The sequence below is a fragment of the Roseburia yibonii genome (assembly GCF_014297335.1).
Taxonomy (GTDB): domain Bacteria; phylum Bacillota; class Clostridia; order Lachnospirales; family Lachnospiraceae; genus Roseburia_D; species Roseburia_D yibonii.
In genome coordinates, this window is sequence record NZ_JACOQH010000005.1 from 115344 (window position 1) to 173014 (window position 57671).

55 protein-coding genes (2 of these 55 cut by a window edge) are annotated in these 57671 nt (G+C 48.7%); 6 read left to right on the forward strand and 49 right to left on the reverse strand.

Going from position 1 to position 57671, the window contains the following annotated elements; genetic code table 11:
- The 15 genes from H8Z76_RS08425 to H8Z76_RS13880 all read right to left on the reverse strand — a co-directional run.
- On the reverse strand, window positions 1-285 hold the start of the coding sequence (locus H8Z76_RS08425) for an ABC transporter ATP-binding protein (RefSeq protein WP_186982237.1). Its footprint begins 399 nt before the window's first position; only the first 285 of its 684 coding nucleotides appear in the window; the start codon lies at window positions 283-285; its stop codon lies beyond the left edge, outside the window.
- On the reverse strand, window positions 282-1595 hold the full coding sequence (locus H8Z76_RS08430) for an efflux RND transporter periplasmic adaptor subunit (RefSeq protein ID WP_186982238.1): 1314 nt from the start codon (window positions 1593-1595) through the stop codon (window positions 282-284). The genes H8Z76_RS08425 and H8Z76_RS08430 overlap by 4 nt, the downstream gene beginning before the upstream one ends.
- A gap of 152 nt (window positions 1596-1747) precedes the next feature.
- A complete protein-coding gene (gene glyA / locus H8Z76_RS08435; protein WP_147618686.1) occupies window positions 1748-2989 on the reverse strand; it encodes a serine hydroxymethyltransferase in 1242 nt (413 codons plus the stop codon).
- 97 nt (window positions 2990-3086) lie between these two features.
- The gene (locus H8Z76_RS08440) at window positions 3087-5018 is read right to left on the reverse strand and encodes a DUF2142 domain-containing protein (protein WP_186982239.1); all 1932 of its coding nucleotides are present in this window, start codon (window positions 5016-5018) and stop codon (window positions 3087-3089) included.
- A gap of 14 nt (window positions 5019-5032) precedes the next feature.
- Complete coding sequence (locus H8Z76_RS08445; RefSeq protein WP_186982240.1) at window positions 5033-5965, reverse strand: NAD-dependent epimerase/dehydratase family protein; 933 nt, start codon at window positions 5963-5965, stop codon at window positions 5033-5035.
- Window positions 5966-5973: 8 nt separating this feature from the next.
- Window positions 5974-6918, reverse strand: coding sequence for a glycosyltransferase (locus H8Z76_RS08450; RefSeq protein WP_186982241.1), 945 nt, complete (start codon window positions 6916-6918; stop codon window positions 5974-5976).
- Complete coding sequence (locus tag H8Z76_RS08455) at window positions 6911-8035, reverse strand: FAD-dependent oxidoreductase (protein ID WP_022515137.1); 1125 nt, start codon at window positions 8033-8035, stop codon at window positions 6911-6913. The genes H8Z76_RS08450 and H8Z76_RS08455 overlap by 8 nt, the downstream gene beginning before the upstream one ends.
- Window positions 8036-8053: 18 nt before the next feature.
- Entirely contained in the window at window positions 8054-8851 is a 798-nt protein-coding gene (locus tag H8Z76_RS08460; RefSeq protein ID WP_022515136.1) for a glycosyltransferase family 2 protein, read from the reverse strand.
- Window positions 8848-9639 (reverse strand): sugar phosphate isomerase/epimerase family protein, encoded by a 792-nt coding sequence (locus tag H8Z76_RS08465; RefSeq protein ID WP_022515135.1) that lies wholly within the window; start codon window positions 9637-9639, stop codon window positions 8848-8850. Before H8Z76_RS08465 ends, H8Z76_RS08460 begins: the two co-directional genes overlap by 4 nt.
- 79 nt (window positions 9640-9718) lie before the next feature.
- On the reverse strand, window positions 9719-10012 hold the full coding sequence (locus H8Z76_RS08470; RefSeq protein WP_022515134.1) for a DUF1294 domain-containing protein: 294 nt from the start codon (window positions 10010-10012) through the stop codon (window positions 9719-9721).
- A 67-nt stretch (window positions 10013-10079) separates the two neighbouring features.
- Window positions 10080-12236, reverse strand: coding sequence for a protein translocase subunit SecD (secD, locus tag H8Z76_RS08475; protein ID WP_186982242.1), 2157 nt, complete (start codon window positions 12234-12236; stop codon window positions 10080-10082).
- A gap of 22 nt (window positions 12237-12258) precedes the next feature.
- On the reverse strand, window positions 12259-13617 hold the full coding sequence (gene scfB / locus H8Z76_RS08480; protein WP_147618694.1) for a thioether cross-link-forming SCIFF peptide maturase: 1359 nt from the start codon (window positions 13615-13617) through the stop codon (window positions 12259-12261).
- Between the two features lie 113 nt (window positions 13618-13730).
- Window positions 13731-13874, reverse strand: a complete 144-nt coding sequence (gene scfA, locus H8Z76_RS08485) for a six-cysteine ranthipeptide SCIFF (RefSeq protein ID WP_147618695.1) — start codon at window positions 13872-13874, stop codon at window positions 13731-13733.
- A gap of 76 nt (window positions 13875-13950) precedes the next feature.
- Window positions 13951-14313, reverse strand: a complete 363-nt coding sequence (locus H8Z76_RS08490) for a TIGR04086 family membrane protein (protein WP_022515131.1) — start codon at window positions 14311-14313, stop codon at window positions 13951-13953.
- A gap of 45 nt (window positions 14314-14358) precedes the next feature.
- Window positions 14359-15252 (reverse strand): GNAT family N-acetyltransferase, encoded by an 894-nt coding sequence (locus H8Z76_RS13880; protein WP_186982243.1) that lies wholly within the window; start codon window positions 15250-15252, stop codon window positions 14359-14361.
- A gap of 130 nt (window positions 15253-15382) precedes the next feature.
- On the opposite strand from H8Z76_RS13880, the gene H8Z76_RS08500 reads away from it, so the two are divergent.
- The gene (locus tag H8Z76_RS08500) at window positions 15383-15904 is read left to right on the forward strand and encodes a peptidylprolyl isomerase (protein ID WP_022515128.1); all 522 of its coding nucleotides are present in this window, start codon (window positions 15383-15385) and stop codon (window positions 15902-15904) included.
- Window positions 15905-15980: 76 nt separating this feature from the next.
- Here H8Z76_RS08500 and H8Z76_RS08505 read toward each other — a convergent pair whose 3' ends face one another.
- From H8Z76_RS08505 to H8Z76_RS08540, 8 genes are all read right to left on the reverse strand, one after another.
- A complete protein-coding gene (locus H8Z76_RS08505) occupies window positions 15981-16622 on the reverse strand; it encodes a GTP pyrophosphokinase (protein ID WP_022515127.1) in 642 nt (213 codons plus the stop codon).
- 65 nt (window positions 16623-16687) lie between these two features.
- On the reverse strand, window positions 16688-16954 hold the full coding sequence (locus H8Z76_RS08510) for a hypothetical protein (protein ID WP_022515126.1): 267 nt from the start codon (window positions 16952-16954) through the stop codon (window positions 16688-16690).
- Window positions 16955-16983: 29 nt separating this feature from the next.
- Complete coding sequence (locus H8Z76_RS08515; RefSeq protein ID WP_186982244.1) at window positions 16984-17766, reverse strand: TrmH family RNA methyltransferase; 783 nt, start codon at window positions 17764-17766, stop codon at window positions 16984-16986.
- An 88-nt stretch (window positions 17767-17854) separates the two neighbouring features.
- The gene (gene pfkA, locus H8Z76_RS08520) at window positions 17855-18829 is read right to left on the reverse strand and encodes a 6-phosphofructokinase (protein ID WP_186982245.1); all 975 of its coding nucleotides are present in this window, start codon (window positions 18827-18829) and stop codon (window positions 17855-17857) included.
- 54 nt (window positions 18830-18883) lie between these two features.
- A complete protein-coding gene (locus tag H8Z76_RS08525; protein WP_186982246.1) occupies window positions 18884-22357 on the reverse strand; it encodes a DNA polymerase III subunit alpha in 3474 nt (1157 codons plus the stop codon).
- Between the two features lie 54 nt (window positions 22358-22411).
- Window positions 22412-22627 carry a hypothetical protein gene (locus H8Z76_RS08530; protein ID WP_147618702.1) on the reverse strand — a complete coding sequence of 72 codons (216 nt, stop codon included), beginning with the start codon at window positions 22625-22627 and terminating at the stop codon, window positions 22412-22414.
- A gap of 103 nt (window positions 22628-22730) precedes the next feature.
- Window positions 22731-23783, reverse strand: coding sequence for a helix-turn-helix domain-containing protein (locus H8Z76_RS08535; RefSeq protein WP_022516396.1), 1053 nt, complete (start codon window positions 23781-23783; stop codon window positions 22731-22733).
- A 29-nt stretch (window positions 23784-23812) separates the two neighbouring features.
- A complete protein-coding gene (locus H8Z76_RS08540; RefSeq protein WP_022516395.1) occupies window positions 23813-24109 on the reverse strand; it encodes a type II toxin-antitoxin system RelE/ParE family toxin in 297 nt (98 codons plus the stop codon).
- A 226-nt stretch (window positions 24110-24335) separates the two neighbouring features.
- Here H8Z76_RS08540 and H8Z76_RS08545 point away from each other — a divergent pair, with 226 nt between their 5' ends.
- Genes H8Z76_RS08545 through H8Z76_RS08550 form a run of 3 tightly spaced genes read left to right on the forward strand, consistent with a single transcriptional unit; the run spans window position 24336 to window position 25586 of the window.
- Window positions 24336-24815, forward strand: a complete 480-nt coding sequence (locus H8Z76_RS08545; protein ID WP_022516394.1) for a MarR family winged helix-turn-helix transcriptional regulator — start codon at window positions 24336-24338, stop codon at window positions 24813-24815.
- Window positions 24808-24942, forward strand: coding sequence for a hypothetical protein (locus H8Z76_RS13775; protein ID WP_022516393.1), 135 nt, complete (start codon window positions 24808-24810; stop codon window positions 24940-24942). The genes H8Z76_RS08545 and H8Z76_RS13775 overlap by 8 nt, the downstream gene beginning before the upstream one ends.
- Window positions 24939-25586 (forward strand): MATE family efflux transporter, encoded by a 648-nt coding sequence (locus tag H8Z76_RS08550; protein ID WP_022516392.1) that lies wholly within the window; start codon window positions 24939-24941, stop codon window positions 25584-25586. The genes H8Z76_RS13775 and H8Z76_RS08550 overlap by 4 nt, the downstream gene beginning before the upstream one ends.
- On the opposite strand, the gene H8Z76_RS08555 is transcribed toward H8Z76_RS08550, so the two are convergent.
- The 13 genes from H8Z76_RS08555 to tig form a co-directional block, all read right to left on the reverse strand.
- Window positions 25583-26173, reverse strand: coding sequence for a hypothetical protein (locus H8Z76_RS08555; RefSeq protein ID WP_022516391.1), 591 nt, complete (start codon window positions 26171-26173; stop codon window positions 25583-25585). The genes H8Z76_RS08550 and H8Z76_RS08555 overlap by 4 nt on opposite strands.
- A gap of 297 nt (window positions 26174-26470) precedes the next feature.
- Window positions 26471-27298, reverse strand: a complete 828-nt coding sequence (locus H8Z76_RS08560) for an energy-coupling factor transporter transmembrane component T family protein (protein WP_147618706.1) — start codon at window positions 27296-27298, stop codon at window positions 26471-26473.
- Window positions 27298-28998: an ABC transporter ATP-binding protein gene (locus tag H8Z76_RS08565; protein ID WP_022516389.1), complete on the reverse strand. Its 1701-nt coding sequence runs from the start codon at window positions 28996-28998 to the stop codon at window positions 27298-27300. The genes H8Z76_RS08560 and H8Z76_RS08565 overlap by 1 nt, the downstream gene beginning before the upstream one ends.
- A gap of 29 nt (window positions 28999-29027) precedes the next feature.
- Window positions 29028-29579, reverse strand: a complete 552-nt coding sequence (locus H8Z76_RS08570) for an ECF-type riboflavin transporter substrate-binding protein (protein ID WP_022516388.1) — start codon at window positions 29577-29579, stop codon at window positions 29028-29030.
- 93 nt (window positions 29580-29672) lie between these two features.
- Window positions 29673-30416, reverse strand: a complete 744-nt coding sequence (locus H8Z76_RS08575; protein ID WP_022516387.1) for an amino acid ABC transporter ATP-binding protein — start codon at window positions 30414-30416, stop codon at window positions 29673-29675.
- Window positions 30406-31092, reverse strand: coding sequence for an amino acid ABC transporter permease (locus H8Z76_RS08580; RefSeq protein WP_022516386.1), 687 nt, complete (start codon window positions 31090-31092; stop codon window positions 30406-30408). The genes H8Z76_RS08575 and H8Z76_RS08580 overlap by 11 nt, the downstream gene beginning before the upstream one ends.
- A 20-nt stretch (window positions 31093-31112) precedes the next feature.
- Window positions 31113-31919 carry a transporter substrate-binding domain-containing protein gene (locus H8Z76_RS08585; RefSeq protein ID WP_022516385.1) on the reverse strand — a complete coding sequence of 269 codons (807 nt, stop codon included), beginning with the start codon at window positions 31917-31919 and terminating at the stop codon, window positions 31113-31115.
- Window positions 31920-32017: 98 nt separating this feature from the next.
- Window positions 32018-33400: a uracil-xanthine permease family protein gene (locus H8Z76_RS08590; RefSeq protein WP_186982247.1), complete on the reverse strand. Its 1383-nt coding sequence runs from the start codon at window positions 33398-33400 to the stop codon at window positions 32018-32020.
- 13 nt (window positions 33401-33413) lie between these two features.
- Complete coding sequence (locus H8Z76_RS08595) at window positions 33414-34268, reverse strand: Mrp/NBP35 family ATP-binding protein (protein ID WP_022516383.1); 855 nt, start codon at window positions 34266-34268, stop codon at window positions 33414-33416.
- A complete protein-coding gene (gene mtnA / locus H8Z76_RS08600) occupies window positions 34255-35361 on the reverse strand; it encodes an S-methyl-5-thioribose-1-phosphate isomerase (protein WP_186982248.1) in 1107 nt (368 codons plus the stop codon). Before mtnA ends, H8Z76_RS08595 begins: the two co-directional genes overlap by 14 nt.
- Window positions 35362-35380: 19 nt before the next feature.
- Window positions 35381-37279, reverse strand: coding sequence for an ABC-F family ATP-binding cassette domain-containing protein (locus H8Z76_RS08605; RefSeq protein ID WP_147618711.1), 1899 nt, complete (start codon window positions 37277-37279; stop codon window positions 35381-35383).
- 15 nt (window positions 37280-37294) lie between these two features.
- Window positions 37295-38686, reverse strand: a complete 1392-nt coding sequence (gene asnS, locus H8Z76_RS08610; protein WP_022516380.1) for an asparagine--tRNA ligase — start codon at window positions 38684-38686, stop codon at window positions 37295-37297.
- A 22-nt stretch (window positions 38687-38708) separates the two neighbouring features.
- Window positions 38709-39941: a trigger factor gene (gene tig / locus H8Z76_RS08615; RefSeq protein ID WP_022516379.1), complete on the reverse strand. Its 1233-nt coding sequence runs from the start codon at window positions 39939-39941 to the stop codon at window positions 38709-38711.
- A 172-nt stretch (window positions 39942-40113) separates the two neighbouring features.
- On the opposite strand from tig, the gene H8Z76_RS08620 reads away from it, so the two are divergent.
- Window positions 40114-40587 (forward strand): hypothetical protein, encoded by a 474-nt coding sequence (locus tag H8Z76_RS08620; RefSeq protein WP_022516378.1) that lies wholly within the window; start codon window positions 40114-40116, stop codon window positions 40585-40587.
- An 83-nt stretch (window positions 40588-40670) separates the two neighbouring features.
- Here H8Z76_RS08620 and H8Z76_RS13630 read toward each other — a convergent pair whose 3' ends face one another.
- From H8Z76_RS13630 to ispE, 11 genes are all read right to left on the reverse strand, one after another.
- Complete coding sequence (locus H8Z76_RS13630; RefSeq protein WP_243240491.1) at window positions 40671-40838, reverse strand: hypothetical protein; 168 nt, start codon at window positions 40836-40838, stop codon at window positions 40671-40673.
- Complete coding sequence (locus H8Z76_RS08625; protein ID WP_022516377.1) at window positions 40816-41901, reverse strand: histidine kinase N-terminal 7TM domain-containing protein; 1086 nt, start codon at window positions 41899-41901, stop codon at window positions 40816-40818. The genes H8Z76_RS13630 and H8Z76_RS08625 overlap by 23 nt, the downstream gene beginning before the upstream one ends.
- A gap of 118 nt (window positions 41902-42019) precedes the next feature.
- Window positions 42020-42472: a DUF1934 domain-containing protein gene (locus tag H8Z76_RS08630; protein ID WP_022516376.1), complete on the reverse strand. Its 453-nt coding sequence runs from the start codon at window positions 42470-42472 to the stop codon at window positions 42020-42022.
- A 16-nt stretch (window positions 42473-42488) separates the two neighbouring features.
- Entirely contained in the window at window positions 42489-44183 is a 1695-nt protein-coding gene (locus H8Z76_RS08635; protein WP_147618712.1) for a vWA domain-containing protein, read from the reverse strand.
- Window positions 44184-44185: 2 nt separating this feature from the next.
- Window positions 44186-45100, reverse strand: coding sequence for an AAA family ATPase (locus H8Z76_RS08640; RefSeq protein ID WP_186982249.1), 915 nt, complete (start codon window positions 45098-45100; stop codon window positions 44186-44188).
- A 101-nt stretch (window positions 45101-45201) separates the two neighbouring features.
- Window positions 45202-45825 (reverse strand): stage II sporulation protein R, encoded by a 624-nt coding sequence (spoIIR, locus tag H8Z76_RS08645; RefSeq protein WP_186982250.1) that lies wholly within the window; start codon window positions 45823-45825, stop codon window positions 45202-45204.
- A 104-nt stretch (window positions 45826-45929) separates the two neighbouring features.
- Window positions 45930-47015: a Ger(x)C family spore germination protein gene (locus H8Z76_RS08650; protein ID WP_186982251.1), complete on the reverse strand. Its 1086-nt coding sequence runs from the start codon at window positions 47013-47015 to the stop codon at window positions 45930-45932.
- Window positions 47012-48097: a GerAB/ArcD/ProY family transporter gene (locus H8Z76_RS08655; protein WP_186982252.1), complete on the reverse strand. Its 1086-nt coding sequence runs from the start codon at window positions 48095-48097 to the stop codon at window positions 47012-47014. The genes H8Z76_RS08650 and H8Z76_RS08655 overlap by 4 nt, the downstream gene beginning before the upstream one ends.
- A gap of 2 nt (window positions 48098-48099) precedes the next feature.
- Window positions 48100-49590, reverse strand: coding sequence for a spore germination protein (locus H8Z76_RS08660; protein WP_186982253.1), 1491 nt, complete (start codon window positions 49588-49590; stop codon window positions 48100-48102).
- A 90-nt stretch (window positions 49591-49680) separates the two neighbouring features.
- Window positions 49681-50358: a GntR family transcriptional regulator gene (locus H8Z76_RS08665; protein WP_022516370.1), complete on the reverse strand. Its 678-nt coding sequence runs from the start codon at window positions 50356-50358 to the stop codon at window positions 49681-49683.
- Window positions 50359-50387: 29 nt separating this feature from the next.
- On the reverse strand, window positions 50388-51254 hold the full coding sequence (ispE, locus tag H8Z76_RS08670; RefSeq protein ID WP_147618717.1) for a 4-(cytidine 5'-diphospho)-2-C-methyl-D-erythritol kinase: 867 nt from the start codon (window positions 51252-51254) through the stop codon (window positions 50388-50390).
- A gap of 138 nt (window positions 51255-51392) precedes the next feature.
- Between ispE and H8Z76_RS08675 the strand changes: the two genes are divergently transcribed.
- A complete protein-coding gene (locus tag H8Z76_RS08675; RefSeq protein WP_147618718.1) occupies window positions 51393-52040 on the forward strand; it encodes a hypothetical protein in 648 nt (215 codons plus the stop codon).
- 89 nt (window positions 52041-52129) lie between these two features.
- Here H8Z76_RS08675 and H8Z76_RS08680 read toward each other — a convergent pair whose 3' ends face one another.
- The gene (locus H8Z76_RS08680) at window positions 52130-54601 is read right to left on the reverse strand and encodes a glycogen/starch/alpha-glucan phosphorylase (protein ID WP_186982254.1); all 2472 of its coding nucleotides are present in this window, start codon (window positions 54599-54601) and stop codon (window positions 52130-52132) included.
- A gap of 109 nt (window positions 54602-54710) precedes the next feature.
- On the reverse strand, window positions 54711-57671 hold the 3' portion of the coding sequence (gene ileS / locus H8Z76_RS08685; RefSeq protein ID WP_186982280.1) for an isoleucine--tRNA ligase. 198 nt of this gene lie beyond the right edge of the window; only the last 2961 of its 3159 coding nucleotides appear in the window; its start codon lies off the right edge, out of view — the gene reads right to left on this strand; it ends in the stop codon at window positions 54711-54713.

Below are 57671 nucleotides of genomic sequence, written 5' to 3' on the forward strand. Positions count from 1 at the left end.
CAGATGAAAGCTCTGAAACACAAAGCCAATGCTGTTTAATCTGAGATCGGATAACGTACGGTCTTTTAACCCGAGTACATTCTGCCCGTCCAGTTCATAGCTTCCGGAAGTCGGATGATCCAGACAGCCAATGATGTTCATCAATGTGGTCTTTCCGGATCCGGATGGGCCCATGATCGCCACATATTCGCCCTTGTCCACCTGAAGAGATACATCCTTAAGCACCGGTATCACCAGCTTATCCTGCGTATAGTCCTTAAAAATATGTCTGAGGTCAAGGATCATGGCGCCACCTCCCCATATTCCGTATCATACATGCTCTCCATATCGTAACTCTCGGTTCCGTACATACTTTCCATGTCATAGCTCTCGGTTCCGTACATATCGGCATAAAGCGGCGAACTGTAATCCACCAGGGCTTCATCATCAACTGCTTCCACTCCCTCATACAGACCGGGCATCGGATACGCGATCCGGTCTGTCTCCTCAAGCCCGGAAACGATCTGGTATTCATCGAGGTTCTCATCATACTCCCCGGTTTCCACCTGACATTTTTTCAGTCTTCCATCGGCATCCGCCGCCCATACATAAGGCGTCTCTTCCTCAAACACCAGATAACTGCCATAAAGCCAGATCCCCTCTTTGACCTCCTGCTGTCCGAAATCCGGTTCTATATATACATGCTGTCCGAGCATCAGTCCGTCCGCCGAATCCAACGTCACATAAAACGGATAACTGGATGACTGCTGCATCGAATCGCTACTGCTGCTGTAAAACATCGAAGAGTCCGAATCTGTCTGTGTGCTCTCCGTATCGATCTTTACAACTATTCCCCGCCAGATCAGGCTCTCATCTACTCTGGAATGGACGATGACCGCCTGTCCTTCACTGATACCGCCGATATTCTGTTCATTGACCTTTCCTTTGATCTGAAATTCCCCGGTCGCAAGGATCGTCATGTACGCGCCGCCCGATCCCGTATCATCATTCCCGGCGGTGTTTATGTTCTTCACGACACCCGGTATCTTGCTTTTGATCACGGAATCACTGATCGAGGTATTGATCTTGTCGATCCCCGCTTTCTTACTCGCAAGCTCATACTGCGACTGACGGATCGAAGTCTGTACCGTCTGTATCTGTGTCGTGTAATCAAACCTCGCGTCATCGGTCGTCGCTTTATCCCGCTCGTTTGTAAGCGCTGTGATCTGTTCGGTGTAGGTCGTGATCTGATTGTTTATATTTTCGATCTCAAGCTCCGCCTGCTGAAGTTCCAGCTTCAGATCCGAGGTATCGTAGGAAAATAACGGTGTTCCTTCTTCCACCTCATCGCCCTCCTCCACATACACCTCAAGAAGCTTTCTGCTTGTATCCAGATTCACTTCCCAGGTATCCTGCGGTTCAACCACACCGGAATACCGGTTGTTTGCGCCGGTCGCCGTCTGCATGATCTTTGCTACCGACTCCACATATACCTTGTCCTCACTGCTCTTTGCCGCGTTTTTGTAAAACTTTCCGTAAAGGTACCAGCCGCCCGCACCGACTGCCGCGAGCACTGCCACTGTCCCAAGAATGACCCCGATCTTCTTTTTCCTCATCTCTTCTCCTTTTCTATTTCAGATAATCTTCTCTTCGCTTCTTTTTTTAATAAAAAACAGGATGATCAAAAACCTGTTTCGTTCTTAATCATCCTATCATATCCGCCGCGAAATTACATCCCGCGCACTCTTAATTTTTCTTAAATTTTCTTTTATTTAAGCGGATATTTATCCGTTAATTCCTTAACGATCGCTTTTGCCTGCTCTGCGCCGCTCTCACCGTTTTTGATCATGATCGCGATCGCTTCCGCTACCTTGTCCATATCCTCTGTGTTCAATCCTCTTGAGGTAACTGCCGGTGTTCCAAGACGGACACCACTGGTTACGAACGGAGACTGCGGATCGTTCGGGATCGTGTTCTTGTTTGCCGTGATGTTTACGGAATCTAACAGTTTTTCCACTTCTTTTCCGGTCAGTCCGAAGTTGGTAAGGTCTACTAACATCAGATGATTGTCTGTTCCACCGGAAACGATCTTGATACCGCGGTCCATCAGACCCTTGCAGAGTGCCTGCGCATTGTCCACGATGTTCTTCTGGTATACCTTAAATTCCGGCTGAAGCGCTTCTTTGAAGCAGACTGCCTTTGCCGCGATCACATGCATGAGCGGGCCACCCTGGATGCCCGGGAAGATCGCTTTGTTTAATTTATACTTATCGGCGATCTCTTTGTCCTTACATAAGATCATGCCGCCTCTCGGTCCGCGCAGGGTCTTATGTGTCGTTGTCGTAACGATGTGCGCGTACGGGATCGGGCTTGGATGAAGTCCTGCCGCCACAAGACCTGCGATATGTGCCATATCGACCATAAGAAGCGCGCCGCATGCGTCCGCGATCTCACGGAACTTCTTAAAATCAATGGTTCTCGCATAAGCGGAAGCTCCCGCGATGATCATCTTCGGCTTGCATTCCATCGCGATCTCCATCACCTTGTCATAATCAATGAATCCTTCGTCATTGACACCATACGGAACGACATGGAAATAAGTACCGGAGAAGTTGACCGGACTTCCGTGTGTCAGATGTCCGCCGTGGTCTAAGTTCATACCCATGATCGTGTCGCCCGGTTTTAACACTGCGAACTGCACTGCCATATTTGCCTGTGCGCCGGAATGCGGCTGTACATTGACGTATTCACAGCCAAACAACTCCTTTGCTCTCTCTCTTGCGAGTTCCTCTACCACGTCCACGCAGTCACAGCCGCCGTAATAACGGTGCGCCGGATAGCCTTCTGCATATTTATTCGTCAGAACGCTTCCCATCGCGGACATGACCGCATGGCTGACCCAGTTCTCCGACGCGATCAGCTCGATGTGGCTGTTCTGTCTGTCAAATTCAGCGGAAATCGCGTCTGCGATCTCAGTATCAACTGCTTTTATATCTTCTAGTGTGTACATAAAAAATCTCCTTTCGACCCAATTCCTATTATGCATAATTATATAAGAATCATTTTTTTATTTCAACCACTTTTCCAAATTCCGCCACAATTTCCTTTTATGGAAGAAATGTTATGATCAAAACCGCAAGCACGCAGATGTTTACGCCAAGCGCCAGGGTAAGCCCCAGTCTGTCATTTTCCAGAAGCTCATTTTCGTCGTTGCGTCTTCCCGCGATCGCAAGACAAAGCGGCAGTAAAAGCGGGATAAAATATCTTCCCTGCACCCCTTCCACGACCTGTGCGCGCACCGCAGTCCACTCCACATAGAGACTGGTCAGAATTAGGAGCACGGTACTTGCGAGGATCAAAACCGTCACCCACGCGAACGGGCGGTCGGTGCGCTTTTTTCTTGCAGCATCCGCTGCGATCGCCGCAACCACGACAAACGCGAACAGATACAGCAAGATCTCATCCACTTCCACATTCAGCCATCCGAGTTTTGTCCCAAGCATGGTATTAAAATAGTAAGTTGCCTTTTCCACCAGTGTGTTTATCACAACTCCCGCATAGAAAAACGGGTGCGTCAGTATTTCATGGGTCTGCTGCCCGGAATCCACGCCCGGATTGAACGGGAACAGATAGCGTGAAGAAATGCGCATCCATCCTCCGAGAAATACCGCGACTGCCGCCATCACGCCCGCCACATGGCCAAAATATCTCTTTTTGCTTCCAAACTGTTCCCGCGGGATCAAAAAATACAGCAGGCAGAACGGCAGGTATACGATCTTGTAAAGGCTGATCGCGACCGCAAGCACATACAGTGCCGCAAGCTGACCGCGCGTAAGCGGCTCTTTTCCCCGCTCCCGCAGATACAGTACAAAGGCGATCAGCAAAAAGACCAACGCCGTCACCATACCATCCGGCGCAAGCGAGATACACTCATGCAGGTTCATCGGTATGAGCGCGATCAGGATCAGATATTTCTTTCCGTATGGCATCAGATGCACCGCAAGTGCCATGACCGCACCGATCGCCGCGAAATTAAAGATCCGGCCGGCGAGAAACAGGATCCAGACTTTTCCGGTAAAAAGCCGTGCCGCCGCGATCCCGAGCGACTGCGGCAGATACGAAAGCGGTGAATAGAGCGCCGTCGCGTTAAAGCTATGTCCGGCATCATTTTCTTCCGATTCCACAAGCCCCGTCTGCTCTTTCACCTCATACTGCGTGATCAGGTGATCCTTTGTCTCCTCCCACTCCCATGGATAAGAGATCAGATACGCGGCATGTCCCTCCTCATCGGTAATATCCGAGATGAAATTACCGTCCGCGATCTCATAGGCACGGAAATAGTGGATGGATTCATCCGGCACCATGCTAAACGGGATCACGCCGAGATATACCGCTCCAAGTGCGCCATACAGCAGAAGAAATACTTTTACCATTGATACTTTTTCGCGGTTCAAAAGCAAAAACAGCAAAAGATTTCCCACCGCGCATCCAAGGATAAACAGCAGATTTACAAGAAGGACGCTCACCCTGTCGTAAATCAGCTGCAGATCAAGCGCCATGCCATCCACATCCGAAGTGCCAAGGTTCCCGTCCGGCTGCGGATACATGCGGATATTTAACCCTGCGGTGCGTGCCGTGATCCGCACGAGAAATACCTTTCCCTTCGCGTCTCTTTCCTTTTCGTCGAAAAAAAGACAGATCCTTCCTCTGTCATCTAAATCCTGCTCTGTCAGATCCTTCCATTCCCTGGTTATCCCGCCGCCCTTTTCCTCGATTTTGACATCAAAGCGGATATCCTTCTGGTTCCGTCCCACAGAAAGCCGGAATCCCTCAAGCGTACTCCTTCCGACCAGGTATTCTTCGGATACCCCCTGGTCTTTTTCCAGCGGATAATCATAGATCAGATCGTCATTTCCTTTTTTGTCCGCCTTTAACAGATAGCCGTCCTCCGCCTGTCCGTTAATCTTCGTAAGTCCGAACACCACACCGAGCACAAAAAGAAGCACATAAAAGAGCGCTCTTTTTTTGTTCTGTTTCATAACTGTTTTCTCCTTTATCTCAATTCCTCTGTCTGTTCCTTTACAAACTCCGCGAGATCCCCAAGCACCTGTTCTTTCGAAAACAGATACCCGTTCGCACCGCCGAATTCTTCTGCGTGTATCGTGTGGAAATCATAATCAAACGGTTCTTTTGCCAGTTCATTTACAAACTGCCCTCCGTTTAAGTAAGCATAGACTTCCTGCACCGATAACGGTTCCACTGCAAGGTTCAGCTTGCGGATCCCAAGCTTCATTGCCCGTTCGATGTGTGTCCAGAGATATTTTAACGCGTAAAACTGATAGACACTTCTCGAATCCGTAAAATTAAGCGCAGAGAATCCCACGCGCTTAAAATAATCCCTGAGCTTTGCCGCATCCTCTTTGTCAAGATTGCCGCACCGGTAAAATCCGTTGTCCTGCAAGGTATAATATTTTGTAAAAAACGGATCTTTTTCCTTTAACTCCTCATATTTCGCCTGATTTAACATGGCAGGGATCACATGGATATAATCATAGATAAAGTTCTTTTTCATGTGGATCCCGTAGATCGCCGGAAGACGCACGATCAGATGGTCTTTTACATTTTCTTCCACCCACTGCTCAAGATAGCGCCGGTTTTTACCGTACGCTGACAGATCCTCTGTCCGGATCACGTCTGTCTCATCCACTCCGTTCGGCTTTGGATACACCGCGACCGTGGAGATGAGCACCAGTTTTTCCGGCATGATCTTTTTGATATTTTCGATCGCGTTTTTTATGATGGCAAGATCTCCCTCCGGGTCTTTGTTTGCCAGAAACATTTCCGCCGGAACACCGGAATAGACCAAAAGCTCCGGCCTGCTGCCAAACGCTTCTTTGATATTTTTTGAATTATACTGACCGGCAAATGTGTGATGGCTACACAGATTCGAGCCGACAAAGCCGGTATAGCCTACGATTGCGTCCATAATCCCTCCTATTTTGTGATCTTTTCGATCGATGAAAACGAATACTTCTGTTTTTTAAATACCAGCTGCAGGATCAGCGACAGATACTTGATGATGATCGTCAGAATGGAGAACAGCCCGAAAAAGGATACTGCCAGAAACAGGATCGTGGTCGTCCAGCCCTGGATCGGATTTCCAAGCGCAAAGACCGCGACCGCGTAGATCGCCGCCGCCAGTGTCGCAACCATCATAACTCCGGTCATGGTGACCGCCGCCTTGTAGCCGATGTTGGTAAACAGTACCAGGGAGTCCACCGCCAGCGTCCGGCGCATTTTTGCCTGTTCATCGGAAAAGCTGCGCTCAAGTTTTTGGGACGGCGTATAGGAAATGCAGTCCGCGAGCAGTCCACAGTTCGCGTAAAGCACTTTCCGGTAGGGAATGGTCTTACTGAGCGAATGCACGCGGTTGATCGCTCTGCGGGAGAGAATCCGGAACGTCTCATTCTGTATCTTATACTGCGTCTTTGAAAAATGATTGAACACACGGTAAAAAAGATTGGAAGTCCACTTATTTTTCCGCATGGCGGAAGCGCTCACAATATCAAATCCCTCGAGCGACCGGCGGTAGACCTGCATCAGAAGCTCAGTCTTGTAGTCCATGCACACCGTATCAAATTCAAAGACAAAGTCTCCGATCGCGAGATCGACTCCCGCGTTCATTGCGACCTCAAGCCCCTGAAAATAACTCATATGAAGCAGCGACACCGCTTCCTTCGCCCTGTTCTTTCCATATGCGCGGACCGCCTCTTCACTTGCGTCCATGGAGCCGTCATCCACGCAGATGATCTCGTATTTTTCAAAGTTTAAATCCAACTGGGTATCGAGCCACTCCAAAAACGGCGTGATCTCTCTTTCATTGTTATGTATGTAAATAACTGCGGAGACAAAATTTGCCTCTTTTATTTTATTATCCATCAATCAGCACCTCATCCAAATCGTATACCGTATTTATCTTTCCGGACAGCACGCTCACAAACGTCGGTCCCTCACTGAATTTCCGGATAACGGTCGGTCTGGAATCATCCACCTCCGATGATTTTAAGATCGGCTTCATGGAAAACAGAGAGGACTGATACGCAAAATGGTACTCGTCCTTTAAATATTTTTTCGCCAGGTTTGACATATAACTCCACGCGCTCTCCGGATGGTTTTTGCATTCATTGCAGTTTCCAAGCTGCGCCGGCGAACAAAACGCTTCATTCCCCTTCTGGCACTCAAAAGCCGGCAGTGTGTCATAACTCGTCTCATGCGGCGTGAATGTCACTGACGTGAGGGAATGGAAGCCGGTCTTTCCAAACGGCATAATGGAAAAAAACGGTCCGTCCATGACGGTGATCCCAAACTTTTTGAAGACCTCATCCACTTCGCAGAGAATGATCTCGCACAGTTCATACTTGATCTGAAACGGTTCAAATCCAAGCCTTGCGAGGATCTGGTTTTCCGACGCGTAAGTCGCGTTTAACAGAAATCCCGCCTCATATGTTCCTCCGTCCGCCAGTGTCACCTCATAATGCGTCTCCCTGCGGCAGATATCCTTTATCCTTGCATGAAAATGAAGCTCCACGTTTGGATGCTTTGCGAGCTCCTCCAAAAAATATTTTTTTAAGATCATCGCGTCGTAGGTGTACTCCTCGGTCAGAAACGCACCATCGCACATCCCGCTGTTAAAATATTTCGACACCGCGACTTCCTCACACCGGATCCCCGCCGCGCGGCAGAACTTTTCAAACTGCGCCGCGTCCGTACAGGAAAATGCCGCTGATGTCGCATAGATCTGGTCAAAAGACCGGTGTACGCAAAAGCCATATTCCTCATTAAAACGTCTGAAATAACCGGCAGATTTGATCGCCGTTGAAAAAGATCTGGGATAGTGATACCCCATATGGACACGCGCCTGATTGATATAGGTTGCACGTCGAAACGGCGCGTCATCATACTCGAAGACCGCGACCTTTTCGCCCCGCCTCCCGCAAAACAGTGCGGAGTAGAGGCCGTAGAGTCCCGCTCCGAGGATTATCTTATCGTAATTCATTTCTTCCCCTGACTTTCCTTACTTTACATTGTATTTCCGAAACAGATTCGCGAACAGGATCTTTAAAAGTTCGCTGTTTCCTTTTACAAATGAGATCTTGGTCGGCACTTTCCCCTTCGCCGGATACGCCCTTGTCACCGGGATCTCACAGGTCTTTAAGCCGAGCTGGTCGGCACGCACCGACAGATACGCCAGCAGCTCATAGGTCATAAAGACATCCCGGAAGATCCCGACACGCGCGTCCTTTAAATAACGCGCCGAATAACCACGGTAGGCATTGGTCGTATCGGTGTACCAGTGTCCCGCCGTGAGTGAGATGACCGGCGCGTGCAGCAGTCTGACCGAAAGGTATCTGACCTTCGGGGTATTTACCGCTTTCCCGCCTCTGATAAAACGGGAGCCCTGGATAAAATCATAGCCCTCTTTTAATTTTTCGATAAACCGTCCGACATCCTCTATGCTGTCTTTGTTGTTTCCGTCTATCGTAACGATTCCGAGATATTCTCGCTGTTCCAGTGCAAAATGAAAGCCCATGCGCAGCTGAGCGCCCTGTTTTCCGGTGTCCCGCTTTACCAAAAGCGTATTGACGCCAAGTTTTTTTAAGGTTTCCGCATCCGTACAGCCATCGGTAGAACCGCCGTCACAGATGATGATGTCCGCGATCTGATCAATTCCTGCCTTTTTCGCCCGCGCAAGCTCCTTTGCAATGCGCTCTCCTTCGTTGATGATCGGGATCAGCACACAGTAATCCGAGTGTTTTTCCTGATACTGCGTACACTCATATTTCGGTACGCCGGATATTCCTTCCACGATCACGCGAATACCTCCTTCATATAGGAAAGTACCGCAAACACATCCTCTGTCTGCTCCGCCGTTTTCATCTCTGCCGACACATACCGGTCATAGCCGAGCGCGCCAAGCCGCTTCGCAAATTCCTCATGCAGACTGCGTCTTTGCACCGGCGCAAGGTACGGCTCACTGATATGGATGTGATTGATATAAGGAAGGTTCTCCTCCGTAAGGAAAGAAAGATCCTCCTCGTTTGCGAGGATCGTACCAAAGTCAATATTTACCGCAAATCCTTTGGAATCCACCTCTTTTACCAGTGCAAACGCCTCCGTGGTACGATTGATAAAATCCGTTCCATAGATTGCCGGATTTGCCTCCAGCGAAAGGCAGGTATGATGTTCCGCCGCATACTGCCCCAGCTCACCAAAGAACCGAACCGCCGTCTCATGACAGTCCGCCCCCTGCGTCACACGGTTTTTTGGCGATCCGAACACCAGATTCGGACAGCCTGCAGCCTCCGCGAAATCGATCGCCTGCTTTGTATAGGAAAGAAGTGTCTCACGCTCTGCCTCACTGCCAAACAGCTTCTCTGTTCTCTGATACCAGATCGACTGCATGGAGGCGACCGAAAGCCCGTACTCCTTTTTTAACTGTTCCGCAAACAGACGTGCCCCGCTTAAATGCTCATAGGGCGCATCCGGAAAGATCCTGGTCGGTGCGATCTCAATGCCCTCCATGCCGAGTTCTTTCATCTTCCCGTACATTTTTGCATCATGCTCCGCCGTCCAGGCAATATTGCATACTGATAATTTCATCCCACATTTTCCTTTCACCACGCATATTTTTGCATCAAAAATGCCGTTTATGCACACGATACCGTGATTATATCATATTTCAGGCAAATGTAAAACCCGCGCCGCCGTTGGAGAGCCAGACTGCCACCGCGATCTGCACTGCCAAAATAAGCGGCATTCCGACGACAAAATACCAGTGTCTGGTCTTGTGGCGGAACAGATACATTCCAGCCCACGCCCCTGCGCTTCCGCCAAGCAGCGCGCATAGGAAAAGCGTCCGCTCCGGGATCCGCCATTTTCTTTTTCTCGCCTTTTGTTTGTCGATCCCCATCAGGGCAATGCCAAGGAGATTCACCGCGATCAGATAACCAACAAAAAGAACTGTTTTTTGCATTTTATTCTCCCGATAAGGAAAAATGCTCCTGCGGCACCCCGCCGCAGAAGCATCCTTCTCTTTTTCTTTATTTTTTCTTTGCTTTCTTGCTGCCAAGCTTGTGGAAAGAGAACCACAGGTTCGTTGCAATACAGATGGACGAATAAGTACCACTTACGATACCTACCATGAGCGGCAGCGCGAAATCCCTGATCGATGTCACGCCGAGCAGCCACAGTAAAAATACCATGACAAAAGTGGTAAGTGAGGTATTGATACTTCGTGAAATTGTCTGGTTGATACTCTTGTCCGCGATCTCTTTTAACGTCGCCTCATCCTGCGTGCGCGCATTCTTCAATGTCTCACGGATACGGTCAAATACAACGATCGTATCATTGATCGAGTAACCGATGATCGTAAGCATGCAGGCAATGAAGGTACTTCCGACCGAGATCCGAAGCAGGGAATAACAGGTCAGTACAACCAGTACGTCATGCACTAGGGCGAGGATCGCGCTGGTCGCGAAACGGATATCATTAAAGCGGAACCAGATGTAGATCAGCATACAGATCGTCGCAATGACAACTGCCCATACTGCGTCCGAAGTCATTTCCGAACTGATCGTTGAGCTGATCGTATTGCTGGAGATCGTCTTTTCATCTACACCGAAGTTATCTGCCAGTGTCTGATTTAATGCTTCACGCTCGTCAAGATCCAGATTTCTGGTCTTAAATACGATCTGGGTACTGTTCTGGATCTTCTGCGTCTGGATCTCTCCGCTTCCGACTACTTCCTGGATCTTCGGAACGATCTCGCTGTCGATCTCACTTAAGGTATAGTTCTTGCCGAAGTCTGCGGTAGTTGAAGTACCGCCGACAAACTCAAGGCTTAAGTTGAGCGCGCCCTTTCCGTTTGCCTTGTTTACACCCATTCCGATAAATCCGGCCGCAATGATCGCCAGGGAAATGATGTAAAATACATGGCGCTTGGATACAAAACTGATCACCTTACGTTCTTTGGATTTTCCATAGAATTTCGCATCCTTGAATCCGACCGCGTAAAGCGCTCTTACCAGAAAACGGGTTACGATTAACGCAGTGAACATGGAAAGGATGATACCGATCGCCAGTGTATAGGCAAATCCCTTTACCGTACCACTTCCCTTGATCCCAAGTACCGCCGCCGCGATCAGGGTCGTGATATTTCCATCGAGGATCGCGGAAAGCGCTTTCTTAAATCCGGTCTCGATCGAGGTGCGGACCGTCTTTCCGGAAGCGATCTCCTCACGGATACGCGCGAAAATAATGACGTTCGCATCTACCGCCATACCGATGGAAAGAATGATACCCGCGATACCAGGCAAAGTAAGTGTGACATCAAATAAGTAGATGATCGCTACCACAAGTGTAGAGTAAACACCGAGCGCGATCGTTGCCGCAACACCTGCGATCCAGTAGTACGCGATCATAAATACCGCTACAAAGATAAGACCGATGGCTGCCGCCTGCAAAGCGGTCGAGATCGCTTCGCTTCCGAGCTGCGCTCCGACAACCTCTGACTGCAGTTCCTGCAGGGTGAGGGACAGAGAACCGATACGGATATTGGAAGCGAGTGTCTCTGCCTCCTCATAGCTGCTCATACCGGAGATCTGTGCGGAGCCTCCGGTGATCGCTTCGTTGACACGCGGCATACTGATGGTCTGCTCATCATATACGATCGGGCAAACCTCTCCGACATGCGCGGAAGTAAGATCCGAAAACTTCTTGGTTCCCTCTTCGTTGAACTTTAAGTCTACAACATATTCCGTAGAGCCCATCTTGTTTGTCTGGGCAACTGCCTTTGCGGTTTCCACATCATCACCGGTCAGGCACACATTTCCGTCCGGATCACGGAATTCCAGAGAACCAGGTGTTCCCAGTTCCTCAAGGATCTCGTTGGCGTCTGTTACACCCGGGATCTCAACCGTAATACGGTCATCGCCCTGTTTGTAAACCTGTGCCTCCGTACTGTAAGATTCAATACGTTTCTGAAGCTTATAAACCGTATCACTCATTTCCTCATCTGTCGGATTATCATCCATTACCTGATAGGTAATGCTGACACCGCCTGCAAGATCAAGTCCGAGTTTGATGTTATGGTTCTCTCCCTTGCCCGTAGACGACAGAATGATAGATGCACTATACGCAAGCCCTGCCAGAATGATAAGGACGGCGGCAAGGATCGCGATACCTCTGCTCTTTTTCATGGTCATTTACCTCTCTTGTGTTTTAATCTTCGTCCGCCAGTGCCGCTTTTATCATGATCGCGCACTCTACACGCTTTCTCTCAAGCTCACATCCGACGTCGTATGTATCTGTAATATTACCGTGGAAGTTGTAGGAGTTGGCCGCACATCCGCCGCTGCAGTAAAATCTCGCGAAGCATTCTTTGCATTTTTCCTTCGCATAGACATTGCAGCACTTGAATTCATCACGGATCTCCGTATTCTTGACCCCGTCATATACATTGCCCATTAAGAAATCTTCATTTCCGACAAACTGATGGCACGGATAGAGATCTCCCCACGGTGTCACCGCGAGATATTCGGTTCCGGAGCCACAGCCGGAAAGACGTTTTGCCACACATGGGCCGCCTTCCAGGTCGATCATAAAATGGAAAAAGTTAAAGTCCTTTCCCTCTTTATGACGCTTTACCATCTCTGCCGCGAGATTGTCATATTCCGCAAACAGCTGTGGCAGATCTTCCTCCCGGATCGCGTAGTCATCGGTATCCTGCGCAACAACCGGCTCAACCGAGATCTGCTTAAATCCGAGATCCGCAAGATGCAGTACATCCTGTGAGAAATCCAGATTGTTGTGTGTGAAGGTACCACGCACATAATAGTTGTTCTGGTTTCTGCTGTCCGCAAATTTCTGGAATTTCGGAACGATCAGATCGTAGCTTCCCTGTCCGCCTCGGAACGGGCGCATACGGTCGTTGACCTCTTTTCTTCCGTCGATACTTAAGACCACATTTGCCATTTCCTTATTGGCAAACTCCATGATCTCGTCATTTAAAAGGACACCGTTTGTTGTAAGGGTAAAACGGAAATTCTTGTTGTGGATCTTTTCCTGTTCCCTGCCGTATTTCACTAAATCCTTTACCACCTGGAAATTTAATGTCGGCTCTCCGCCAAAGAAATCCACCTCGAGATTTCTCCGGTTTCCGGAATTGGCGATCAGAAAATCCAATGCTGCTTTTCCTACTTCGTAGGACATGAGCGCTCTTCTTCCATGGTATTCGCCTTCTTCTGCAAAGCAGTAGCGACAGGCGAGGTTACAGTCGTGCGCGATGTGGAGACACAGCGCTTTTACGACGGTCGGACGTTTCTTGAAGTCCATGATGTAATCTTCATACTCGTCCGGTGTAAATAATTCCTGGTTTTCTTTTAACTCGCTCACTTCCTCGCAGGCTTCTTTGATCTCTTCTTCCTTATATTTATCTTTCAGGGCAGCCACGATCTCGCCTGTGGTATGTGCTTCAAACAGTGGGATGACATCATATGTCACGTCATCCACAACATGAATCGCACCGCTGTTGACGTCCAACACGATATTGTAGCCGTTATTTCTATACTGATGAACCACGATGCAGTCCTCTCTTTCTAATTCTAAAAAAATTTCTTCTTGTAAACGAACAAATGACCGCACGCCTTCGCGAACGGTCGTTTGTATCACACTATTCCATTACATTTCCGTGCTTATTTGCACTGCTCACATGTCTGGTTTCCTACAGTACAGGAAGTCTTGCATGCAGACTGGCAGGATGTCTGACATTCGCCGCATCCACCTTTTCTTACTGTATTCTGTAATTTTCTTGTATTTAATGTCTTTACGTGTTTCATATTCGTTCTCCTTTCCAAAAATACCTTTGTATAGTATAGCACATAGTTTTTCATAAGAAAAGCATTTTTTTCATCTTTAGCCAAGCATTCCGCCCGCCATGCCGGATGCCACACAAAGAACAAATGTAGTCACAAAATGTCCCGCGTCATTTCCGAGTCCTTTTTCAAACAGCACGGATGCCGCAAACAGGATCAGAAAATACAGCCCGCCGATCACCATGCCCCACAGAAATTTTCTCGTTTTTTTCACTTTCCCCAGAATAAATCCTCCAAAGAAACCAGAGATTATGTAAACCGCGATCACGCCGAGGTTGATCACGTTTTCTCCGATATCAAATTTATAAAGCAGTGCCGTAAGAAGCAGCAGGATCAGCCCTGTAACGATATACATGGCAAACAGCACCTTTACGACCAGAAATATTGTTTTTGATTTTTCCATTGTCAGATCCCCCTTTACCCAAACTATATGCAAAGGGGCCACGCTTTATGCTTCGGGAAATGTATAAACATAGCGCTGCATATCCGCGCCGTCCATAAAAAGCTCTTCCCTCCAGACAAAGCCCAGTTTTAAAAGAAGCTGTACGGATGCCTCGTTTTCCTTATCCACCAGACAGTTGACGCGCGAAAATTCCAGAAATTCCCCGGCATACTTCAGGATCGCAAGACAGATCTCCGTGGCATATCCCTGTCTGTGATGATCCGCGGCGACGGCATATCCCATTTCCAGTTCGATCCCACCGTGTATGTTCCGGTTGTCAAGTCCCGCTCTCCCGATCAGCTTCCCGGTTGCCCGTTCGATCACCACCCACATGCCATAGCCATAATAGTAATACTGGCTCGCAATATAGGCGCGCATATATTCCGCCTCTTCCTGCCTGTCCTCATAGAGCGGCTCCATATATCTGGTCATGCCCTCTCCCGCGTACAGTTCATAAAGCGCGTCCAGATCATCCTCTTTCATCTCCCGCAGATAGCACCGCTCCGTGTCAATGACCCGCCACGGGATGTTGTGCTTTCTGTCGTAGATCCGTTCGAGGAAATAAAAATCAACTTCCTCAAATCCCTCCACCAGGATCTGTGCCGAAAGAAGGCTTTGCCCCGGAAATGCCGGATGAAGGAACGCGACAGTCGCGATGGGAAGCCCCGCCGTCTGCGCCAGCGAAGCGTCGGTTGCCACAAGCGCCAGCCCCTCCTCCGGTTTTAAACCGTTTTCTTTTAAGATCTGCGCGAGCGTTTTTTTCTCCGCGTAGGCAGCGGGAATCAGAAATGCCTCCGCGCCATATTTATGTAAACCGGATAACAGACCGGATATGGAAAGATCCGCGTGTTCTTCCCCGGGCAGTTCCGCTTCCCAGGCGATCACAAATTTTAATGCCACCGGCAGTTCCTCCTCTCATTTGTTTCCGCTTTATTATATTTATTTTTCCCGTGCTTTACAATCCCATACTTTTTCGTTACAATGAAAGCTATCTGAAAAAAGAAAATCAAAAAGAAAGAAGGAAAATAAAATGGCACAGAATCCAGTTGTTACTTTTGAAATGGAAGACGGCGATATCATGAAAGCGGAATTATATCCGGAGATCGCTCCGAATACCGTAAATAACTTTATCACTCTGGCTCAGAAAGGTTTTTATGACGGACTGATCTTTCACCGCGTGATCGAAGGCTTTATGATCCAGGGCGGTGACCCGGAAGGAACCGGAATGGGCGGCCCTGGCTACGGCATCTACGGCGAATTCGCGCAGAACGGTTTTGACAATGAGTTAAAGCACACCGCAGGCGTTTTATCCATGGCAAGAGCCATGCATCCGGACTCCGCAGGTTCCCAGTTCTTTATCATGCACAAAGATGCCCCGCATCTCGATGGCGCTTACGCTGCATTCGGAAAGATCATCGAGGGCATGGATGTTGTAAACCACATCGCAGAGACTCCGGTCGATTACAGTGACCGCCCGATGACTCCGCAGGTCATGAAAAAAGTAACTGTCGATACCTTCGGCGTTGAATATCCGGAACCGGAAGAATGTTAGGAAGATCTTAATCTGACAGAGACCGCAGAGAAAAGAGCAGATACCCATGCATCACACATGGAGCATCTGCTCTTTTTTACTGTTCCGCTTTTTTCGCTTCCAGAATCGCCTTATTTAATGAGAGCATCTTTGCATCCAGCATGGATACAATATCCGCACACTCCTTTAAATCCTCGCTGATATAATCTGGCGCGTTTCCTTCAAATTTGTAATAAATCTTGTGCTCTAAGCTCGCCCAGAAATCCATTGCGATCGTCCGTATCTGGATCTCCACCTTGGTATCCACCACCCGGTCCGATAAAAAGATCGGAACCGTCACTAACATATGGTAGCTCTTGTATCCGCTGTCCTTCGGGTTCTTAAAATAATCTTTGACCCACACCACGGTAAGATCGTTCTGCTTTCCGATCATGTCCGCCATCCGGTAGATATCGGAGGTGAAGGAGCATACGATGCGGATCCCCGCAATATCATTCACATAATTGACCATATTATCTATGGTGCTTTCGTATCCGTTGCGCCGCAGCTTCTTTACAATGCTCTCCGGCGTCTTGATCCTTGATTTTATATATTCGATCGGATTATACTGATGCACATGCTGGAACTCGTCATTTAAGATCTCCAGCTTTGTGCCGACTTCCTTTAAGGCCGAATGATACAAAAGCATGACCGTATTCCAACTGTCAATTCCCTCATTCAGCTTTTCCGGCATATCCATCTGATTCCCTTCCTTCCGGTTCATACTTTTTTTATCATATCATACTTTTCGGAAATTGTCTGCCCCTAATCCTCCTCGATCACATGGATCTCCAGATAGTCAAATTCGATCTCCTCGATAAAATTGTCCTGATAAAATCTGGTCTTTGCGTGACGTTTGAATTCCTCGACCGTCGCGTCCAGCCAGAGCGGCTTTCCAAGGTCAAATTCGTAGCACACCTCTTCGAGTGCCCGGAATACTTTGTGTGTCCTGGTGTCTTCCGTGTCATCGCAGATCACGGTATCCCGCATCATATGATTATTTTTAAATTCCTTTGCCCATAAACGGAACATCGCTTTCTTCCTTTCTGCTGCTTTTGCCGTTATTTTGCCGCGCGCCGCTGTCTCGCCGCTTCGTAAAGCAGGATCCCCGATGCCATGGCAGCGTTTAATGATTCTACTTTTCCCTCCATCGGAATGCGCACATAGGTGTCCGCAAGTGAAGCTGTCCGCTCGCTCAGTCCATTTCCCTCATTTCCGATCAGAAATGCGGCACTTTCCCGGTAATCAAACCAGTCGTAAGACTGCTCGCCTTTTAAATGCGCCGCATACAGATGTACGCCCTGCTTTTTCATCTCCCCGATCACCGCCTCTAAGTCATCCGCGATCAGAAACGGTACTCTGTATACACTTCCCATCGTAGAACGGATCGTCTTGGGATTGAACAGATCCACCGTATCACGGCTTAAAATAACGCCGGAAATTCCCGCTCCCTCTCCGGTCCGGAACATGGTTCCGAGGTTTCCAGGATCCTGGATATTTTCAAGTACCAGATAAAGGCCTCCGCTCTCCGAAAAAAACGTCTCTTTGCTGTATTCCGGCATACGCACCACGCATAGGATCCCCTGCGGCGTTTTGGTATCGCTGGCCGATGCAAAGACGGAATCGGAAACTTCCTCATAGTCATATCCCTGTAAACATGCCATATGCTCCGGGTCTTTTAAAAAACTCTCCGACGCATAGACCGCCTGCACCTGCTCCTTCGGTGCCTCCACAAACATGCGGATCCCCTCCACGACAAAGACCCGCTCTTCCCTTCGCGCTTTTGATTTTTTGATCAGCTGTGTCAGCTCTTTGATCTGTTTATTTGCTGTACTTGTAATCATCTTTTTCCTTCCTCGTTGCCATGATAAAGGACAGGGAAGTGCGGCAGTACGCGCTTTCCTGTCCCTTTTTTCTTTCTGACAGCCCGTCCTAGATCGACAGGTTGCGGCAGATCTCATACTGGTATTCCGGAATGGATTTTTTCATTGCGAGTGCCTCGTCAATGTCATAATCCACAAATTCGCCGTTCCGGTATGCCACTACACGGTTGGATTTGCCCTGGCAGAGCAGATCGACCGCATAACATCCCATCGTGGACGCATAGACACGGTCTTTACAGGTCGGACTTCCTCCACGCTGCATATGGCCGAGGATCGTTGCTCTCGTCTCGATCCCGGTCGCCTCCTCAATGCGTCTTGCCATGCTGGTCGAATGACCGATGCCTTCCGCATTGATAATGATATGATGCTGCTTGCCGCGCTTTCTGCACGCTATGATGTTATCGATCAGCTTTTGCTCATCATAATCGTATTTTTCCGGAAGCAGGATATCCTCCGCCCCGTTTGCGATTCCGCACCACAGCGCAATGTAGCCTGCCCCGCGTCCCATAACCTCGATGATCGAGCATCTCTCGTGCGAAGTCGAGGTGTCACGCACCTTGTCGATCGCCTCCATCGCCGTATTGACTGCGGTATCAAATCCGATTGTGTAATCGGTACACGCAATGTCAAGATCAATCGTTCCCGGAAGACCGATCGTATTGATCCCAAGTGCCGCCAGTTTCTGTGCCCCCTGAAACGAACCGTCGCCACCGATCACGATCACACCGTCGATCCCGTGCTTTTTGCAGATGTCCGCGCCTTTTTTCTGTCCCTCCGATGTCGTAAATTCCTTGCAGCGCGCAGTCTGCAAAATCGTACCGCCGCGCTCAATGATGTCAGACACGCTTCTTGCGTCCATGTCCACGATCTCTTCCTGAAGCAGTCCGGCATACCCCCTTTTGATCCCCTTTACGGAAAGACCCTTTGCCAGTGCTTCACGGACAACCGCCCGGATCGCCGCGTTCATTCCCGGTGCGTCACCACCGCTTGTAAGAACGCCGACCGTCTTTATCTGTTTTTCCATGTAAAAACCCTCCTAATGATAATTGTAATCGACCTTTTCATTTTAGATGTTTTTCTAGCTGTTTTCAATAGACTTTTCAACGACTTTTACGTTATTTTCGCCTAAATATCCAAAGAGTGTCTGGAGCAGTCCCGGCTCCACATGGATACTCCTGCTTTTCGGCAGCCGTTTCATCCGTTTTTCCGCCGCCAGATAAATGATCACTTCATCTCTGCCATCCGAACCTGCCAGCATACCGGAGAGTTTTGCTTCTTTTTCCTGGTAGGATGCCAGATCCGCAAACTGAAGCCAGAGTTCTTTTTTGCTGTCATCAAAGCTGATGATCTTTTCACAGATCACCTTTCCGTTTTTTTCTTCCTCCACATTGGCTCTTCCGGTCACAAAGATCTTTGCGTCCTCCTCGAGGTATGTGTGATATTTTTCATAGTCACGCGGGAAGATAATGACCTCCACGGTGCCGACCAGATCCTCGATCGTAAAAAATGCCATGACCTGATTCGTCTTTGTGTATTTGATGGTCTTTGCCGTGACCATTCCGCCGATCACGACTTTTTCGCCGTCATGGATCTTTGTCGCCCCAGTCTCCTCGTCCAGCATAAAATCGGACGTGACTGCGGAAATGTTTTTCCGCCATTTTTCCTCATAGGCTTCCAGTGGATGCCCGCTGATGTAGACGCCAAGCACCTCTTTTTCAAATGCGAGCAGTTCCTCTTTCGGATATTCTCCCACATCCGGCAGTTTTAATTCAAAATCCGCCTTATCTTCTTCCGGTGCCAGATCAAACAGCGTCATCTGTCCTGCCATCGAATTCTTTTTCTCCTGATTGACCGAATCCAGCACGGATGAGTACACCATAAGGAGCTGCTTTCTTGTCCCCTCAAGACAGTCGAGTGCTCCGGCTTTGATGAAGTTTTCGATGCTGCGCTTGTTGACATCTTTGCCCGACATCCTTGTGATAAAATCATTCAAAGTTGTAAATACCCCGCGCTCTTTGCGCTCCTCGATGATCGCCTCGATGACCGGACGCCCCACGCTCTTGATCGCGGAGAGCCCGTAGCGGATCGAATTTCCGGATACCGAGAATCCGCTCTCTCCCTCATTGATATCCGGCGGCAGGATCTCGATGCCCATCCGGCGGCAGGTTAAGATATATTCGGAAACCTTGGTGGAATTATCAAGCACGGACGTCATAAGCGCCGCCATGAATTCCACCGGATAGTAATATTTCAGATAAGCGGTCTGATAGGAAACCACTGCGTAAGCCGCCGCATGTGACTTGTTGAACGCGTATTTCGCGAAATCGATCATCTCATCATAGATCTTGTTCGCAACCTTTTCATCGATCCCGTTCGCCACACAGCCCGGCACGCCTTCGGCTTTATTGCCGTATACAAAGTTCTGCCGTTCTTCCTCCATGACCTTGGTCTTTTTCTTTGACATGGCACGGCGCACCAGATCGCTCCGTCCCCAGGTATAGCCCGCGAGATCACGCACGATCTGCATGACCTGCTCCTGATAGACGATACAGCCGTAGGTCGGCGCAAGGATCGGCTCAAGCTGCGGGCAGTCGTAGGTGATCGTTGCCGCATTGTTTTTTCCCTTAATATACGCCGGGATAAAATCCATAGGACCCGGCCGGTAAAGGGAAATTCCCGCGATCACGTCCTCCAGGCTCTCCGGCTTTAACTCCTTCATGAAGTTCTTCATTCCGGCGCTTTCCAGCTGGAACACGCCCTCGGTCTTTCCGGTGCCAAGCGATGCCAGCACTTCTTTATCGTCATAATCGATGTGGTCGATATCGATCTTCACGCCCTTGCTCTTATTTACCATCTTTACCGCATCATCGATGACTGTAAGCGTACGAAGTCCCAGGAAATCCATCTTTAATAATCCGAGTTCTTCGATCGTCGTCATCGTAAACTGCGTTGTGATCATGCCGTCCGAACCACGGGAGAGCGGCACATACTCGTCCATCGGCTTTTCCGAGATCACGACACCGGCCGCATGCATGGATGTATGGCGCGGCAGTCCCTCCAAGCGCTTTGACATATCGATCAGCTTTCTCACCTGCGTATCCGTCTCATAGAAAGTGCGCAGTTCCGGGTTTTTCACCAGCGCCTTTTCGATCGTGATGCCAAGCTCATTCGGAATACTCTTCGCGATATTGTCAACATACGCATACGGAAGATCCATGACACGGCCGACATCACGGATGACACCGCGCGCCGCGAGCGTACCGAAGGTTACGATCTGCGTCACACAGTCCTTGCCGTATTTTTCAATGACATAGTCGATGACTTCCTGTCTGCGGTTGTAGCAGAAATCCACGTCGATATCGGGCATGGACACACGCTCCGGGTTCAGGAAGCGCTCAAAGATCAGTCCGTAACGCACCGGCTCGATATTTGTGATCCCTGTCGTATAGGAAACCAGACTTCCGGCGGCACTGCCTCGTCCCGGTCCGACCGGGATCCCGTGCGTCCGCGCGAAATTGATATAATCCCACACGATCAGGAAATATTCAATATAGCCCATCTCCTTGATGACGGAAAGCTCATACTCCAGACGCGGGCGCAGCTCTTCTGCCTGCTCCTTCGGATATTTTTCCTCAAGTCCCTCATAACAGAGCTTGTTTAAGTATGTCCAGGTCGTATAGCCCTCCGGCACGTCAAAATGCGGCAGCTTCGTCTTTCCAAACTCGATCTCCACATGGCAGCGGTCCGCGATCTTCTGGGTATTTTCGAGTGCTTCCAGCGCATACGGAAACAGCTCCTTCATCTCCTCTTCGGATTTCACATAATACTGTCCGCCCTCATAGCGCATACGATCCTCGTCCGCCAGCTTCTTTCCGGTCTGGATACAGAGCAGGATGTCATGCGCCTCGGCATCGTCCGCATAGGTGTAGTGAACGTCATTCGTCGCCACAAGCTCGATCCCGGTATCCTGGCTTAAACGAAGCAGCTGCTGGTTGACCAGACGCTGTTCCGGGATGCCGTGATCCTGAAGCTCCAAAAAGAAGTTTCCTTTTCCAAAGCAGTTTTCATATTTTTCCGCTACTTTTTTTGCTTCGTCATACATGCCGCGCACCAGATTACGCTGTACCTCGCCGGCAAGGCAGGCACTAAGCGCAATGATGCCCTCATGGTAGGTAGTTAATACCTCCATATCCACACGCGGCTTATAGTAATAACCGTCCACAAACCCCTTGGAGACGATCTTCATAAGGTTGCTGTAACCGGTATTATTCTCGGCTAACAGCACCAGATGATAATAGCGGTCCTCTCCGCTCACCTTCTCACGGTCAAATCTGGAATTTGGCGCGACATAGACCTCACAGCCGAGGATCGGATTGATCCCCGCCGCGTTTGCCGCCTTGTAAAAATCGATCACGCCGTACATGACACCGTGATCCGTGATCGCCGCCGCTGTCATGCCAAGCTCTTTGACCCGCGCAACATATTCCTGTATTTTATTGGAACCGTCCAAAAGACTGTATTCTGTATGGACGTGTAAATGTGCAAATGCCATTTTCTTCTCTCCTTTGTACTCGTAGTGCTATTATAGCAATTTGCACAAACTGCGTCAATCGAAGAGACACACCGCCCACGCCGCGATCACGCAGTATATCACTGTGATCGGAGTGATATCCGGTTTCGTTCCAAGACGTATGGATGTAAGGATGTCAAGTACCGTACAGATGCTTACAAGGATCAGTGCGACATACATTGCTTTCTTTCCTGATACTGCCTGAATAAATTTTTTCATGATCGTTCCCTCGCTCTTCGTTTGTTTTTTCATGCATTTATCTTAGCAGATCAAAGACACGGAATCCATCGAAGTGCCTTACCTTTTCCTTACAAAAATGTAAGGTTTGGGGTTTGCCGTTAAGATCATGATTTTCCTACACTGCAATCTCATAATGCTCTTTCAGGTCATTCATCATACTATGCGTAATGCATCCTTCATTCTGTAATCTTCCCACAACTATACCAGGTGCAATTCCCATCCTCTTTGCAAATGCTCGAATGCTTGCTGCTGAGAAATTCGATTTTTCTCTAAATTCTTCAAAAGCTTCTTCTGATATCAGAGTATCCCGTGCCCAAATATCTGCATCTTTTTCATCCTGATCGGTTGTTCCATCCATCTGTCCTGTATGACCTAAAATAATGTGAGCTAATTCATGAAATAAACTAAACCAAAACTTATCTGCATCTTTACCTCTTGCTGTAAGTCCTACAACAATCTTATTTCCATCCATAAATGAAGCCCCCTGAAGGAGGGATCCCTTTAAATGTGGTAAAAAAACAAGTGCTATTCCACACTCTGCTAACATTCTTTTTATCTTTGGACAAAATTCCTTTGGTTTCAAAACAGTCATTGTTCTGATTTCAGGAATAATCCTTATCAACTCTTTCATATTAATTGGTGATGTCTCGATATTACGCGCTTTTATCTTTGCTTCCTGCACCCATGCCAGCAACGCAAAATCACCTTTTTCTGTTACAGCAAGTCTTCTGCAGGCTATTCTGGTTATTTGTTTATTTTCCAATAACGATAATTCCACAACTTCAAAATACTTTCTCAGATTCATTACTTTTTCTTTCGAATCTCTCGTCTCAGGAATCCATCCAAACTTAGCCATTTCATTATATGGAAGCTGCTTTGCCAGGGCTTCATCTTTGTCCATTGCATTCTCCGCCGCAACCTTTATCAACTTTTCTCTGTAAATAGCTTCCAGGTTATTCCAGAACTTTGCAGGCGCTCCTAATACGATTTCTAATCTAACAGCCACCTCTGGAGTCAACTGAACCTCACCGTTAATAAGTTTACTGATATGCTTCTCAGACATATCCATCCTTGCGGCAAACTCTTTCTGGCTCATTTTCCTGTCCTTCAGCTGTTCCTTAATTGTCGCTCCAGGTGGTGTTGCAATAAAACTGCGACTTCTCACCATAGTGCTACCTCCTATCTGATTTCCTTTTCTTAATGGTAATCAACTATCTCCATGATATGCACCACTTGAATTTCATTACCATGTTTCTCAAACACCAATCTATACGGATGCACCAAATCTACTGCATATTGTCCTTTGCGATTATTGGTCAACGGATGACATCTGCCAATATGATACTTGATCATTTCTTCCACAGTATCGGCTGCTTCCATTTCTCCTATACGCATTTGGATCTTTTCTGACATTTCATTTCCATATGTTCTGTCAGACATCTTGGCATCCGTACAAACTTTTTCAATCTTCTTATTTTTGTACGTAATATCCAACGCACCACCTCTTTCTCAATTTACCTTTGAGGTAAATTTATAATAACATAACAACGTAAAATAGTCAATTTATGGATTTACCTCAAAGGTAAATTTATATCTTTCCTATCCTGTTTTCTCTTTTAAAATCACGATTTTTCTGCACTTTTAACATTCTCTCCTCCAAATTATCCTTGGCATCAGTCTTAATTAGGACTATCTTATCTTTGAAAAGAGGTACAAAAACATGAATGAAGAAATCCGGCTGCTCATGAGCAATGTAAACACTTCGATCATCCAGATCCGGGCGGCTTACGCCATGTGGGCCAAAGTCCACGGACTGAACTATCACGAAGTTCTCATCTTCTACGCCATGCGCGACAACGAAGAATGCACCCAGAAAAAGATCGCTGACAGTTACCGGCTGCCCAAACAGACCGTAAACAATATCATTACTTCTCTAAAAAAGGACGGCTATCTCACACTCATTCCGGTGCGAAAAAACGCGAAGGAAAAGATCCTTGCCCTCACCGAAAGCGGAGAAGCCTACTACCGTTCGATCATGGAACCCATACTGGAATTTGAGACGCTTGCCTCCGAAAAAATGGGAAAAGAAGAGATCCGCCAGATGACCGCCCTTGCGATAAAATTTGGTCAGATCCTGGAAGAAAGCATCTCACTTCAGACAAATACAGATGTAACAAAAGAAGGAAATCACAATGAATGACAATGTAACACAGACTTCGATGTTTGGCACCGAAAAGATTTATAAGATATTGCTGCGTCTTGCTCCGCCTGTCATGTTCGCGCAGGTGTACGCGGCTTTCGCAGGCCTCCCGCAGTGCGTGAAATGAAAAAGTGCGCAAAATGGATCTATCTGCTCGGCTATCCCTCCATCTTAATGCAGATGCTCTACACCGTTTATATCATAGCGTTAAATATGATCCTTGCCGGTTTTTCTGACGCTGCGGTCACTGTCCTCGGATTATATTACAAAATGCAGACCTTCTTTTTCATTCCACTTTTAGGTCTGCAAACCTGCATTGTTCCGGTTTTAAGTTATAATTATGCTGCCAAGAAATACAAGCGCTGCCAGACGATCCTAAACGAATCCGTTTTGTTTTCCATGCTCTTTATGCTGATCGGGGTCTTTTGTTTTGAACTGCTTCCGGGCACGCTCCTCGGGCTGTTCTCGCACGACCCCGCCGTGTTCTCGATCGGTATCCCGGCTTTCCGGATCATCGGTCTTAGTTTTCTGCCGGCTGTGGTATCGCTGCTGTCCCCTGTATTTTTTCAGGCGATCGGAAACGCACGGATCAGTGCGCTGCTGTCACTGATCCGCCAGTTAGGATGTCTGATCCCGATCTTCTTTGTGCTCTCCAAGATTGGGCTCTCCTACACCTGGATCGCATTTCCCGCCTCAGAGATCATTACCGGGGCGATCGGGATCTCTCTCTATCTGCGGCAGATCAGACAGTGGGCAGGCGGCGTGGACTAATGCTCCTCCGCCGTCTCCGCGCCCTGCACGCCGTTTGCCTTTTCATCCTCCACCTGATTCTTCATCTTGTCCGCCATATTGTCCGTCTCGATCGCTGCCATGATCTTATTGACATCCTCCGGCGAAAACAGATCGAGGATCTTCGCAATGTCCCCGATATTTTCCCGGTTAAAATAAAAACAGTAACCGTTTGAGAGCATGCCGGCATTTATCACATCTCCGCTGTCCATATTTCCAAGACACATCTTTTTGTTCTTCCTGTCAAAATTTAATGTCACGCCGTTATAAGTAACGCTTCCGCCATTTTCCTCCGCGATCTCCGTGAGCCGTCCGAGGGACTTGCACTCGGAAAGCGCTTCATCCAGCTTCATCTGCTGATAACGCCCGGGATCTTCCTTTTTCATCCGCTCAAGCATTTCCTGATATTCTTGCGCCAGCGCAAATTTTTCCTCAAAAGATGCCATATGGCTGGATGCCGTATACGCATCCCGTTTCTCACCTGACTGCACTGACGGATCGATCTTTACGTTTATGCGCGATACCGCGTCAACCGGCGCATATGCGCTGCTTATCTTCTCTACTTTCATAACCATGCCTCCTTTTTCCTCGTCGCCATTAAATAAAGTTTGCGCTTACCGCACACTTTCGCGCGCGAGCGGTATGTTCAACATAAACTTCATCTCCGCGAGCTGCGCATCCCCGCGGAGCGTTTTTGAATCATAGGAAGGAATTTCCTATGATTCAAAAAAGGGAACACAGGCATCTGCCTTTTGTGTTCCCTCCATGGACCGCCTGTTCTTTTTTCTCATATACCTGTTTATCGGCATATTTTGCCGGAAACTGAACCTGCGTCTCTTATATTTTATTTTTTCTTTCTATGTGTCCTACACAAACGGATTATAAAATCTGCTTCCGTCATGATAGGTAATGACAAGCGCTGCCGCTGCAAACAAAAGCACCGCGATCAATGTAAGGTAATCGTTCCGCTGTAATTTTCTTCCCATATACCAGGTGCGCTTTTTGTACTTTCCAAATCCACGCAGCTCCATTGCGTTGCTGACCGTGTCGATCCGTTCCACACTCGTGAAAATAAGCGGAAAGATGATCGCCGCCACACTCTTGATCCGCTGCGTGAGTTTCGCTTTTCCCGACATCTCGATCCCGCGCGCCTCCTGCGCGTTTTTGATCTTATGGAAATCATCCTGCACATCCGGGATGTAACGCAGCGCGATCGCGACTGCGTATCCGATGTTATAGCTGATCCCGATCCGGTTTAGCGACGCCGCGAACTCCGACGGATTGGTCGTCACCACAAAGATAAAGACCGCCGGAATGATCGTGAAATACTTTAAGATAATGTTAAGTTCATAAAAAAGCTGCTCTGCGGTAATTGCATAATTTCCTGCAAGCTGCACAAGCACATGCCTGGTTCCGTAGATCTTTACTCCCTGATCCGGCGCGAACAGAAAGATCGCGAGCACATTCACGACCAGGAAAAATAAAATGACTTTAAAGATCGATCCGACCTGCTTCCACTCGGTTTTGGACGCCTTAAAAAACACAAAGCTGAGTACGAGCATGACCGCAAGCACTCTTGTATCATAGGTCAGCATACTGGTGATCGACCATGCGAGAAAGTAAACTAACTTTGTCACTCCGCAGAGTTCATCCATCCAGGTATCTTTTTTCTCATAGGTTAAAAGTTTTGCCATTACCGCACCGTCCTTTCATAGCTGATAAAACGTTCTACGAACTGAGACGGCGAAGAAATGCCGCATTTTACTGCCATCTCATATAACGATGTCTGTTTTAAATATGCTTTCTCTGTGAGTTCTTCATCGGTCAGGATATTTGCGGGCGTATCGTCCGAAAGCAGTTTTCCGTCCGCCACAACGAGCGCGCGTCCGGTATATTCGAGCATCAGATGCATGTCGTGCGTGATCATGATGATCGTTGTTCCCTGCTCCTCGTTGATACGTTTCAGAAATTCCATGATCTCCGTGTAATGACGGTAATCCTGTCCCGCTGTCGGTTCATCCAGGATCAGGATCTCCGGCTTCATAACCAGAATAGACGCGATCGTCACACGTTTTTTCTGTCCGAAGCTGAGCGCCGACACCGGCCAGTTGCGGAACGGATAGAGCCCGCAAATCTTTAAGGTCTCATGCACACGTTCTTTGATCTCGTCCTCCGGCACGCCGCGCACGGCAAGCCCTAAGGCAACCTCATCAAAGATCATCGGTTTTGAGATCATCTGATTCGGGTTCTGCATCACGATACCGATCTTTTCTCCTCGCTCCTTTATGGATAACGGTGAGATATCTTCTCCGTTTAATTCAATGCTTCCGCTCTCCGGAGTCAAAAATCCGCAGATCAGACCTGAAAGCGTGGTCTTTCCCGCCCCGTTTTTTCCAACGATGCTTAGCATTTCTCCTTTATTTACGGTAAAGCTGACATCCGAAAGGATCGGCTTTCCGGGCTGATAGGAAAAATTTAAGTGATCCACTTTTAAAACCGGTTTTTCTTCGGCTGCACGTTTTTTCGTCTCCGTTGTCTCAAACCACTCTTTTACCTGCGTCTTATATGGCTCAAAATCCATCGTCTCCACATGGCTCGGACGGTATTCCTCTCTGATCGCACATCCCGCGTGTTTTAATGCCGTAATATAGAGCGGCTCCCGTATTCCCTGCTCTTTTAAGGTGTCTCCGCTTAAAAGCGCATCCGGTTTCATGTCCGCGACGATCCTTCCGTCGCCGATCACGACAATACGATCCACATCTTTATATAACGCATCCTCCAGACGGTGTTCAATAATGAGGATCGTCTTATTCTTTTCTTTCTGGATCCGGTCAATGAGTCCGATCGCTTTTTTTCCGGTCGCCGGATCAAGGTTGGCAAGCGGCTCATCAAACAAAAGAATATCCACATCGTCGATCATGACACCTGCCATGGAAACCCGCTGTTTCTGTCCGCCGGAAAGTTCCGACGGCGCATGCGAAAGAAGCGGTCTTACCTCTACGGTATCCGCCACCTCGTTCACACGGCGAAACATCTCCTGCTGCTCCATCCTGTCGTTTTCCAGTACAAACGCGATATCTTCCGCTACCGTCAGTCCGATAAACTGGCCATCGGTATCCTGAAGTACGGTACCGACCATCTTGGAAAGTCCGAAGATCCCAAGTTTCTTCGGATCCTTTCCACCGATCTTTAGCGTACCTGTACTTTCGCCCGGATAAGAGAACGGGATCAGCCCGTTGATGCAGTCCGCAAGTGTTGATTTCCCGGAGCCGGACGGCCCGACGATCAGCACCTTTTCCCCGGGATAGATCTTTAGATCGATGTCAAAAAGGGTTGGATTTACCTGGGAGCGGTATTTAAATGTAAATTTTTCAAATTCAATAATAGGTTCCATAACAAGTGTCTGTCCTTTTGTACTTCTTTTTAATCTTCCTTATCAAGACTGGAGGACTTTGCTCCGATCTTTGTGTAACCAACCCCGAGCAGACTGCCAAGGATGGCGATGATGATCACATTTCCGATAAATGCGAAAATCCCCTGTACAAATACTTTTTTTGCCGGTTCCGCATAGATCAGGATATCAAGTACCGGTGCAACAACGATCCAGGCGATCGCGTTTGCGATCACCTGTACCGCATTAAATAACGCAATGTTCTTTCCGTGGAAACCGCCTTCTTTGATCTGGTATTTCTTTACGAAAAGACCTACCAGGATACCGAAGATCGCATCCGGGAATACCCAGCTCCACCATACTCCGCCGTAAAACAGCGCGTCACCCAACGCATGACCCAGAAGGCCAATGATGCCGCCTACAACCGGTCCGAACACAGCCGCCAAGAATGCGAGCACTGCCGCTCTCGGCTGTAATGAGGTATTCGGGATAACTCCGAGCGGGATCTGCACTTCTGTCAGTACGACAAAGAGCGCGGTTCCGATACCTGTCGCTACAACTTCTTTAATTCCAAACTTCTTCATAACGAATCCTCCTTTGTATGAATGTTTCAGTTTCAGCAACTTATTATTAAATATAATTGGGGGATTGTCAAGAACAATCCCCCAGGTTTGCATTTATAACACTTTGGAAAGGAAATCACACAGTCTCGGATTCTTCGGATTTCCAAAAAATTCTTCCGGTGTGTTTTCTTCCCTGATATTTCCTTCATTGATGAACATCACGCGCGTTGCGACCTCTTTCGCGAATCCCATCTCGTGTGTTACCACGACCATGGTCATGCCGTCCGCCGCCAGTTCACGCATCAGTCCCAATACTTCACCGACCATCTCCGGGTCAAGCGCCGAGGTCGGCTCGTCAAACAACATGACATCCGGGTTCATCGCAAGCGATCTCGCGATCGCGATACGCTGCTTCTGCCCGCCGGATAACATGGACGGATAGCTGTCCGCCTTCTCCGGCAGTCCGACGCGCTCTAAAAGTTCCATTGCCTTTTTGTCCGCTTCTTCTTTTGTCATCAGACCAAGCTTCACCGGTGCCAGTGTGATGTTGTCTTTGATCGTATGGTTCGGGAACAGGTTGAACTGCTGAAACACCATTCCGATCTTCTGTCTTACTTTATTGATATCCACGCTCTTGTCCGTCAGATCGATCCCTTCAAACAGGATCTGTCCGGAGGTCGGCATCTCAAGCAGGTTTAATGATCTGAGAAACGTTGACTTTCCGCAGCCGGACGGCCCGATGATCGCAACGACCTCTCCCTGACAGATATCCGTAGTGATCCCGTCTAAAACCGTATGATCCCCGAACTTCTTCGTCAGATTTTTTACTTCGATCAGTTTTTTTCCATTATCGCTCACTGCTTCTCAGTCTCCCTTCCAGCTTATGTACGCCCGCCGTCAGAATCATGACGATCACAAGGTAGATCGCCGCACAGCCGAGCAGCGGCATCATCGGCTCATAGGTCTGGCTTCTGATGATATCCGCACCCTTTGTCAGATCCATCATGCCGATATAACCGCTGACGGAAGTTTCCTTTAACAGCGTGATCAGTTCGTTTGCCAGTGCCGGAAGCACGTTTTTGAATGCCTGCGGCAGAATGATCATCTGCATGGTCTGGCGGTAATTCAGGCCGAGACTGCGTCCCGCCTCAAACTGTCCCTCGTCGATCGACATGATACCGGAACGGACGATCTCTGCCACATACGCTGCGGAGTTCAAACCGAACGCAATGACCGCGACAAGGATCTTGTTATTGACCGCGACAAGAATGACATAATACATGATCATGACCTGCACAACGGTAGGCGTACCACGCCATACCGTCAGATAAACTTTGCAGATAAAGTTCAGTACATTCAGGCCGCCGTGCTTTTCATGGGTAGAACGTACGACTGCTACCAGAAATCCCAAAACAATTCCGATCATAAGGGCAAACACCGTGATGATGATGGTGTTTCCAAGACCCTTCAGCAGATACATATACCTTGTATTTTCTATAAAATTCTGAGTAAATTTCTGTACAAAAGTACTCACGTTCCATCCTCCTTTTATTCTTAGTTACCGCGAACGATGATCACCTGACGCGCAGTCGCATAAGTATCCGTAAAATCAATGTTCTTTAAACGGTCTTCTGTCACTGTCATACCTGCTGCGCCGAAATCAGCTTTTCCGCTGGAAACCGCTGTGATGATAGAGTCAAATTCCATATCATCGATCTCAAGGTCATAACCTAATTTATCGCAGATCGCTCTTGCCATATCCGCATCGATTCCTGTGATCTTGTCTCCGTCATAGTATTCATACGGCTCGAATGCAGCGTTGGTCGCCATTTTTAAAGTTCCCTTGGAATGGTCTGCGTCTGCCGGGGACTCATACGGTGTTTTTCCCTTTGTGTCATCACCGATGTAGTTGTTTACGATATCATCAAGTGTTCCGTCTGCTTTCAGCTCTTCGATGGCTCCGTTAAATGCCTCGGTAAGATCGGATCTGTCTTTTGAAATACAGATCGCGTATTCTTCATCCGCGAACGCGTCATCCAAGATCTTTAAGTCGCTGTTTTTTTCAACGAAAGCCTTTGCCGGCTGTTCATCGATGATCACGCAGTCCACTTTTCCCTGCTTTAACGCCTGAACCGCATCGGTTCCCTTGTTGTAACGCTCGATCGTGGTACCCGCGTCATCGCCTTCGTAATCAGATGCATAAATATCACCTGTGGTTCCGAGCTGGACACCGATCTTTTTTCCTTCCAGATCATCCACGGAATTTACAGTGTTCTTCGGGACAGAATTTCCACATCCTGCCATTGCTATTGTCATTGCAGCCGCAAGAGAGATTGCGGCGATCTTTTTCATCTTCTTCATAATGAATCACTCCTCTTTGTTATTTTTCACCTGCATATTTATGCAACATGCACTTATTATATCAGCTTTTCGGCAAAAAACAAGTAGATTCGTCATCCTTATTTTTTCTCCGGTTCCGGGTTGATCCCGATGCCACGGCTGATATCGCCTCTGACATCATCCCCGAAATGATAATCATTTCCCGGAAGGATCGCGTTTAAAACGATTCCCGCGATCGCTGCGATCGCAAGACCGGTCAGTGTAATGGAAGTTCCAACTACGGTAAAGGTAAGTCCGTCACCAAAGCCAAGTCCGCATACCAGGATGACTGCCGCGATGACAAGGTTTCTGGATTTGGTAAAATCCACATGATTTTCCACCACATTCCGCACACCGATCGCCGAGATCATTCCATAGAGCATAAAGCTGACACCGCCGATGATCGCGGATGGCATGGAACCGATGATCTCCGCCATTTTCGGAATAAAGCTCAAAATAACCGCAAAGCATGCCGCGATCCGGATGACACGCGGATCATGCACATGGCTGAGTTCCAGTACCCCGGTATTTTCGCCGTATGTGGTATTGGCAGGTCCGCCGACCAGTGCGGAAAGCGCCGTTGCAAGTCCGTCTCCGATCAGGGTACGGTGCAGTCCCGGATCCGCGATAAAGTTCTCGCCGACGGTCGCTGAGATTGCGGACATATCTCCGATGTGCTCCATCATGGTCGCAAGCGCGATCGGCGCCATGACAAGGATCGCCGTGATATCGAATTTGCAGATCTGGAATGGCGGGATTCCCACCCATGCCGCAGATACTACGTTGGAAAAATCAAGGATCGCGGAGCCATCCGGGTTTGTCATGCCGCAGGCATTTAAGAGCACTGCCGCCGCATAGGAGATCACAACTCCCATCAGGATCGGGATGATCTTAAACATTCCTTTTCCCCAGATGTTAAAGATAATGATCGTGGCAAGCGCGATGACCGCGAGCAGCCAGTTCGTGGATGCATTGCTTACTGCGGACGGCGCAAGGCTCAGTCCGATACAGATGATGATCGGGCCTGTCACGACCGGCGGAAGGAAATGCATGACACGCTTTACGCCGACAACTTTGATCACAAGTGCCAGGATCAGATAGAGCAGTCCCGCAACAACGATACCGCCGCAGGCATACGGAAGTTTCTCTCCCATTGTCATATCCGCAAATTTTCCGGTATCCAGATTTGCCACCGTTGAAAATCCTCCGAGGAAAGCGAAGGAGGATCCAAGGAAAGCCGGCACTTTCAGTTTGGAACAAAGATGGAAGAACAGCGTTCCAAGTCCCGCGCAGATCAGCGTCACCTGGATCGAAAGCCCCTCTCCGTTAAAGTAGTTATTGACCAGGATCGGCACCAGGATCGTAGCTCCGAACATGGCAAACATGTGCTGCAGTCCGAGCAGCAGCATCTTTGGCACACCAAGACTTCTCGCGTCTTTTATCGCCTGTGTATTCTCGTTCATAAAAAATTCTCCTTTACAATTTCTTTAAAACCTCTACCGCATCCGCAAGTTCCGGGTTGTCCACACGGTAAAATTCTCCTGCGTCCGCAGCTTCCGCTTTTTTCGGATCAACCGGCAGTTTTCCAAGCACCGGAACTCCGAGCTCTTTTGCCGCTTCATCGACATGGCTCTCTCCGAAGATCTTGATCTTTCTGCCGCAGTCCGGACATTCTACGAAACTGAAGTTCTCCACGATCCCGAGCACCGGAATGTGCATCATGGAAGCCATGTTAAATGCCTTTTTCACGATCAGCTGTACCAGTTCCTGCGGGGAGGTGACGGTAACGATGCCGTCCACCGGAAGTGACTGGAATACGGTAAGCGGAACATCTCCGGTTCCCGGCGGCATATCCACGAACAGATAATCCAGATCGCCCCAGATGACATCCGTCCAGAACTGTTTTACCGCTCCCGCGATGACCGGGCCTCTCCATACGACCGGTGCTTCCTCATCCTCTACCAGAAGGTTGATGGACATGACTTTCACGCCGTTTGCCGCCTCGACCGGGTACACACCCTGATCTGTGCCCATCGCCGGTCCGTGAACGCCTAACATTTTCGGGATAGACGGTCCTGTGATATCCGCATCCATGATGCCGACTTTATAACCTGCTTTCTGCATCGCGCAGGCAAGAGAAGCGGTAACAAAAGATTTTCCGACGCCGCCCTTTCCACTCACGATACCGATCACCTTTTTGATCGATGACTGCCCGTTCATTTCCTCTTTAAAGCTGTTCTTCTGATTTGAAGTATTTGATGCGCATCCTGCGCAGCTCTCCTTGCTGCATCCGCCTGCACTGCTGCAGCTGGAACGATTATTGTCTGCCATTTTTCTTCCTCCTTATATCTTCTTCTTTTTTCTTAAAAATCTCTTTTAATGATGTTTCATAAGGTGCTCTTGCCACACCGTACTCGGTTACGATACCTGCGATCAGCTCGTGATCTGTCACGTCAAACGCCGGATTGTAGACTTTTACGCCTTCCGGTGCCATGCGCTCTTTGTACCACATCTCGGTCACTTCTTCCGCCGGGCGCTCCTCGATCTTTATATCCGCTCCGGTCTTAGTGTCCATGTCGATCGTTGAGGTCGGCGCACAGATATAGACCGGTACTTTATAATGATCTGCCACTGCGGCAACTACGGAAGTTCCGATCTTGTTTGCCGTATCTCCGTTTGCAGCCACACGGTCGCAGCCCACGAAGACCGCATTGACCCAGCCTTTTTGCATAACGGAGGATGACATGTTATCGCAGATAAGTGTCACATCCACGCCGGATGACTGCAGTTCAAACGCGGTCAGCCGCGCCCCCTGCAAAAGCGGTCTGGTCTCATCCGCAAATACACGGAAATGGTATCCGCGCTCCTCCCCGAGATAAATCGGCGCGGTCGCCGTCCCGTACTTGCTTGTGGCAAGCTGTCCGGCATTGCAGTGTGTGAGGATGCCGTCTCCCGGTTTTACGAGGGAAAGTCCATATTCCCCGATCGCCTTGCATACACGGATATCCTCCGCCTGGATCTCCTTTGCCTCTTCTTTTAAACAGGCAAGGATCTCTGCCACCGGCAGTTCCTTTTTATCCAACACAACCTGCTCCATCCGGTTTAATGCCCAGGAGAGATTGACTGCGGTCGGTCTTGAGGAATTTAAATATTCTTTCTTTTTCTTAAACTCCTCATAAAACGCCTCATAGGTATCCGCGCTGCTCTCTGCCGCTAAAATATAGATCCCGTATGCTGCGGCAACGCCGATCGCCGGCGCTCCCCGCACCTTTAACAGATAGATCGCATCCCAGATCTCTTTTGCCTCTTTCAAACGGATGATCTCAATCTTTCCCGGCAGTTTGGTCTGGTCAATGATGACCAGCTCATTTTTTTCCTCGTCCAGCGCCACCGTATCATAATCCATAATGTTTTCTTTCTGCATCTATGACATACCTCCTGCCTTAACTATTCTTCCCATTTTTCTGCGCTTCGATCTTCGCCGCAAGCTCTTCCAGATATTCCCAGCGCTCTAATTTTTCCTCGAGCTCGGTATTGACTTTTGTTTTTTCCTCTGTCAGTTCGTTTAACCGCACAAAATCTGTCGCACACTTTGCGATCTCTTCATCGATCTCATCCATGCGTTCCTCGAGCGCCGCGATATCCGTCTCGATCGTCTCATATTCTCTCTGTTCCTTGTAGGAAAATTTAAGCTTCGGCGCATGTGTGCGCGTATCTTTTGCCGCCGGCTTTGCGGTGCTCTCCTTTTCGGTCTGGATCTGCGGCTCTCTGTCTTTTTCTTCTTCCCGTTTCCGGTTTACATAATCTGTATATCCACCCTCATACTGGCGCAGCACACCGTTTTCTTCAAACGCGAAGATCCGTCTCACCACACGATCCAGAAAATAGCGGTCATGGGATACCGTGATCACGATCCCGTCGTAATTGTCCAGATAATCCTCTAAGATCGAAAGCGTAACAATATCAAGATCATTGGTCGGCTCGTCTAAGATCAGCACATTCGGTGCTTCCATCAGCACCCGTAGCAGGTTCAGACGGCGTTTCTCTCCACCGGAGAGTTTGCCGATCACGCTGTACTGCTCCTCCGGCGGGAATAAAAACCGCTCCAGCATCGCGGATGCCGAGATCAGCCCGTCCTCCGTGCGTACAAACTCCGCCGTATTTTTGATGTAATCGATCACGCGCATCGAGGGATCCATGTAGGCAATGCCGGCTTCTTTTTTCTCCTCGATCTCCTGCGAGTAGTAACCGAGTTTGATCGTCTGACCAAGGATCACTTCCCCGGAATCCGGTTTCTGTCTGCCCTCGATCATCTTCATGAGCGTCGTCTTTCCACAGCCGTTTTTCCCGACAAATCCGATCCGGTCATTTTTAAGGAAGATGTAGGAAAAATCCTGTATCAGGACGCGGTCGCCATACGCTTTGTGCAGATGCGAAAGCTCCACGGTCGTTTTTCCCATGCGGGTCGAAATGGAACTGATCTCGATCTTTTTGTCCACATCCGGTGCGGACTGGTCACGCAGCGTCTCATAGCGCTGGATACGCGCTTTCTGTTTCGTGGAACGCGCCTTTGCTCCACGTTTGATCCACTCGATCTCCTTGCGCAGCACCGACTGGCGCTTACGCTCCCCTGCGATCTCACTCTCCTCCCGCATGGCTTTCCGTTCCAGAAAACCGGAGTAGTTCGTGTCATAGCTGTAGATATTGCCTTTATCGATCTCCACAATGCGGTTCGATACACTGTCAAGGAAGTAACGGTCATGCGTTACCATGATAAGGGAGCCCTTCCATTTTTTCAGATAATCCTCCAGCCAGTCCGCCATCTCATGATCAATGTGGTTGGTCGGCTCGTCCAAAAGCAGGATGTCACACGGCACTAAAAGGATCGCCGCCAGCGCGAGACGTTTCTTCTGTCCGCCGGAAAGTTCTTTCGTCTTCTGCGTAAAATTTGTGATGCCGAGTCTGGTCAGAAACGCCTTTGCGGAGCTTTCCATCTCCCAGATCTTTTCATTGATCTCGTGTTTTCCGCCGGCATTTGCCCCCGCATAGATCGTATCCTGTTTTCCCGCTGCCGCCTCAAGGACGCTCTCCAACACGGTCTTCTCCGGCAAAAAGACCGGATTCTGCGGCAGATAGCGCATCACAACGTGATTGGCGCAGATCACCTTTCCGGAATCCGGTTCCTCAATTTTTGCAAGTATCTTTAACAGCGTGGACTTTCCGGTTCCGTTGATACCGATGATACCAACTTTTTCCCCTTCTTCCAGATAAAAGGAAGCTCCGTTTAAAAGCTTCCTTTCTGTAAATGATTTTTCTATATTTTCAGCAGTCAGTAAATTCATTTCTGTCTCCTGTTTTTAAATTTCACAGTTACCTACGGTACGCGGGAACGGAATGACGTCACGGATGTTTGACATACCGGTCAGGTACATCACGCAGCGCTCAAATCCAAGCCCGAAGCCCGCATGACGGGCAGAGCCGTATTTTCTGAGATCCAGATAAAATCCGTAATCTTCCTCTTTTAATCCAAGTTCCTGCATACGCGCGAGCAGTTTCTCATAGTCGTCCTCTCTCTGGCTTCCTCCGATGATCTCTCCGATGCCAGGTACCAGACAGTCTACTGCTGCCACGGTCTTTCCATCATCGTTCAGTTTCATATAAAACGCCTTGATCTCCTTCGGATAATCGGTAACAAAGACCGGACGCTTGAAGATCTCTTCGGTCAGATAGCGCTCATGCTCGGTCTGCAGATCCACGCCCCAGGAAACTTTGTAGTTGAACTTGTCGTTGTGTTTTTCCAGAAGTTCCACTGCCTCGGTATAGGTGACACGGGCAAAATCATTGTTCACCACGTTGTTCAGGCGGTCGAGCAGTCCCTTGTCTACGAAGGAATTAAAAAAGTTCATCTCTTCCGGTGCGTTCTCCAATACATAACGGATCACATATTTTAACATGCTCTCCGCAAGGATCATATCGTCCTCAAGATCCGCGAACGCGATCTCCGGCTCGATCATCCAGAATTCCGCCGCATGTCTTGTCGTGTTGGAATTCTCCGCACGGAAGGTCGGTCCGAATGTATAGATATTTTTAAATGCCATCGCATAGGTTTCACCGTTTAACTGTCCGCTCACGGTAAGGTTGGTCGGCTTTCCGAAAAAGTCTTTGGAGTAATCCACACTGCCGTCCGCATTCTTCGGCACATCCTTTAAGTCCATGGTCGTAACCTGGAACATCTCGCCCGCGCCTTCGCAGTCACTTCCGGTGATCAGCGGAGTGTGTACATAGACGAAATCGCGCTCCTGGAAAAATTTGTGGATCGCATATGCGATCATGGAACGCACGCGGAATACTGCCTCAAACGTATTGGTACGCGGTCTTAAATGGGAGATCGTGCGCAGATACTCAAATGTGTGACGCTTTTTCTGAAGCGGATAATCCGGCGCGGAAGCGCCTTCGATCATGACTTTCTCCGCCTGGATCTCAAACGGCTGTTTTGCCTCCGGTGTCGGCGCAAGTGTTCCGGTAACGATGACCGCCGCACCTACGTTCAGCTTCTGTACTTCCTCAAAATTGGAGAGTGTCTCGGAGAAGACAACCTGTAACGGTTCAAAAAATGTTCCGTCATTTACCACGATAAATCCAAACGCTTTGGAATTACGGATGCTTCTGACCCATCCTCCTACTGTGATCTTCTTATTCTCATACGCTTCTTTATTACGAAATAAATCTCTGATATTTGTCAGTTCCATTTTTCTTCCTCCAACTGCAATTCTATTCTTCCGTTGCTGCTTCCGTCTCGGTGATGTCCTCAGCCGCAGCTGCCTCTTCGGTACTCTCTTCCGCCGCATTGTAAGTTACGTTTGTGTTTTCGATCACACGGTCCAGTGCCTTGTTGCATAAATAGATCGTCTGTAAATAAGCTTTTCCGTCTTCCGCTGTCTGTGCATAGTTTTCATACAGCGCATCCTCGCTGTCATAGCCATAGCTGCTTAACAGGCTGGATACATAACTGTTAAATCCGTCCTCGTCAAATTCTATGTTTTCCACTGCGGCGATCGCCTCTAAGATCAGCTGGGTATCCAACTCTGTCTCGATCTCGGACTGCACCTGTGTCTTGAAATCATCCACGGTGGTGTTGTATGTGCTGGAGAGATAATCTTCAAGCGTAGTATCCTTGCAGTAAGTATCCTCGAATTTCTTTAAGTATTCCTGCATTCTCGCGTCAAGCAGACCATCCGGCAGTGCGTTTACCGTGCATACTTCCGGGAGTTTTGCGATCACTGCGGAGCGGATCGCCTGTGTTCTGCTGCTGTTTGCCTGCTCTTCCAGATATGTGCGGATGTCGGAAGTCAGATCGTTTACGGTCTCATAGGACGCGCCGAGCTTATCCGAAAGATAGGTGACATACTCATCCGTCAGCGTATCGTATGTGATATCCTGTTTTTCCTTGATCGCGTTTACCGTTACCTTAAATACGACTTCTTTTCCCGCCAGGTCGGAATTTCCATAATCTTCCGGGAACGTCAGATTCAGGTCTGTCTCTTTTCCGACTTCCGCGCCGATCAGTCCGTCTTCAAATCCGTCAATAAAAGAACCGGAACCGATCTCAAGATCATAATCCTGTGCGGTGCCGCCGTCAAACGCTTCCCCGTCAAGCAGTCCCTCGTAGTCGATGTTTGCGACATCTCCATTTTCCACAACGGTCTTGTCGGACTCCACATAGTATGGATAATTTGCGATCACGTTATTATTGACATAATTTTTCACCATGTCATCGGTCACCTGATAATCTTTATCCAGTGTGACTTCCATATTCATATAGTCACCGAGTGACACATAATCGCCCGCGTCATATGTGATATCCGCGCTTGACGGAATTACTTCCGTCTCGGTCTCTGCCACTGTCTCGGTTCCCTGTGTATTATCTTTGTTCGTTTTGCCACATGCGTTTAAGGTCATCATCATGCTGACACATAAAAGAAGGGCCACTGCTTTTTTCTTCATAAATCTTTACCTTTCCTTGTCCATCAATCTCGATTCAGGTCCCCTTATATACACCTGTATCACAATTATCTACGATACCATAAAACTGCCCAAAATAAAAGGTTTTAATTGATTTTTCTAAAAATCAATGTTACAATATTTGTCGTATTTGAAAAAAGGGAGGATTTTTAAAATGCCTACGGTTACATTGGTATTACTGATCATTGCCATCGTTTTGATCGTTGCGGTGATCGTACTTTATTTTTTGGGAAAGAAAGCAGAAAAAAAGAAAGCAGAACAGGATGAACAGATCGCAGCAGCAGCACAGTCTGTTACGATGCTCATCATAGACAAAAAGAAACTTCGTTTGAAAGATGCCGGTCTTCCGGCTGCTGTCGTAGAACAGACACCGAAACTGATGCGCCGCACCAAGATGCCGATCGTAAAGGCAAAGGTTGGTCCCAAGGTTATGACCTTCATCAGCGATGCCTCCATTTATGAACGCATTCCGGTAAAAAAAGAGGTAAAGGCAACGGTCAGTGGTCTTTATATCACAGGCGTCCGTGGGGTTCACGGTTCGATCGAGCCTGCCGCTCCTAAGAAAAAGGGCATCTGGGCAAGAGCCAAAGCCGCTGCGGAAGAAAAAGTAAACAAAAAATCGAAATAATAACATACGAAAATGGAGTGTGAAAAAACGTGGGTCTGTTTTTTCACACTCCATTTTTTATCTGTTTTTCTTTAACCGTTCTTCTATGCCCTCTTCGCAAAGAAATCATCGATCGCGGCATGCAGTTTCTTCGGCTCCATACTCTTTAAGAGGTAGCCTTCCGGTTTTAATTCCATGACATTTCGGATGCCGATCCCGGAGTCCTCCACTTCACAGTACAGTAAGATCTTATCGTCCAGTCTCTGCTGCACCGATGCGGTTTTCAAAGGTCATTTTCATATCGTGGAACAGAGAAAGCGTATCGTAAGGTTCTTCAAACAGCTGCATCTTCCCGGATTCCATCTTGGAGAAATCCAGTACGTCATTGATGATCGTAAGCAGTGCCCGACCTGAGCTCTGGATGTTCAGAAGATATTCCTGCTCCCGCTTTTCATGCGGCGTCCGAAGTAAGATCTCCGTAATGCCAACGATCGAATTCATCGGTGTACGGATCTCGTGGGACATATTGGATACAAACGCTGTCTTCGCCTGATTCGCCACCTCTGCCAGATTCACAAGCTCTTTCATCAGATGGTTCTGTTCAATGATGTGGTTTTTGGCATTTTTTACCGGATCGAACAGACCGTATTTCACAACAGCCACCGTCATAAATATACAGGATAACAGCAGACCGAGCGGTGTCGGATCGTCACCTTTTAAGATGCCGAGAAGCCGCAGTGAAAGAAGGATCATCGGGGAGAGCACCGAAGCGAGCAGCATCAGATGCAGCCTCACCTTGTCCGGAATATGTTTTTTCGCCCGAAAAGAAGAAATGATCGTGACTATGGAGCCAAAGATCTCAAGCAGCAGAAATGCCATAAAGACATAGTACATCGGAGCTGCCTCGATCTCCAGAGTATACCCGCCCAGATTTACCCCGGATGGCTCCAGCCAGTAACTTCTGTAATAGAAATGATGGTGATCCACCGTTGCGATCAGCATATAAAACGCGATATTTAATGAAAGAAGTCCTGTGATAAACCACTGGGAAACCTTTCCGGTTTTCCAGCGCAGTAAAAACATCAGGGCACAATAGTTTGCGAAACATTTGCCCAGATATTCCAGCTTTCCCAGTGCCAGCAGTGTTTCCTCATCGCCGCCCATGATATAAAAGCTTTTCGCGACCAGTGTGACCAGGCAGCAGGAAAACGCCAGTACAAGCTCACATTTATAGTTTGTATCCTCTTTTCTGCAGACGATCACCAATAATGCCAATGCGACAAAAACTCCAAATATATGAAGCGCAAGCCATGCTGCTGCCAATCCCATATCCATGATTACTCCTTATCTTCTGTAAAAAAACTGCCTATAATCTCATTATAGTTACTTTGGGTATGTTGTCAACGCAAAAGTCAGTATATTTGTAAATATTTCGAAAAGATTCAGACAATTCCTATTGGATTCGGAAATCAGCTCCCTGTCTCGCCTGAATATTCATACTGATGTTGCAGTCTGCCATATGCTCGCAGTTTACTTCCAGACCATATGCCACGTTCACCTGTATGCTCTCATCCTTTTCCTCGATCTTTATGTCTTTCGCGTCAATGCCGATCATAAGGCTTCCAAACGGAGTATTGTAATAAGTGATGTTCTTTTTGTTCTTCTCGAATACCATGTGGACATTCGCCGCGCCTTTTTTCATGACATCCAGGCAGCCATCCTGTATCTTCACGATATTTTTGGTGACACCGTCAAATCCTTCCATCACCTCATCATAGAGCACATAGTGTTTTCCGTTCCGTTTATAATAATCCCCGGAAGTGATCATCTCGACCGGTTCCGGATTTTCATTTTCTTCCTGCAGAAACTGCAGTCCCTGAATACGAAGCAACACGTCTTTCGTCATTTTTTTGCTTATCTCCTTATCTGAAAATACTCTGTATCTCATTTTGCACCAAAGAACCGATCGTATCCGCCAGCCGTCCGATATCCGTGATCCGCGCGACACTGCTTCCGTAAATATCCTTTGCCGCTTTTACGTTCTCGTCCTGTCCGAAAAAAAGTCCGATGACATGGATCCCCTGTTTTTTCAGCGCGCGTACCTCCGCCGCGGTATCCGTAAGCCCGTCCCCGCCTGCATACGCTTTTTTCCCCGGCAGTTTTCCTCCGTTCGGGCTTGCGTCGGTCAGCACGATAAGAAGCCGGTTTTTGTAGCTGTGCTCCGGCATCTGGGTTCCGACGGCCCGGATCGCCAGTCCGTCCCGGTTAAATCCGATCGCGGTATACTGGAATACTCCGTCACTGCCCGTCTCCACGCCCTTTAAGCGCTGGCAGACCGTATACCCCGAAATGCTGCAAAATGAATAAACCTGTGTAGGAATATAACACAGTCTCAGACTTTCCGCAATCATATATGCCTCCGCCGCGATCTGCTCCTGCCGCTCCAGCTGTGAGGAAGATCCGTCAAGCAGCAGCGTGACGAGGAAATCCCCGGGCTCTTTCTGGTCTTTCCGCTCAAAAACCATGCGCTCGTTTAACTGCACCGCCCGCCACACTTTCGACGCGTTTAAGGTTCCCTGCGCAGCCGGGATGCTGTCTGCCTCCTGCTCCATCAGAAGCACACGGAAGATCTGATCCCGCAGCCGGTGTATCTCGGTACGGAATTTTCTTTCACGGGCATGATAATACGCGGTATTTTTTTCTTTCTGCCCGCGCATCCGCTCGTATTCCACCGGATCCACATGCTGTTTTAACCTGGTATACGCGCCTTTTCCACCGCAGAAGCAGATATGGCATTCCGCGTGGTTTCCGACACAGATCTTCTGTTCTAACTTCTTTCCCGTCCGCTCATCAAAAAGCGGCTCCCCGAAGTAATCAAGGATCTTTTCTTTTAACTTCTCCTCATTCTCTCCAGTCAGTCCCGCTGCCAGTTCCCGCAGTTTCTGTGACGCCTTTTCCGGCCGGGTTTCCTTTTTTCCCCCGCTCTCGTCGACCGGATCCAGGCGCTGTACTGCCTGCACCTTCTGACGCGGGCGGAAAAAGACGGGCAATTTATGTTTTAAGTAAATTCTCCCGTCTCCTCTTTTCTTCTGTACGTCCATATGGTAATACGCGCAAAGCGCCTTATTGATCCGAAAGAGCAGCGTATCGGTATCCGCGTCCGCCGCCGCAAGCAGATCACGCAGCAGCTTTTCCTCATCCGGGGAAAGCACTTCCCTTTTGCCCAAGATCCGTCTGCACTTTGCCTCATTGATGCGCTCCTCCGGCAGGGTCTTTACCAGCATCGCGGTGCGGCTTAAGATCTCCTCCGCGTACTCCTCCCGCAGATCCGAAAGAACCGGCCGCTCCTTAATCTCCCGCTCATACACCGCGTTCTCCAGCGCGACCCACGAGAGAGCATCACACGCGCCCTGATGCTCTGTTCCGCCGAGTGAATCAAAATATGCCGCCACCTTGTCCGTGTCATACCATTTATGTACGAGCCCGATCACCATATTTAAATACAGATCCAGTGTCTCGTTTCCATTCTCCGCCAGAAACTGCGGCCGGAATGTGTAATCGCCCGCCGCTGTCCATATGATGTTTTTTGCCCTTAAATTCTCTTTTTCCCCGTCCATACTCAGTTTGAAAACATCTTCTCTCTTTCCAGTTTTTTCGGGATCCGTTCCCGGATCACATCCCGGATCAGTTCCTGTTCCACCGGATCAAAGGATTTGTTGACAATGCCCATCGCAAGTGCGCAGTTTGCCTCAAGCCCATGTTCCATCAGTGTCACCGCATCCAGCAATCCACGCAGATCCAGCGCCTTGGTGGAAATTTCACCGCTCTCACATTTTTTCTGGATATCAAAGAAAAGTTCGGTAAACTGGCCGGCGTATTTTTCCTTCAGTTTCGGGAACTGACTGCTTAACAGCCGGTTCAGATAGGCATCGGAGATCTGTGGCATCGCGATGACGACAAAACGGGATGCAAGCGCCTCGTTCAGCTCTCTGGTTCCCGCGTATCCGTAGTTCATTGTCGCGATAAAGCGGGTCGCCCCGGAGAGCGCGATCCTGTCATACCCAGGCACATCAATGACATGTCTAAAATCCAGGATCCCGTGCAGAACCGCAAGTGCCTCGTTCTTCGCCATATTGATCTCGTCAAGCACACCAAAGCCGCCCTCCGCCGCGCAGCGGTAGACCGGTCCCTCGCGGAATGCCACCTCACCGTTTTGAAACGTATCGGTTCCGATCAGGGACGCCGCATCCGTATTGATATGAAAAGAAATATCAAATAACGGTCTTGCGAATACCGCCGCGAGATTTTCCGCAAGCACATTTTTTCCGGTCGCCTTCGGTCCCGTGAGCAGCAGATTCTTTCCGCAGAGTAACGCGACTGCTGCCTCCTCCCATATCTCTTTTCCGTAATACAGATATTTTGGTTTCGGTATCCGCGCGCACATCTCGTCCGTCACCGAATGTTCTTCCCGAAATTTCAGGATTCCCTCTATGATTTCCGGTTTTACCTGTTCTTCCCGCAAAAAATCGATCATACCGCATCCCCTTTTTCTCGCTTTTTCTTCATTATATTACATTTTACGGTCTTTGCAAGATATGAGGGGTTCGTTTTTATTATAATTTTATTGTAAAGAATTTAACGATCCTTATTTAAAAATGTCAGATATTTAAACGATACCTCATAGTTTTTGTTTTCCATCAAAGAGGCATATTCTTCCGGTGTGAGCGCCTGCTCGAGCGCCTCCTTCGCCTCCCTGTCAACGACTTCATATTCTTCCCCGGAAAAGCACATGTTCGGATACATCACACACCACCAGTTATGCCCCTCTCCCGCTCCGATCACCAGATTCAACGCCTCATAGGTTCCCGCGGGAAAGGTATACGCGCCATAGGTCTTGACCGGAAATTTTGCATCCCCGAGCTGTGCCGTCACGGTATAATCATAGCCCTCCTCACGGATCACTTCCTCTGCGGCCGCTGTGATCTTTTGCATGTTTTCTTCTACGATCCGTTCGCAGTCTTCCACATCCGACGCCTCTTTCATCTTCGGCGCCATATAGCTTCCCACCGCATCCCTCACTTTTAATTTCAGAGCCTGATCCTCTTCGCTGTCGCTGTTTGCCAGCACATGGAACCGCAATACCCGTTTTGCGATATCCTCCTGATAACTTCTATGTATATAGCAGGTTTTTCCAAAATACGCTGCCACAAGCAGGCTTGCCATGAGCACACGGCACAGCACTTTTTTTGTCTGATCCATTTTCCCATCCTCCGGCATTTTTATTTTCCGGCGGTCACGGGATCGCTCCCGCCCGCCTTCTTTTTTCATTATTGCCGTTTTTTTTCGTTTCATTCACCGGTTCTTTATTTTGTGTCCACAAGTGTGACCTCTGACTTTACCTCATAGTTAATAACCGCGTCATAATGTGTCTTATCCCCGGCATACCTGTCATAGAGCGACCGGTCCGATCCGCCGAGCTTGCGGAAGCTGTCGGCCAGATCCACACCCTTTTCATCCTGCGCCGCGCAAAGCGTCTCTTTTAGTACCTCCGTCAGTTTCCGGTTTGTCTGCGCTTCCAGTTCCTCTCTTTTCTCACTGTCTGCGCACATTCCGTTCATCAAAGCCGCCTCACTTTTTACGGTCAGAATAAGCTGTGGTTTTCCACGATACGTTGTGATCTCATAACTGCAGTCCGGTGCGTCCAGTTTTATGATCTCCCCGCCGGAAAGTTTGACGGAAAAACTGCGCAGTTTGTTTTCCGCCAAAAGTCCCACCAGCGCATCCTGCATATCTAACGTTCCGACCGGTTTAAAATCCCGGGACACATAAAATTCCGAGATCGCCGGTATCCCGCCATTTTCACTGAGCACCGGCAAAAACAGCACGGAATTGCGGTTATAGTATTCGTTATAGAGATCTCCGAGCGTTGGCATCGCGTGCGTTTTGTATACGGTCGATCCGGTCACCATATCCTCTAAAAAAGTTCCGACCGGTTCATTTAACCCACCGTTCAGTGAAAGAATGTCCGAGGCATCCGGGCTTGCCACAAATACCAGCGTATTCCGCGCGAAGTTTTCCTGGCTGACCGCAAATTCTAAAAACTGCTCCAGTGCGTTTTCATTTTCCAGGAAATCCATTCCGAACACGAGCACCTTTAAATGATTGTAGTCGAGGGAATTTTCACTGTCTGCCTCATAGGTCTGCCACGCCTCGTAATACGAGTCCGCCACCACACGAAACGATTCCCCCTCGTCACTTTTTGCTTTTTCATCCGCGATCTCCGAGAGCTGCGGAAAATAGAACGCAACGCTGCATCCGCTGCCCGTCTCATCGATCCCGATGGCAAGCGGGAAGCTGCGATCCTCCAATTCCCGCGTGTTGCACCCAGCAAGCGGAAGCGCCGCAGAAAGGAGAAACGCGATACACAGATATCTTTTTATCTTTTTCATGCACTCCGCCTTCTTTCCGCAGACAGATATGCTATGACCGGGATCAAAATGACCGCCGGCGTTCCCACATACCAGAGGAATTTAAAATATAAGCCCTCCGCCCACGCGGTCCGGTAGAACATGCCGGAAATCCCGTAGACCGCCGCCGTCACGCCAAGCAGGACAAGAAATTTTTTTCCGGTATGAAAGATCTGGGTCAGCGCTGTCTGCGCATAGAAAAGCCCGGTGCAAAGAAACGCGAACAGCGTAAAAAACCAGATCGCGACCATAAACGCGTCCTGCCGCTTCAAGAAGCCGCCCGGCAGATCTACCATACTCATAAGCGTGACAACCGGAAAGCGCTGTCTGCCAAGCGCTTTTTCCTGAAATATCCCAAGCAGGATCAAAAACATTGCCACATTGATCGTAAAATGAAACGCAGCCGCCTGTCTTGCCGCCACCACAATCTGTGCCTTCTTCGTGGCATATCCCACCAAAAAGGGCAGCAAAAAGATCACACCGGAAAAGATCACGACCAGATAGATCCCCTCCACCACCGGAAGCGCACCTGCCACAAAGACCGGTGTCCAGTAATCCGTATTCCACTGAAACATCGCGAGAAACAGCATCAGAAAAAGCGGCACCATCAAAAACCAGAACAGCAGCTCATATACCCTGGCTCTTCCTTCCATTCCCTGATAGATCCCGTACGCTCCGACCAGGCACAGGAAAAACGCGATCAGCCAGAACGATTCCTCTCTTAGCAGGCACTTTTGGATCAGTGAAGTTTCTGTATACAGTGCATAGGCGCCGAGCAGTATGCAGTATACAAAATACAAAAAAGCAAACACCCAGGAAAGGAACGTGCCACAGCTGCGCTTTAAATATTCCATGTAACCGCACGGCATGCGCCGGTGCAGTTTCTCCAGAAAAACGAGGTAGCACAGCAGAAGCACCCAGGCTCCGAAAATACTGAATATTCCATCCTTTCCCACATACTTTGCCAGAAGCACCGGCAGCAGAAGTGTGTTGATCCCGAACAGATCATAGATCAACAGGCGTCTGATCTGACGCTTTGAAATTCTTCCATTTTCCGAAAACATAACTATCCCTTTCGTTTTAATTTGATGCGCTCTTTCACATGAGCAAAGATCGGTCTGCGGTTCAGATAAATGAGCGGCAGCCGCAGCATGGAGTCCCGCTCATCGTGATACCCGGTCAGATCGGCACCGACCACCGGCATCAGATACGGGATTCCGAAGCTCTTTAAGTGCGCCAGATGGATGAGCACGGTCAGTATGCAGAGCAAAAAGCCGAAAAATCCAAGCCAGGCGCAGAGGAAGATAAAGAAAAACTTTAAGATCCGGAACGCCGTGGCAAATTCCTCATTCGGGATCGCAAAGGAACAAAGCGCGGTAAATGCCACCACGATCACAACGATCGGACTGACCAGATTTGCCTCGACCGCCGCCTGCCCGATGATCAGTCCGCCGACGATACCGATCGTATTTCCCATCGCTCCGGGGAGGCGCACGCCGGCTTCCCGCAGGAGTTCAAACGACAGCTCCATCAAGAGCACTTCCACGATCGATGGAAACGGAACCCCCTGCCTTGCCGCCGCAAACGATAATAACAGGGGCGTCGGCAAGATCTGCGTGTGGAAATCCATGACCGCCAGATATAACCCCGGCAGTGTCATCGCGAAAAAGGACGCAATGTAGCGCAGAAAACGCCCGAGCGAAGCGATCTCAAACCGGTTGTAATAATCATCACTCGTCTGTATAAACGAGTTGTAATCGGTCGGCAGGATGAGCGCGACCGGGGAATTGTCACAAAGCAGTACGATTCTGCCCTCCAAAATCGCCATTGCCGCGCGGTCCGGGCGTTCCGTCGTCTGAAACTGCGGAAACGGGGAATACCATTTCTCCTCCATCAGCTGTTCGATCACGCCGCTGTCCAGTACACCGTCGATCTCGAACGTATCCAGCCGTTTTTTGATCGTTTCCAGCAAGTCCGGGTAGATCAGATCCTCTATATAAACAAGATCCACGTTGGTCTTTGACCGTACCCCGGCTTTTTTCTCCCATACTTTCACACGCGGGGAACGCACCCGTTTCCGCACCAGCGCGGTATTGATCTTGACCGAATCCGAAAATCCCTCATTGGAACCGCGGATGACTTTTTCGGATTCCGCCTCCGTAACACCCATGCCGGGATACCCTTTATCCGAGACCTTTAACGCATGAGGGTAGCCATCCACAAAGAGTACCGCGTCTCCGGTCAAAAGTCCGTCCGCCGCCTCCTCATAAGTATCAAACACCGTCACATCGGACAGCCCGAGTCCGTTTTTTTCCAGACACTCATACATTTTTTCTGTCTGCATGCCGCTGAATGCGTTGAGCATTTTCCCAAGCGCTGACTTTTCAAACAGGACATTTGCCACCGCCACCTCTATGTAGGCAACCAGGCACTCAATATTCTTTTCTTCTCCCAAAAACATCTGACGCATCTTGATATCCGCGCAGTCCGAAAAGATCTCCTCAAATTTTTTCTTATCCGTCTTAATATTTCCGGTAATCGCTCCTGCCTGTGGCATCCGTATCTCCCCGCTTTCTTTCACATCATAAAAAAGGAGCCAGGCATCTGCCTGTCTCCTTTTATGATGTACATTTTTTTATGTTTTATACTAGATCTTCTGCTTTCTTATAATATTTTTTACAGCCTCCGCCTGATTCTCCACATGACGCTTCATCACCTGGGAAACATGCTCTTTGTCATGCTTCTCGATCCCGGCATAAAGCTCCTCGTGCTCCTCGATCAGTGACGGGTAACTCTTTTCATCTTTTAAATACTCCACACGGTAGCGGTAAACCTGCTCACGCAGATTGTTTAACATGCTCACCAGCTTCTCATTGCCGGTCGCCGTGTAGATCGCGTCATGAAATTCCACATCCGCCTCGGCAATTCTTTTGACATCGCCGCTTCTTGTGGATTCCTCGAAGTTTTTCATTGCCTGTTTTAACTGTTTTAACTGATCCTCCGTGATCGCGTCACACGCAAGCTGGACTGCCAGTTCATCGAGTGCCGCGCGAATCTCCAAGGCATCCTCCATGTCCTTTTCTGTCATGCCTGCGACCTGTGCCCCCCGGCGCGGTATCGTCACGGCAAGTCCTTCCTGTTCCAGCATCCGGATCGCCTCACGGATCGGTGTACGGCTCACGCCCATCTTTTCCGCAAGCTGTAACTCCATCAGCCGTTCCCCCGGCTTTAATTCTCCTTTTAAGATTGCCTCCCGCAATGTACTAAATACCACATCCCGCAGCGGAAGATACGCATTCATATTCAGCTCCAGATCATCCATCATATGTTTTTCCTCCGTTCCTTCTCCCTTTTTTATAAATTATATGGTCTTGTAATATAAGTCTGCTTCGCAAGCTGTTTACTCCTGATTTCCCGCTCTGCCGCCTCCGCAGCGTCTTTATCGGAAAAGATGCCGAACACGGTAGGGCCGCTTCCACTCATCATCGCGCCGAGCGCGCCGTTTTTTTGCATCGTCTGCTTGATCGTATCGATCACCGGATACTCCTTTATCGTCACGGTCTCAAGCAGATTTCCCATATGCCCGGCAAGCGCGGCAAGATCCCGCTTTTTTAAATCCCCGATCAGTCCGTCGATCCCCGGATGCACGGTTTGTTCATCCAGAATCAGGTTGTCATAGACAAATTTTGTAGATACCGCAACCGGCGGCTTCGCGATCAGTATCGTACAGGGCGGCATCGCCGGCAGTGCCGTCAGCTTTTCGCCGATTCCCTCCGCAAGCGCAGTCCCACGCATAATGCAGTACGGCACATCCGCGCCGAGTTTTACCCCGCGCGCCATGAGTTCTTCTTTGGAGAGCCCGAGCTTTAAGAGCTTATTCATTCCAAAAAGAACTGCCGCCGCATCTGTACTTCCGCCCGCCATGCCTGCCGCTACCGGAATGTATTTCTGGATCTCGATCTTTACCCCGGACCGGATCTCAAATTCATCGATCAGAAGTTTCGCCGCCTTATAGGCAAGATTATTTTCATTCGCCGGAAGATAAGACAGATTCGTTGAGACCGCAATCTCCGGTTTCTTCGTTATTTTCAAAAAAATACGGTCATACAGATAAATGCTCTGCATGATCATCTTCACCTCATGATAGCCGTCCTCTCTCACGCCTGTCACATCCAGCCCCAGATTGATTTTTGCCATCGCCCTCAGTTTTAATTCACTCATTGTTCTTCTCCTGTACTTTGTATACATTATACTAACATTTTCCCGGAAAAAGTCAATCTTTCCTATCAATGATTTTTATCAAACAGCCGATATAAATAGTAGAATACCAATAGTTTACCATGCCAAGGAGGGTTATATATGGATGTAAATGGACTTAACAAATTACAAAACACAGATTATCTTTCAAAGGTTACGGACACTGCTTCTGCTGCAGCCGCAAAGACCAATACCGCAAAAACGGATGCTTCCTCTGCTGAGGGCGTGATCTACGATAAAAGTTCTTCCACTACAACAGGCACGGACTACAAGACGAACAATGCCGCTCTGATCCAGAAATTAAAACAGGATTCCGAGAACCGCATCAACCAGTTAAAAGACATTGTAAGCCAGATGATGACCAAGCAGGGAACCGCGATCGGTAAAGCCGATGACATCTGGAGTTTCCTCGCAAGCGGAGATTTTACCATCGATGAAGCCGCAAAGAAAAAAGCGCAGGAAGAGATCTCTGAGGACGGCTACTGGGGTGTCAAACAGACCTCTGACCGTATCCTTGATTTTGCAAAGGCACTTTCCGGCAATGATTCTTCCAAAGCGGATCTGCTCTTAGACGCTTTCAAGAAGGGCTTTAAAGAAGCGACCAAGACCTGGGGCAAGGATCTTCCGGATATCTCCAAGCAGACCTATGATGCCGTTGTCGAAAAATTCGACAAGTGGAAAAACGGCGAGGACACAACTGCGGACGCGGAACAAAAAGCCGCTCAGGCAGCAGATGCAGATCTGAAATAGTACCTTCCATTTTCCTCGTCGCTATTACAAAAGACAGGCATAGCAGGCGTGATAATAACTCCGCCTGCTATGCCTGTTTCTTTTATTGTCTATTCATCGATGTCCAGATCGACTTTGATTCTGTTCAGATGCCAGATATCATCCACATATTCCTGGATCGTACGGTCAGAAGAGAATTTTCCGGAATGCGCCACATTTAAGATCGCGCTCTTCGCCCAGTTCTTCTCATCTTTATATGCTTCCATCACGCGCTTCTGTGCTTCCACATAAGAGCGGAAATCTGCCAGGATAAAGTAGGTATCCGCATACTGGGTACACTGCGTGTTGAGCAGTGAATTGTAAAGATCACGGAACAGCTCCGGATCGTTCGGTGAGTACATACCGTTGATAAGCTGCATCAGTACCTTGCGCACATCCTGATCCTGATTGAAGATCTGCATCGGATCATAATCACGTTTCTTTTCATGCTCAATGACTTCATCCGCGCTCATACCAAAGATAAAGATGTTGTCTTTTCCCACTTCCTCAGCGATCTCGACATTCGCGCCATCCATCGTACCGAGTGTCAGCGCGCCGTTCAACATAAATTTCATGTTACCGGTTCCGGACGCCTCTTTGCTGGCTGTTGAGATCTGCTCACTGACATCCGCCGCCGCAAAGATCAGCTCGGCATTCGATACCTTGTAATCCTCGATAAATACGACCTTGATCTTGCCATCGATGGATTTGTCATTGTTGATCACATCCGCTACCGAATTGATCAGCTTGATCGTGAGCTTCGCGTTCCGGTATCCGGCTGCCGCCTTTGCGCCAAAAATAAACGTACGCGGAATGAATTCCATGTCCGGATGCTCTTTTAACTCGTTGTAGAGATACATCACATGCAGGATGTTTAACAGCTGTCTCTTATACTCATGCAGACGTTTTACCTGTACATCAAAGATGGAACGCGGATCTACTTCCACGCCATTGTGCTGCTGGATGTATTTTGCCAGACGCAGTTTGTTCTGATACTTGATGTTCATAAACTCCTGCTGCATCTTCTCATCATCCGCATAGATCGCAAGCTTTGACATATAAGAAAGATTCGTGATCCAGTCCGCGCCGATATGCTCCGTCACCCAGGAAGCGAGCAGCGGATTTCCGTGCATCAGGAAACGTCTCTGCGTGATACCGTTTGTTTTATTGTTGAATTTCTGCGGGAACATCTGATAAAAATCATTTAATTCCCGTTTCTTTAAGATCTCGGTATGAAGTCTCGCAACACCGTTGACCGAATAGCTTGCAGCGATCGCGAGGTGTGCCATCTTCACCTGTCCGTCATAAATGATCGCCATCTTGCGGATCTTGTCACCGTCGTTTGGAAATTCTTCTTGGATCTTTAAGATAAACCGGCGGTTGATCTCCTCCACGATCTGATAGATACGCGGCAGAAGACGTGAAAAGATCTCGATCGGCCATTTTTCCAGTGCTTCCGCCATGATCGTATGGTTGGTGTAGGCACAGGTTTTGGTCGTGATGCTCCATGCTTCATCCCAGGAAAGTCCCTCGTCATCCAAAAGGATACGCATCAGTTCCGCTACCGCAACGGTCGGATGTGTGTCGTTCATCTGGATCGCCACTTTTTCCGGAAGCATGCTGATGTCCGCATGGTTCTTTTTAAAGCGGTCAACCGCGCGCTGAAGGCTGGCGGAAACAAAGAAATACTGCTGTTTTAAGCGAAGCTCCTTACCTGCGATATGATTGTCATTCGGGTAGAGCACTTCAACCAGATTTCTGGCGAGATTCTGCTGTTCTACCGCTTTTTTGTAATCACCCTTGTCAAACGCGTCGAGCTCAAAGGACTGTTTTGGCTCCGCATCCCAGATCATCAGTGTATTTACGACATTATTATTGTATCCGATGATCGGCATATCGTATGGGATCGCCATGACAGACTGGTAATTTTCATGGACGAAACGTGTTCTTCCGGTCTCATCCGTCCTGGCGCTGACATAGCCGCCGAATTTTACTTCATAGGAATGCTCCGGTCTCTTTAATTCAAACGGATAGCCGTTCTTTAACCAGTCATCCGGCTCTTCGATCTGAAAGCCGTCCTTGATCTTCTGGCGGAACATACCATAGTGATAGCGGATGCCGCAGCCGTAAGCCGGGTATCCGAGTGTTGCGAGCGACTCCATAAAGCACGCCGCAAGTCGTCCGAGTCCGCCGTTTCCAAGTGCCGGATCCGGCTCCTCGTCCTCGATCAGATTTAAGTCCACACCCATTTCCGCGAGTGCTTCTTTTACTTCATTGTAGCAGGTCAGATTGATCAGGTTATTTCCAAGCGCACGCCCCATCAGAAATTCCATGGACATGTAATAAAGGATCTTTGGATCATCGCGGTCAAGCACATGCTGTGTCGCGATCCACTGATCAATAATGACATCCTTGACCGTATAGGACACTGCCTGAAAGATCTCCTGTCTGGAAGCTTCAGTCAGCGTCTTACGGTACAGATTCTTGACATTGTCGCTGACGCTTTTCTTGAAGGCATCCTTGTTGAAAACGATATTTTTCATAAATAATACCCCTCCATGCCGTTTTTTGTAATCACATAATTTTATGATATACTTTCATGTTCTGCGCGTCAAGCAACATTTCCCGCGCAAAGTCACGCTTTCGCAATTTTTACAGTTTCTCTACTGCGAGTACGACCTTTTCGCCATTGATGTTCCATTCTTTCTCATAACCGGTGAGCGCACCTGCGGTCACTTTCTCGGCAAGTACTTCTTTTCCGATCTCATCCCCGTATTTTTCAAAAATCTGCCGGATCTTATCGTCTGCCTGATAGGACACGGCGATCTTATCCATAACCTCGAATCCGGCTTCCTTACGCATGGTCTGGATCTTGCTGATAAGTTCGCGTTCAAAGCCTTCCTCTAAGAGTTCCGGTGTGAGGTTCGTATCCAGTACAACGGTAACTTCGTTGTCACCCTCTGTGACATAACCTTCCATCTGTGTCATGGTGATCAGAAGATCTTCTTCATAAAGTACCACGTCCGCTCCGACTTCCGGAAGTTTCAGGCCGGCTCCGCTTCTTACGTCAGCCATTGCCTTGTTTCCATCCACATTCGCAAGCGCTTTCTGGATCTGTCCCAAGTATTTTCCGTACTTCGGTCCCACGGTACGCAGCTGCGGCTTGAAGGTATAAGTCGTGTAGCCTGACACATCATCCGTAAATGTCACGTTCTTTACATTTAATTCATCCGCGATGATCTCTGTGAAAAATTCCGGCAGTTCAAACGGTGCTTTCACATACATGGTTCCGATCGGCTGACGGTTTTTGATGTTTGCCGCGTTTCTGCACGCGCGTCCCATAACGACGATCTTTAATACCTCGTCCATGTTCTTTTCCAGTTCCGCGTCGCTGTAAGCCGGATTTGCAACCGGGAAATCGCACAGATGGATACTTTCCGGTGCGTTCTTGTCAATGCTCTTGACCAGATTCTGATAAATCTCCTCTGTCATGAACGGGATCATCGGCGCTGACGCCTTGCAGATCGTAACGAGTGCCGTGTAAAGTGTCATGTACGCGTTGATCTTATCCTGCTCCATGCCCTTTGCCCAGAAACGTTCTCTGCTTCTTCTGACATACCAGTTACTCATGTCATCCACAAATTCATCCAGTGCTCTTGCGGCTTCCGGAATCTTGTAGCTTCCGAGATCCTTATCCACCTCTGTCACAACGGAATTCAATTTGGATAAGAGCCATTTATCCATAACGGAAAGTTTGTCATATTCAAGCTTATATTTTGTCGCGTCGAAGTTGTCGATATTCGCATACAGGATAAAGAACGCATACGTGTTCCAGAGTGTTCCGAGGAACTTACGCTGTCCTTCTGTCACTGCCTTGTCATGGAAACGGTTCGGCAGCCATGGTGCGCTGTTAATGTAGAAATACCAGCGGATCGCGTCTGCGCCGTGTTTCTCTAACGCGTCAAACGGATCGACCGCGTTTCCTTTGGATTTACTCATCTTCTGTCCGTTCTCATCCTGCACATGACCGAGTACGATGACATTTTCATACGGTGCCTTGTTAAACAGGATCGTGGACTCTGCCATCAGGGAATAGAACCATCCTCTGGTCTGATCCACTGCTTCGGAAATGAATTTTGCCGGGAACTGACGCTCAAACACTTCTTTATTTTCAAACGGATAATGATGCTGTGCAAACGGCATTGCTCCGGAATCGAACCAGCAGTCGATGACTTCCGGTACACGATGCATGGTCTTGCCGCAGTCCGGGCAGGTGAAAGTCACATCATCGATATACGGGCGGTGCAGTTCTACCTTTGCGTCTTCCGGATTTCCACTCCGCTCGGCAAGTTCCGCACGGCTTCCGATGCATTCCTGATGGCCGCACTCACATTCCCATACCGGAAGCGGTGTTCCCCAGTAACGGTTTCTGGAAATACCCCAGTCCTGTACATTTTCCAGCCAGTCACCGAAACGTCCTTTTCCGATGGATTCCGGGATCCAGTTTACCGTATTGTTGTTGCGGATCAGATCCTCTTTTACTTCTGTCATCTTGATGAACCAGGATTCTCTCGCGTAGTAGATCAGCGGGGTGTCACATCTCCAGCAGTGCGGATACTCATGCTCGAACTTCGGTGCCTCAAAGAGCAGTCCCTTCGCGTCGAGATCCTTTAATACCATCGGATCCGCTTTCTTTACGAATACGCCGGCATACGGAGTCTCTTCGGTCATCTCACCCTTGCCGTTTACCAGCTGTACGAACGGCAGGTCATATCTTCTGCCGACCTTGGCATCATCCTCACCGAATGCCGGTGCGATATGAACGATTCCGGTACCGTCTGTCATCGTAACATAAGAATCACACACGATGTAATGTGCCTTTTTGTGCTGTTTTTCGATAATGTCCTTCGCGCAGTCAAAAAGCGGTTCGTATTCTTTTCTTTCAAATTCGATACCCTTTTTCGTCTCAAGGATTTCGTAGGCTTTCACGCCTTCCTCTTCGTTTCCGAGCTTTCCGAGTACCTTGTCAAGCAGCGCTTCCGCCATATAATAGGTATAGCCGTCCGCAGCTTTTACCTTGCAGTAATTCTCATCCGGGTTCATACAGAGTGCAACGTTACTCGGCAGCGTCCACGGTGTGGTCGTCCATGCCAGGAAATAAGCATCCTCTCCAACGACTTTAAAACGCGCGATCGCGGAGCGTTCCTTTACGGTCTTATAACCCTGTGCCACTTCCTGCGCGGAAAGCGGGGTTCCACAGCGCGGGCAGTACGGCACGATCTTAAAGCCCTTGTACAAAAGCTTTTTGTTCCAGATCTCTTTTAATGCCCACCATTCGGACTCGATAAAGTTATTGTCATAGGTGACATACGGGTGTTCCATATCTGCCCAGAATCCAACGGTTCCGGAGAAATCTTCCCACATGCCCTTATATTTCCATACAGATTCTTTACATTTTTTGATGAACGGCTCCATACCGTACTCTTCGATCTGCTCTTTTCCGTTCAGCCCGAGCATCTTTTCCACTTCAAGCTCAACCGGCAGTCCGTGGGTATCCCATCCTGCCTTACGCGGTACATAATTGCCCTTCATGGTCTGGTAACGCGGGATCAT

Excerpts from the sequence above, each read along its gene's own strand:
- H8Z76_RS08450 (WP_186982241.1), bottom strand. The coding sequence starts at position 6,918 with ATGGATAATAAAATAAAAGAGGCAAATTTTGTCTCCGCAGTTATTTAC.
- H8Z76_RS08680 (WP_186982254.1), bottom strand. The coding sequence starts at position 54,601 with ATGAAAAATATCGTTTTCAACAAGGATGCCTTCAAGAAAAGCGTCAGC.
- H8Z76_RS08430 (WP_186982238.1), bottom strand. The coding sequence starts at position 1,595 with ATGAGGAAAAAGAAGATCGGGGTCATTCTTGGGACAGTGGCAGTGCTC.
- pfkA (WP_186982245.1), bottom strand. The coding sequence starts at position 18,829 with ATGGAAAAACAGATAAAGACGGTCGGCGTTCTTACAAGCGGTGGTGAC.
- H8Z76_RS08500 (WP_022515128.1), top strand. The coding sequence starts at position 15,383 with ATGGCACAGAATCCAGTTGTTACTTTTGAAATGGAAGACGGCGATATC.
- H8Z76_RS08550 (WP_022516392.1), top strand. The coding sequence starts at position 24,939 with ATGAAAAAGTGCGCAAAATGGATCTATCTGCTCGGCTATCCCTCCATC.
- H8Z76_RS08440 (WP_186982239.1), bottom strand. The coding sequence starts at position 5,018 with ATGAAACAGAACAAAAAAAGAGCGCTCTTTTATGTGCTTCTTTTTGTG.
- H8Z76_RS08490 (WP_022515131.1), bottom strand. The coding sequence starts at position 14,313 with ATGGAAAAATCAAAAACAATATTTCTGGTCGTAAAGGTGCTGTTTGCC.
- H8Z76_RS08505 (WP_022515127.1), bottom strand. The coding sequence starts at position 16,622 with ATGGATATGCCGGAAAAGCTGAATGAGGGAATTGACAGTTGGAATACG.
- H8Z76_RS08675 (WP_147618718.1), top strand. The coding sequence starts at position 51,393 with ATGGATGTAAATGGACTTAACAAATTACAAAACACAGATTATCTTTCA.
- H8Z76_RS08510 (WP_022515126.1), bottom strand. The coding sequence starts at position 16,954 with ATGTTCCGTTTATGGGCAAAGGAATTTAAAAATAATCATATGATGCGG.
- H8Z76_RS08555 (WP_022516391.1), bottom strand. The coding sequence starts at position 26,173 with ATGAAAGTAGAGAAGATAAGCAGCGCATATGCGCCGGTTGACGCGGTA.
- asnS (WP_022516380.1), bottom strand. The coding sequence starts at position 38,686 with ATGGAACTGACAAATATCAGAGATTTATTTCGTAATAAAGAAGCGTAT.
- H8Z76_RS08640 (WP_186982249.1), bottom strand. The coding sequence starts at position 45,100 with ATGATCGATTTTTTGCGGGAAGAACAGGTAAAACCGGAAATCATAGAG.
- H8Z76_RS08465 (WP_022515135.1), bottom strand. The coding sequence starts at position 9,639 with ATGAAATTATCAGTATGCAATATTGCCTGGACGGCGGAGCATGATGCA.
- H8Z76_RS08665 (WP_022516370.1), bottom strand. The coding sequence starts at position 50,358 with ATGATGGATGATCTGGAGCTGAATATGAATGCGTATCTTCCGCTGCGG.
- H8Z76_RS08650 (WP_186982251.1), bottom strand. The coding sequence starts at position 47,015 with ATGAAAAAGATAAAAAGATATCTGTGTATCGCGTTTCTCCTTTCTGCG.
- H8Z76_RS08515 (WP_186982244.1), bottom strand. The coding sequence starts at position 17,766 with ATGATTACAAGTACAGCAAATAAACAGATCAAAGAGCTGACACAGCTG.
- secD (WP_186982242.1), bottom strand. The coding sequence starts at position 12,236 with ATGAAAAAGAGCAGAGGTATCGCGATCCTTGCCGCCGTCCTTATCATT.
- H8Z76_RS08590 (WP_186982247.1), bottom strand. The coding sequence starts at position 33,400 with ATGAACGAGAATACACAGGCGATAAAAGACGCGAGAAGTCTTGGTGTG.
- glyA (WP_147618686.1), bottom strand. The coding sequence starts at position 2,989 with ATGTACACACTAGAAGATATAAAAGCAGTTGATACTGAGATCGCAGAC.
- H8Z76_RS08535 (WP_022516396.1), bottom strand. The coding sequence starts at position 23,783 with ATGGTGAGAAGTCGCAGTTTTATTGCAACACCACCTGGAGCGACAATT.
- spoIIR (WP_186982250.1), bottom strand. The coding sequence starts at position 45,825 with ATGGATCAGACAAAAAAAGTGCTGTGCCGTGTGCTCATGGCAAGCCTG.
- H8Z76_RS08660 (WP_186982253.1), bottom strand. The coding sequence starts at position 49,590 with ATGCCACAGGCAGGAGCGATTACCGGAAATATTAAGACGGATAAGAAA.
- H8Z76_RS08585 (WP_022516385.1), bottom strand. The coding sequence starts at position 31,919 with ATGAAGAAGATGAAAAAGATCGCCGCAATCTCTCTTGCGGCTGCAATG.
- H8Z76_RS08620 (WP_022516378.1), top strand. The coding sequence starts at position 40,114 with ATGCCTACGGTTACATTGGTATTACTGATCATTGCCATCGTTTTGATC.
- H8Z76_RS13775 (WP_022516393.1), top strand. The coding sequence starts at position 24,808 with ATGAATGACAATGTAACACAGACTTCGATGTTTGGCACCGAAAAGATT.
- H8Z76_RS08525 (WP_186982246.1), bottom strand. The coding sequence starts at position 22,357 with ATGGCATTTGCACATTTACACGTCCATACAGAATACAGTCTTTTGGAC.
- H8Z76_RS08655 (WP_186982252.1), bottom strand. The coding sequence starts at position 48,097 with ATGTTTTCGGAAAATGGAAGAATTTCAAAGCGTCAGATCAGACGCCTG.
- H8Z76_RS08470 (WP_022515134.1), bottom strand. The coding sequence starts at position 10,012 with ATGCAAAAAACAGTTCTTTTTGTTGGTTATCTGATCGCGGTGAATCTC.
- H8Z76_RS08545 (WP_022516394.1), top strand. The coding sequence starts at position 24,336 with ATGAATGAAGAAATCCGGCTGCTCATGAGCAATGTAAACACTTCGATC.
- H8Z76_RS08455 (WP_022515137.1), bottom strand. The coding sequence starts at position 8,035 with ATGAATTACGATAAGATAATCCTCGGAGCGGGACTCTACGGCCTCTAC.
- H8Z76_RS08565 (WP_022516389.1), bottom strand. The coding sequence starts at position 28,998 with ATGGAACCTATTATTGAATTTGAAAAATTTACATTTAAATACCGCTCC.
- H8Z76_RS08605 (WP_147618711.1), bottom strand. The coding sequence starts at position 37,279 with ATGAATTTACTGACTGCTGAAAATATAGAAAAATCATTTACAGAAAGG.
- H8Z76_RS08445 (WP_186982240.1), bottom strand. The coding sequence starts at position 5,965 with ATGGACGCAATCGTAGGCTATACCGGCTTTGTCGGCTCGAATCTGTGT.
- mtnA (WP_186982248.1), bottom strand. The coding sequence starts at position 35,361 with ATGCAGAAAGAAAACATTATGGATTATGATACGGTGGCGCTGGACGAG.
- H8Z76_RS08530 (WP_147618702.1), bottom strand. The coding sequence starts at position 22,627 with ATGAAAAAACAAACGAAGAGCGAGGGAACGATCATGAAAAAATTTATT.
- tig (WP_022516379.1), bottom strand. The coding sequence starts at position 39,941 with ATGAAGAAAAAAGCAGTGGCCCTTCTTTTATGTGTCAGCATGATGATG.
- H8Z76_RS08625 (WP_022516377.1), bottom strand. The coding sequence starts at position 41,901 with ATGGATATGGGATTGGCAGCAGCATGGCTTGCGCTTCATATATTTGGA.
- H8Z76_RS08560 (WP_147618706.1), bottom strand. The coding sequence starts at position 27,298 with ATGGCAAAACTTTTAACCTATGAGAAAAAAGATACCTGGATGGATGAA.
- H8Z76_RS08635 (WP_147618712.1), bottom strand. The coding sequence starts at position 44,183 with ATGGACGGGGAAAAAGAGAATTTAAGGGCAAAAAACATCATATGGACA.
- ispE (WP_147618717.1), bottom strand. The coding sequence starts at position 51,254 with ATGAGTGAATTAAAACTGAGGGCGATGGCAAAAATCAATCTGGGGCTG.
- scfA (WP_147618695.1), bottom strand. The coding sequence starts at position 13,874 with ATGAAACACGTAAAGACATTAAATACAAGAAAATTACAGAATACAGTA.
- H8Z76_RS08570 (WP_022516388.1), bottom strand. The coding sequence starts at position 29,579 with ATGAAGAAGTTTGGAATTAAAGAAGTTGTAGCGACAGGTATCGGAACC.
- H8Z76_RS08630 (WP_022516376.1), bottom strand. The coding sequence starts at position 42,472 with ATGACGAAAGACGTGTTGCTTCGTATTCAGGGACTGCAGTTTCTGCAG.
- H8Z76_RS08595 (WP_022516383.1), bottom strand. The coding sequence starts at position 34,268 with ATGGCAGACAATAATCGTTCCAGCTGCAGCAGTGCAGGCGGATGCAGC.